We start from the raw sequence: 55,759 nt of genomic DNA, 5'->3' as shown, positions 1-55,759 counted from the left end.
TCGTCGGGAGCACTGGGATCGAAGGGTTTGACGGAGATGAACGCGGTCATCGGCAGCCCGACGGCTTCTGGGTCGACGAGGGCCGCGTACCCGCGGATGACGCCTCGCTGTTCCAGACGCCGTACGCGCTGGTGCACCGCCGAGGTCGACAGGCCGGTGGCCCTGCCGAGGTCGGTGTAGCTCATCCGCCCGTCCCTGACGAGCAATTCCACGATCCGTCGGTCCAGTTCCTCCACAGCAGCTCAACCTACTGTGCGGCGCGCGCTCCGGCACAGCGGGCACACCCTCCGGGGCACGACCGGTGCACAGGATGTGACCAACGCCACAACGGTGCACCCTCACGGGTGGAGTCCGTGTGATTACGCACAGGTCACGACGGGAAGTGCTTGTCGTGGCCGGGCTCAGTACCCCGGCAGGCTCACCCGAGGGGGATCGCATGCGTACAGACAAGTCGCTCCGGAACCACCGCGTGGAAGCGGCACCGGAGACCGACTTCGACGACGATCACAGCACGTACGAAGTGTTCCGCCTGGACTGCCCGGAGTGCGGACAGTCGATCGCTCTGCTGGCGGACGAGGAGGCCCTCCCCCAGCACGCGCTGTGCCCGACGCCGTGGAATCCGTTCGGTCTGACGGTCTGCGGCGGCTCCGGACTGCCGGCTTCGGAGGCGGCTCCGACCGCGGGGACGCGGGGAACGCAGGAGGAGGGCGCCGCGGCACTGCTCTCTCTTCCGGCAGGCCTGGACTGGCGGCGGCAGCCCTTCTCCCACGCGGGAGGACCCGGTTCACGCCCGGCGCGGACGGCGGTCGCCGCCGGTCGCGGGTAACGGCGGGGCGCGCCGTGCCCCGGCCGGCACGGGGCGCGCCACCACCGCACGCGTCCCCGGGACGCGTGCGGTGCGAACCACCCACCACGGGTACCCGGCGCCCGAAGCCGAGTATCGGTGGGTGATCGGGATGACGACCGGCAACGACAGGCTCGTGAGGGAGGTCCTCCGCAGTCACGGGCGCACCTATGCGGCCGAGGCGGGCATCTCTCTTCGGAACACGCCCGCGCCGCTCTTCCAACTGCTCGTGCTGTGCCTGCTGCTGAGCGCGCGTATCCGTGCCTCCGTCGCGGTGGCCTCGGCCCGTGCACTGTTCGACGCCGGGCTGCAGGACGCCGCGTCGATGGCCGGGGCGACCTGGCAGCAGCGTGTGGATGCCCTCGGTGAGGGCGGCTACCGCCGCTACGACGAGCGCACCTCGACACAGCTCGGCAGGGCGGCGGCCCTGGTCCTCGACCGCTACGGCGGGGACCTGCGGCGACTTCGCGGGGCGGGGGACGTGGGACGGCTGCTGCAGGAGGTGCCGGGCATCGGCCCCACCGGCAGCCGCATCTTCCTCCGGGAGGTGCAGGCGCTGTGGCCCGAGGAGGCACCCCGCTTCGACGGGAAGGCACGGGAGGGCGCGGCCCGGATCGGGCTGCCGACGTCCGCCGAGGAGCTGGAGCGGCTGGTGCCTCGGAAGGACCTTCCGCGCCTGGCGGCGGCACTGGTGCGCGTGGCGCTGGATCCGCACGCGGGCGAGGAGGTCGCGAACGCCGCGTGACCCGTGGGCGATGTCCCCCGGGCGCCGGATGCCCCCGGGACGGTTCGTTGCCCGGGGGACGGCGGTCAGCGGCTCTCGGGCCCGAGGAGATCGCGGGCGACGACCATGCGCTGGATCTGGTTGGTGCCCTCCACGATCTGCAGCACCTTGGCCTCCCGCATGTAGCGCTCCGCCGGAAAGTCGGAGGTGTAGCCGTAGCCTCCGAGCAACTGCACGGCATCGGTGGTGATCCGCATGGCGGCATCGCTGCAGAACAGCTTCGCCATGGCCGCCTGGCGGCCGAACGGCTGCCCCGTGTCGCGAAGCCGGGCCGCGGCGAGGTACAGCGAACGGCCTGCCTCGACCTGCGTCGCCATGTCGGCCAGCATGAAGCGGAGCCCCTGGAAGTCCGCGATGGGCCGTCCGAACTGCCGGCGCGACTGCAGGAAGGCGCGCGCCTCGTCCACGGCTGCCTGCGCCACGCCGACCGCGCAGGCCGCGATGCCGAGACGCCCCGAGTCGAGTGCGGCGAGGGCGATGCGGAATCCCTGTCCCTCCTCACCGATCCTGCGGGAGTCGGGCACCCGTACCCCGTCGAAGTGCAGCTGGGCGGTCGGCGAACCGGACAGGCCCATCTTGCGCTCCGGCTTGGCGGCGCTCAGACCTGGAGTGTCGGCGGGGACGAGGAAGGCTGTGATGCCCGCGGCGCCTTCCTCACCGGTGCGGGCGAGCACGGTGTAGAAGTCTGCGACCCCGCCGTGGGTGATCCAGGCCTTCGTGCCGTCGATCACCCAGTCGTCGCCGTCGCGTGCGGCGCGGGTCCGCATGGCGGCGGCATCGGAGCCGGAGGTCGGTTCGGAGAGACAGTATGCGCCGAGCCGGCCGCCTCCGAGCATTCCGGGCAGATGCGTCGCCCGCTGCTCCTTGGTCCCGAACCCCGCGAGGGCGTGGCAGGCCAGGGTGTGGACGCTGGTGCCGACTCCGACCGTGAGGCGGGCTGCGGCAAGCTCCTCGACGACCTGCAGGTACACCTCGTAGGGCTGGTCGCCGCCGCCGAACTCCTCCGGGTAGGGAAGGCCGAGGAGGCCCGACCGGGAGAGGAGCGCGAAGACCTCGCGGGGGAACCGGGCCGCCTGCTCGTCCTCGTTCACGGTGGGGGCGATTTCGCGCTGCACCACGTCGCGGACCAGTGACAGCAGATCGCGGGCTTCTTCGGTGGGCAGGTGGCGTTCCACCGGCTGGTGACCGGTCTCGGGCATCACGGGCGCTCTCCTTCTTTCGGGCGCTGCGGCGCTGTCGCCGGGGTGTGGCGGCGGCTCCGGGTCGGCACTGCCGGCCGCGGGTGCCCGGTGGGATTGCCACGGAGGGCTGACCAGCGGCTGTGGCGCTCAGGAGTATGCCCGATAGTGCGGACGCCGTCACGGCGCCGCGTGGCGTGCGGGCCGGTGGGGATCCACGGGCCCAGGGGTGTCCGTGGCACGTGGAAGACTCTCGAACCGTGACGGACGGTGTGCGAAGTGGGGGCCGGAGGGCCGCGGGTCGCTGGGCGTTGGCGGAGACCGGGGAGGGCCGTGCCCTGGTGTGCCCCGTGGACGCGGCCGGCCGCGCGGTGGGGCCGGTCGTCGAGGAGACGTCCGCCGCCGAGGCAGTGCGGGCCCGCCCGGAGGCGGGCCGATGGGTGTGGCGGGCCGGCGCGGGACTGTATCCGCGGCTGCTGGCACAGGGTGTACGGGTTCGGCGGGCGTACGACGTGGAGGCCGCGGAGGAACTGCTGCTCGGGCACGAGGGGTTGGGCGGAGCGCCCCGCTCGTTGCCCGCGGCATGGGCGCGGCTGCGGGGCGGGCCGGTGCCCGAGGACCCTCCCACGGTGACCCGGGATGCGGATCCGCAGCCGTCGCTGTTCGATGCCGCTCCCCCGCCGCTGCCGGACGGGGCCGACCCGATGGCCGTGCTGCTGGAGGTGTACGCGGCGCAGCTGTCGCGCACCGAACGCAGCGAGCATCCGGAGCGGATGCGGCTGCTGCTCGCCGCGGAGTCCGCGGCGGTACTGGTCGCGGCGGAGATGAGCCGCGCGGGCGTCCCGTGGCGTGAGGACGTCCACCGCGGCCTGCTGACGGAGATGCTCGGCGAACGCTACGGCGGAGGAGGTACGCCGCGTCGGCTGAACGAACTGGCGGAGGAGGTGTCCCGGGCGTTCGGCCCGGACGTGCACGTCCGGCCGGACACCGCAGCGGACGTGCTGCGGGCGTTCTCCCGGGCGGGGATATCCCTGTCCTCGACGCGTGCCCGCGAACTGCGGGAGGTCGACCACCCGGCGGTGGAGCCGCTGCTGCGGTACAAGAAGCTGTACCGGCTCTACACCGCCCACGGCTGGACGTGGCTGCGCTCGTGGGTGCACGACGGCCGGTTCCGGGCGGAGTACCGGCCCAGTGGCACCGTCTCCGGCCGGTGGACGACGAACGGCGGCGGGGCGCTGCAGATCCCGCGAGTGGTGCGCAGGGCGGTGGTCGCCGATCCGGGCTGGCGTCTGGTGGTGGCGGACGCCGACCAGATGGAGCCGCGGGTGCTGGCGGCGATCTCGCGGGACCCCGGGCTGATGGACGCCGCCGGGACCGGTCGTGACCTGTACGAGGTGCTGTCGGAGCGGGCGTTTGCCGGCGGCCGGCAGGAGGCGAAGCTGGCGCTGCTGGGCGCGGTGTACGGGCAGACGAGCGGCGACGGCCTGCGTCACCTGGCGGGGCTGCGGCGACGCTTCCCGCACGCGGTGGCCTGTGTGGACGCCGCGGCGCGGGCCGGGGAGGAGGGGCGCGCCGTACGGACGTGGCTCGGGCGGACGTCACCGGCGGCCGGTGACGATGCGGAGGCCCTCGCGGGAGAGCCGGAGACGGTTGGCGCAGGGCGCGCCGGGCAGGCTGCGCGGGCGCGGGGGAGGTTCACCCGGAACTTCGTGGTGCAGGGAAGTGCCGCGGACTGGGCGGTGGTGATGCTGGCGGCCCTCCGGCAGGAACTGGCCGCCATGTGTGCGGAGCTGGTGTTCTTCCAGCACGACGAGGTGATCGTGCACTGCCCGCAGGAGGAGGCCGATCGTGCCGCGGAGGCGGTACGGCGGGCGGGCGACCGCGCGGGAGAGGCGGTGTTCGGGCGCACTCCGGTCCGCTTCACGTTCACAGTGGCGGTCGTGGAGAGCTACGCCGACGCCAAGTGACGCCTGCCCCGGAGCGGGCTCCGGGGCAGGCCCTGCCGTCGCCCGGTGTACACACGACGGCCGTACACGCCCACGGAAGAGTCAATGACCCGCGTGCCGGGGCGGACCGTTGGACCGTGCGCTGCGTGGCATCGGGCCACCGAAGTACGGACGAGGCGGTGCGAGCGTTGGTCATGCACAGTACGGGAGCCGGGACGAGTACGGCTCCGAGGGAGAGGCAGCGCCACGGCCGTGCGGTCGTGGACTGGCTCACCACCACCGATCACAAGAAGATCGGCACGCTGTACATGGTCACCTCGTTCGGGTTCTTCCTCCTGGCCGGGGTCATGGCCTTGTTCATGCGCGCGGAACTCGCCCGACCCGGGACCCAGGTGATGTCCAACGAGCAGTACAACCAGGCCTTCACGATGCACGGCACGATCATGATGCTGTTCTTCGCGACGCCGCTGTTCGCAGGATTCACGAACTGGATCATGCCGTTGCAGATCGGTGCGCCGGACGTGGCGTTCCCGAGGCTGAACATGTTCGCCTACTGGCTGTACCTGTTCGGAGCACTGATGGCCGTGGGTGGCTTCCTCACGCCGCAGGGAGCAGCGGACTTCGGGTGGTTCGCGTACACGCCACTCTCCACGGGGATCTACACGCCGGGGGTCGGCGGGGACATGTGGATCATGGGTCTGGCGTTCTCGGGATTCGGGACGATCCTCGGGGCGGTCAATTTCATCACCACGGTGGTGTGCATGCGGATGCCGGGCATGACGATGTTCCGGATGCCGATCTTCACCTGGAACGTGCTGCTCACCAGCGTGCTCGTGCTCATGGCCTTCCCGGTACTGGCCGCGGCCCTGCTGGCGCTGCAGGCGGACCGGATCTTCGGCTCGCACGTCTACGACGCGGCCAACGGCGGCGCCCTGCTGTGGCAGCACCTGTTCTGGTTCTTCGGCCACCCCGAGGTGTACATCATCGCCCTGCCGTTCTTCGGCATCATCACCGAGGTCATCCCGGTCTTCAGCCGCAAGCCGGTGTTCGGCTATCTCGGTCTCATCGGGGCGACGATCTCCATCGCGGGCCTGTCGATGACGGTGTGGGCGCATCACATGTTCGTCACCGGCGCCGTGCTGCTGCCGTTCTTCTCGTTCATGTCGTTCCTCATCGCGGTCCCCACCGGGGTGAAGATCTTCAACTGGGTCGGCACCATGTGGAAAGGTTCACTCTCGTTCGAGACCCCCATGCTGTGGTCCATCGGATTCCTGGTCACTTTTGTCTTCGGTGGCCTCACCGGCGTGCTGCTGGCCTCGCCTCCCCTGGATTTCCACGTCAGCGACAGCTATTTCGTCGTCGCCCACTTCCACTACGTGGTCTTCGGCACGGTCGTGTTCGCCATGTTCGCCGGCTTCTACTTCTGGTGGCCGAAATTCACGGGAAAGATGCTCGACGAGCGGCTGGGGAAGATCCACTTCTGGACCCTCTTCGTCGGCTTCCACACCACGTTCCTCGTGCAGCACTGGCTCGGCGCGGAGGGCATGCCGCGCCGGTACGCCGACTACCTGGCCGCGGACGGGTTCACCACGCTGAACACGGTCTCCTCCATCGGTGCCTTCCTGCTGGGCGCATCGACCCTCCCGTTCCTGTACAACGTCTGGGAGACGGGCCGCCGCGGCAGGAAGGTCCGCACCGACGACCCGTGGGGCTACGGCCGCTCCCTGGAGTGGGCCACCTCGTGTCCCCCTCCTCGGCACAACTTCCACACGCTGCCGCGCATCAGGTCGGAGTCGCCCGCGTTCGACCTGCACCACCCTCGTACCGCCTCGCTCGACGAGGCACGGGAATACGATCGGGACGCGGTCGGCAGACCCGGCGTCCGGGAGTAGGGCCTCGGACGGGATACCGGGATGGACGCGCAGGCACGGTCGGCCGCCGAAGGCATCACACGCATCGAGGGCTACCTGCTGCTGCAGAGCGAGCGCCGGGCCGCCCGGCGCGCGGCCGAGGAGTTCGCCGACCGGCTGCCGTGGCTCGCCCCCGAGGAGCGCCTGGAGGTCGTCCGGGAGTACGTCGCGGACCGCACGGTTCTGACCCGGCAGATGCTCACGCATGTCGCCGGGCGGTGCGAGGAGCTGCGTGCCGAGTACACCGACAGGTACGAGGAGTTGCGGCGCCGACTGCTGCGCCGGTACGTGGCCTCGCTGCTCGCCGCGGTGGTGGTGTGTGCCGGTGCCCTCGCGGTGCTGGGGCGGTCCTGACGGATCCGGGGGTGACGTGGGACGACGGGGCGGTGCGGGAATGGCCGACGCGGCGCACCGTGTTGCACCGGGCATGACGTTCTCCGTACCGGTCACCGTGCGTGGCTACGAGCTCGACACCCAGAGGCACCTCAATCAGGCCGTGTACCTGCAGTACGCGGAACACGCGCGCTGGGAAATGTTGCGGGCGGCAGGTCTCCCGCAGGACAAACTCCTGGCCGACGGTGTCGGGCCGGTGGCACTGGAGACGACGCTCCGGTTCCGCAAGGAACTGCGGGGCGGTGACGAGGTGGAGGTCACCTGCCGTTTCGAGTTCACCGGCAGCCGCACGTTCCGGGTCGCGCAGCAGGTGCTCCTCCTCGACGGAACGGTGGCCGCCGACGTGACCGCGGTGGCGGGCCTGCTCGACCTCGCCTCGCGCAAGCTGGTGCAGGACCCCGCCGGCCGGTTGCGTGCGCTCGCGGACCGGGCGGATCTGTTGGGCTGAACGGATGCCGGCGACGCGCCGCGGACGTCCGGCCGTCACGGCGGGGTGTCGTCCTCGTCCCGGGTCAGCAGCACTTCCCGGTCCGGGAGTCTCTCGAGCTGCCGGACGGAGCGGGCGGTGCGGTGGTTGCGGGCGAACCTGTCACGGTGCCGGTGCAGGAAGCGCCAGTAGCCCGAGGTGTAGGGGCAGGCGTACTCGCCCGTGCGGTCCCCGGGCCGGTAGGGGCAGGGGCGGCACAGGTCACTCATCCGGTCGATGTAGGCCCCGCCGCTCGTGTACGGCTTGGTGGTCATGCGGCCGCCGTCCGCGTACTGGGACATGCCGACCACGTTGGTGAGCATGACCCAGTCGAAGCCGTCGACGAAACTGCGGTGGAACCAGTCGGTGAGTGCGGCGGGGCTCCAGCCGCGTTGCAGTGCGTAGCTGCCGAGGACCATCAGGCGGGGGATGTGGTGGGTCCAGCCGGTGTCGCGCACCTGGGCGAGAACCGTCGACAGGCAACGCGCGGTGACCGCTTCGGCGTCGAGGTCGAGGAACCAGTCGGGAAGCGGCGCGTGGTGGCGCAGCACGTTGCTGTTCCGGTAGTCCTCTCCGAAGTACCAGTACAGGTGCCACATGTACTCGCGCCAGCCGGCGATCTGCCGGACGAACCCCTCGACGCTGTTCAGCGGTGCACGTCCCTCCCGCCAGGCCTGCTCGGCACGTTCGACGCACTCGGCCGGGTGGAGCAGGCCGAGGTTCAGCGCCGGTGACAGCAGGCTGTGGCTCATCACCGGGTCGGCGGCGAGCATGGCGTCCTCGTGTGTGCCGAACGTGGGGAGCCGGTGGGTGACGAACCGTCGCAGGGCGGCGAGGGCCTCCCTGCGCGTCGCGGGGAAGCGGCGGGGGCCGTCCCGGCCCACGAAACGGATGCCGTCCTCGCGTTCCCATCGGTCGAGGTCGTCGCGGACCTGTGCGTCGATGTCGTCCTCGCGGGGCCGGTAGGGGCGCGGCACGTCGAGCGTGGTGGCGTGCCGCGGCGGGCCTTCTCGGTTTTCGCGGTCGAGGTTCCAGCGTCCGCCGGCCGGCTCGTCGCCGTCCATCAGGAGCGCGTGTCGGCGGCGGACATGGCGGTAGAAGTTCTCCAGCCGCAGCGTTCCGGAAGCGTGGCGGTCGGCCCACTCGGTGAACTCGTCGGCCGGTACGAGGAACCCCGGCTCGGGCAGGACGGTGACCCTGTCGAGTGAACGGACGAGCCCGAGAGCGGCCCGGGACCGCGGGTGGCAGAGCGTCACCTCCCGGTTTCCCACGGCCTTCCGAAGCCCTTCCTCGTAGGTGTCGGCCCGCACGTAGCGCGCCCGGTCCCCGAGCTCGGCCGCACGGTGGCGCATGGCGGAGAGCACCAGGTGGGCCTTGGCACGGTGGTAGGGGCGGCGACGCAGGACGGAAGCCGCCTCGATCAGAACCACCGGGGCATCCGGGTCGGGCCCGCCGGGACCGGGGGCGAGGTGGCGCGGGCCGAGTTGGTCGCCGAACAGCCAGTGCGGACGGGGCGTCACATCGGCACCGGGTCGTGGCGGAGGGCCGAGGGACGGCCAACGGCGTCCGGCTCGGTGGATCGCACGGGTGGAGCGGAGGGCGTGATGACGAGGTCCATCCCCCTCTCCTACCGCCCCGGCAGCGACGAAGCAGGGTCTGACACGCCGCAGCATGACCTCCGGAGCCAGGGGGCTGCCACTCGATCGGGGACCGAAACCGGAACAACCGTGAAGATCCCATGCAGATATCTGCGGATCACCGCCCGCAGGTCGCAGTCCCCATCCTCCTTCGGAGATCCTCAATGGGTTGTCAACTGCACACGCCTGCACGCATGTTCGGTTGCGGGCGGCGAAGGAAGCGAGGGGGATTGCGCATGGGCGGCTTCGATGCCGATCCGAGCACACTGCGATCGGCGGCAAAGAAGATCACGAACAGCGTGAAGGACGTCGAGAAGGTCAAGGTGGGAGAACTCGGCGGTCACTCCGACAGCTTCGGCCACTCCGGCGCGGCTGACGCCTTCTCGGAACTGATGGCGACCTGGGACGTCGCGCTGAAGACGCCGCTCAGGAAGGACGCCGATGCCTCCGCGGACAAACTCAAGGACACGGCGTCGAACTACGAGACCACGGATGAGGACCTGAGCTGGGCGTTCGCGCCTCCGACGGCCGGTCTGAACTGACGGGGGGACAATCATGGCGACAGGGCTGGGAGCCACCCGGGACCCCAAGGAACTGATTCCCGGCAACGCCGGAAAACTGCACGACGACGCCGACAAGCTGGACGGTTGGTCCACCAAGTTGGAAGGCATCGGGGACGACCTCGGAGCCGTGCGCGTCCCCGGCTGGACGGGCAAGGCGAGCGACGCGTTCTGGGACGACTTCTCCGGCCAGAAGAAGAGATGGATCCGGGGCTCGGACGCTCTCTCCGCAGCGGCGACGGCGCTGCGTTCCTACGCCGACATGCTGTCGTGGGCGCAGGGTCAGGCCTCCCAGGCCATCGACCTCTACGACGGCGGCGACGAGAGCGGCGCCGAGTCCATGCTGGAGTCGGCCCGGTCCCGCCTGGAGAGCGAAGGCGACTCCGCGGCCGAGAAGTTCAAGAAGCAGGGCGGGTCTTCGGAGGATGCCCCCGACTGGCTGTTCTTCGCCGCCCAGGAGGCCCAGAAGAAGACGTGGCCCTGGCAAGGCGCTTGGGAACTGGGCAGCGCGGAACCGGAACGACTGCGCAACCAGCGCAGTCGCCCCTGGGGGCCGTATCAGGCCGGGCCTCGACCCGACATCAAAGCGGGAGTTACGGCCTACTCCGCAGAAGGAGGCGTGAAGGCGTGGGGCGCTGATGCCGAAGGCCGGGAGCACGCGCTGGGAGGAGATTTCTCCGGCAAAGCCGGAATGAACCTGCTCGGCGCCGACGCCAAATTCACCGCCGGTACCCATGGGGGGAACGCGGTCGCGGAAGCATCCGGGAAAGCCTACCTTGCGCAGGGCTCGGCGGAAGGCAAGTACGAAGCCGGGGTGTTCGAGGCCTCTGGCAAAGCAGAGGGGATGGTCGGCGCCCAGGCCAGAGCGCAAGGAATAGCGGGCAAGAACGGCGTCCACGGAGAGTTCGAGGCCTTCGCCGGAGCCAAGGCGGCGATCGAAGGCCACGCATCGGTGGCCGGTGTAGGCGTAGGTGGCACAGCTGAGGCGTGGGCAGGCGTGGGAGTCGATGCCGACCTTGACCTGGGTTACGAGAACGGCAAGTTTGTGGTCGGTGGCGAATTGGGAGCCGCGCTCGGCGTCGGAGCGAAACTGGGCGGTTCGGTGGAGATCGATCCGGGCAAGGTCGCCGATGCCGCGGAAGACGCCGCGGATGCCGTCGGCGACTGGGCCAGCGACGGAGTCGATGCGGTCAGCGACTGGTTCGACTGATACCTGCGGCAGCACCGGACGTGTCTCGTCGGGTGCCTCGATACTGTGGCATATCCCTACCTCAAGGAGTTGATCCGCTATGGCCGGCACCTTGCCGGTTCCTCTCACCTGCGAACTGCCGCCGGGCTGGAAGGCCGCACCTCCCGATGAGGTCGGTGCACCGCACGCGGCACTCGTCGCGCTGCACCTGGCTTCCCGAGGGCAGGGCTTCATGCCGAACATCACTCTCACGGGACGCGTGCGGACCGACGGAGCGAGTCTCGGCCGAATCGGCGACGAATCGATCGAACGCCTCAGGGAAAGTGTCGGCCCCGTACGGGTAGTGAAACGCACGGAGGTGGGAACTTCGGAAGCCCCCGGTCTCGTCGACCGGCCCGGACTCGTGCAGAACGTGCGCATCGATGCCACGGTCAACGAGCAGCGCATGGAACTCGCGCAGAGCCAGTTCCTGCTCGTACTGGAAGACGAGCACCAGCCGGGCAAGCGAGCAGAGGTCGAGATCGCCCTGACGGCACGCTCCGAGCAACTCCACGATCTACTGGAGGACTTCCAGAGCTTCCTCCGCACCGTGCGGCGGGCGACACAGGACGAGTTGGGCCACGAAGAGGACGAGCGGAGCTAGCGAGAATATGCCGCCACGCTCAGAGGGGTGGGGCGCAGTCCCTGTGCCCCACCCCTCTGACGGTCCTGCGCTCAGTTCGCGACCGGAACAACGTCGTCGGCCAGAGTGTCTTCTCCTCCAACAGTTCCCTGCCCAAGGTGTCCGATCAGCTGAACCATGTAGTCCAACGTCGGCTCGACATGTTTCGGGGTCAACCGGCTCTTGTACGAGCAGACCAAACGGTCACCGAGGAACCAGAGCGGGTAATCCCTGCTCCGTGAGTCGTTGAGAAGGAAGTCCACCACAGGGCCCCTCAACGTCTGCTGCGCCGACGACGGGTCGTCGGCGCGAACGGTGAACTGCTCGTCGAACTCGGAGTGTCCCACCTCGACGTCGCTCTGACGGAACGCTGCCCGGACCTTCGAATGCTTGCACACGGAGAACCAGCCGAAGTATCCGGGAAGTTCCATGGTGAACACCGACCTCACCACATGGACCGGATCGGAATCCCCGTCACTGATGGCTCCCCGTTCGGCGTACTCCCACGTGGCGCAGTGGAAGCGGAAGCCCTGATGACTCCCTGACAGAAAGTCCTGCACGTCGTATTCCTCGCCCCGCAGCCTCCACTCAGCATGCGGAAACCTGCTGGACCTTGCTTTCGCCCGGAGAGCGAAGCTGCCCCCGTACCGTCGCGCCAATGCCTGATAGCGGGGAAGATTCCGCTTGCTCCGCCACCGCTTGTACGCCCAGGTCACCACGCCGAACGCTGCGGACAGCATGAGCCCCGGCACTAGTTGGTCGTTCTCTTGCCCATCGAAGTTGGACTCGACAAAATCAAACAAGAGATAGAGAAGAGCGAACAGAGCCAGGATGAAGGCCATGGACACAGGAAATACGATGACGGTGGGGTACTCCTTGTTGTTCACACCTGTCACCCAACGCCCCTCCGGATCGATCTTCCGGTGACGCCACATCTGATAGCTCCAGGAAACCATCATCAGCAGGCAGAACAAGGGGATGATTGCCTTGAACCCCACCTCGAACCCCATGAATTCGGAACTACCTGTCTGCGTCAGCGCAATGGATGACATCCAACCTCCCAGATCCGTCGAAGAATCGCACTCTCGTACTTCCGGCGGGACGCAGGCTCATCGACCCGGGAACACCCCTTCCCCCACCGGAGCCGAATGGCCCGAAGGGCCCTGCTCCTGGAGCGCCAGACGGGTGACAAGCTTGTCTTGTGCCTCCGTCCCCTGTGCACCGCACGGCGCTGCCGCACGGTCCCTCCTCCGCTCACGCCCGAACGCCCTCACGGTACCGATGTCCTGCGTCCGCTCTTCAGGGAGTCTCCGGCCGCGCGCGAACCACCCACAGATTCCCCGCAGTCCCTGCACACCCTGCAGAGCCAACGGATAGGAGAGGGGCCCTCCGAGCAGCGCCCGGGGGCCCCTTCCATGCCGGGTGTTCCCTTGCCGTGCGGCCTCAGTGGATGCCGATGGAGCGCAGTGCGCGGCGCTGAGCCGGAGTCACATCCACGGGGAAGAACACGTAGCAGACGCCACCCGTGCCGCTTCGGACCTTGCCGTCCTCGTTGTAGCGCTTCGTCCGCAGCCAGATGTTCTCGAACTGGCGGCGCTTGTAGACGTTGCGGACGGAGGGGTTGTCCTTCGAGGCCGGATCGTTGGCGATGACGTCGCCGTCCTGCGTGAAGCCGATCACCGTCATCAGGTGACCGGAGGTGCCGTATCCGGCGCCGTCCAGTTCGGACTCGAGGAAGGACTGGGACGTGATCAGCGGGATGCCCGCCGCGACCAGTCGTTCGGCGTCGTGCAGCGAGGCGCAGCGCGTGACGGCCCCCTGCATGCCGTGGTAGGTCGCCGCGTAGGCGGCGTTGAACGGCCAGTTGCCGCAGCCTTCGTAGGCGTAGTCGAAGGTGTGGCGGGCGGCCTGGCAGACCTGCGGGTCCTGGTAGGAGGGGTCCACCCAGGACAGGTCCTCCGCGCTGGGCCTGCGTCCCCAGTACTCGATGATCATCTGGGAGGAGGTGGGGCTGCACCACGCCTCTCCCCCGCCGTCGTACTCGGGGTACTGGCCTTCGTGGATGTTCTGCGAGTAGCGGGGGACGGGAAGTTCCACGCCGCGGGCGACGCCCGGTCCCGTTTGCGGGACCTCGAAGCGGGCCGGGATATCGGAGGCCATGGCGCCGACGCGCCACACCTCGGGGACGGCGTCGCTGCCCGGCGTCCGGTAGAGGGTCAGCCGTAGACGGTACGAGGTCAGGCGGAGGCCGCTGTCGAGGTCGGCAACGGCGAAGGTGTCGACCCAGATGTTGCTCCTGCCGTCGCTCTGCCCGCCGACCGAGGTCCGGCGCGGCACGTCCTCGCCGTCGCCCTCGGTCCAGATGCCGAGGGTGTACCACGGGGTCGCGGTGCCGTCGGAGTACGTACCCTGGAGTTCGGTGCGCACCCAGGTGCCCTTCGGTGTGCGTGCGTTCCAGGAGGCGATGACCTCTCCGGCCGGCACCCGGAGGCGGTGGACCGGAGAGGTCCACGTCGCGTACTCCCATTCGGCGGTCTTCCCGGTGTGCGGGTCGGTGTACTCCACGGTGCCGACGGCGGTGTCGAAGGCGAGTGCCGCTCGTGAACCGTGCATCGGGCGGGTACCGGAGGAGTCACCGCTGCGGAAGTCCCGGTAGGAGGTCCAGGCCCGGTATTCGATGAGATCGTCCTTTCTGGGGCCGCGCTGCGGAGCGGTGGCGCCGCCGAGACCGTCGGCGGCCGCCGACGGGCCGGTGGCGGCCGCGGCCGCGGCGACCGCGGCGGCGGTGAGTACGGTGCGTCGGGTGGTGGGTCTGTGGTTCATGCGGAAGGCTCCCGGTCGGTGCGGCGAGTGAGCATGCGCTGACCAACTATTGCGGGAAGGGTGCCGTTCGTGCCAGGTGTCCGGCGGCGTGGTGCGGCGGACACCCGGAACATTCTTTGGACGGACCTGTGGCGGTGCAGTACGGAGGGGAAGCTGTTCGGGGCCGCTGCGCCACGGGCTCTAGGCTGGCCGCATGGACCGTCCGGACGCCCTGGCCGCGCTGGCGCGGCACCTTCGCACGCTGCCCGCCTCGTGCGGTCCGGTGCGTCTGATCGGCATCGACGGGCACGCGGGGTCGGGCAAGTCGACGCTGGCTCGACGGCTGGCCGGCACACTGGGAGGGGCTCCCGTGGTGCACCTGGACGACGTGGCCTCGCACGACCGGCTCTTCGACTGGACGGACCGGCTCGCCGCCCAGGTCGTCGGGCCGTTGTCGCAGGGAGAGCGGGCACGGCTCGGGGTGTACGACTGGGAGCGGCGCGTCTTCGACGGGACGGTCGAGGTTCCTCCGGCCGAGGCGGTGCTCGTGGAGGGCGTGGGGGCGGGCCGGAGCGCGCTGCGCCCGTTTCTTGCGGCCCTGCTGTGGCTGGACGTGCCCGAGGAGGTGGCCTGGGCGCGCGGGAGATCACGGGACGGTGCGGCGCTGGCCGAGTTCTGGGACGGCTGGACCGGGGCGGAGCGCGCGCACTTCCGCCGCGACCCCTCGTACCCCCGTGCCGATTACCTGGTGCGCCCGGGAACGGTGGGCTACGAGGTGCGGCCGGGGCCCGCTGGGCCCGGGTCCGACCCACCAGGACATGACCCTCGGTGATCGCTCCGGGTGGCGGATCGGAAACCGGCACTCCACGGCCGCTTCCTACGGGCTTGACCGCGGCACTGCGCAGGAATTACGTTCTCACTGAGTGGTCGACAGTTCGTCGCCCTCCGAAGACACGAAGCCCCCGGTTGTTCCCCCGTGACCGGGGGCTTCGTCCTGTCCTGGGCACTCCTCACGCCGGTCACCCTGGGTGAGCGCGCCTGTCCGCTGCGCCTCTGCCGAGAAGGCTGTACGCGGAGGTTCTGCGGGTTACGGGAACGAATCCGGCATGGCGTCGATGCGCATTACCGGGGAAATCCGGGTAATCCTTCCGGGACGGCCGACGGCAACTCCCGCTTTCCGAACGGTCGTTCACATGTCTGCCGCTGGTACGGGACCGGCCGGCCGTGGCGGGAGCGGGTTGGCTTCGTGGGGGACGGGATGGATTTCGGCACGCAGGACGGCCGGGACCCGCAGCCGCCGGCCGACCTGGCCTGGCTGCGCGGGGTGGACGCCTACACCGTGGGAGCGTATGCGCAGGCCGAGGAGGAGTTCCTCGCAGCGGTCCGGCTCGATCCCGGCATGGCCGACGCCTGGCTGGGGCTGCACGCACTGCGCACGGACACCGCCACGGCGCTGCTGAGGATGTACCGGCATCGGGAGCGTTTCGGCGAGCAGCGGGCACGGCACCGGCTCCAGCTGAACTCCTGGTACTGGCTGGGCTGGTGGGTGCAACCGGTGCTCGAGACGCGGCGGGACCTGTTGCTCGCGCATGCTTCGCACTGGCTCGACGGCCGGCATGTGGCCGACCTGGACCGTGCACTGGCCGACTGCCCTCCCGTGGAGGCGGACGCCCAGTCGCGGTTCCTCCACGCCTGCCGGGCCTATCTGGCCAAGGACTGGAATCTCCTGGTGCGGCACGCGGAGCCGCTCGTGCAGGATGCCGTGCTGGGCATCGAGGCCGGCCTGTTCGCGGGCATGGCGCGGGTACGTCTGGAGATGTACGCCCAGGCCGAGCCCCTGCTGGCGGCAGCGCTGATGCGGTGCCGCAGCGAGCAGCCGCAACGCAAGGAGCTGCGCTACTGGCTGGCGCGGGCCAGAGAGGGCTCGGGCCGCAGCGTGGGGGCGCTGCCGCTTTACCGGGCGGTGCACCGGGTGGATCCGGCCTTCATGGACACCGCGGCCCGCCTGGCAGCCATCGCCGAGGGGGACGGTCTGGGGGATGCGGCGGGCCTGGCCCCGGTCGTGTCGGTGGGGTGCGGCAGGACCGCGGCCTCGACGGGATCGGAGGGCGGTGCGGAGGGAGACGACCCGTCGGGCGGGTCGGCGGAGGGGTCGATCTCCGCGGCTCCGTCGGCCGACGCGGTGACGGGGTTGCCCGTGGGCGGCAACCCGTCCCGGGGGCGGAGCGTTCCACCGAACGGTGCTGGGGCGTCAACCGGGCCGGCGGGTCCCGCGGAACCGGCGCTCCTGGAGGAGGCGATGCGGGAGCTGGACCGCATGGTCGGTCTGGAACCCGTCAAGCGCCAGGTGCGGGCGCTGTCGGCGCAGCTGAGAATGGCGCGGTTGCGGGCGCACGAGGGGATGCCGGTGCAGCCGCCGAAGCGTCATTTCGTCTTCTCGGGCCCGTCGGGGACGGGGAAGACCACGGTGGCGCGGATCCTCGGCCGCGCCTTCCACGCTCTCGGGCTGCTGGGTGGTGATCACTTGGTGGAGGCCCAGCGTGCGGACCTCGTCGGGGAGTTCCTGGGGCAGACGGCCGTCAAGGCGAACGAGCTGATCGATTCGGCGCTGGGCGGGGTGCTGTTCGTCGACGAGGCGTACGCGCTGTCGAACCACGGCTACGGCAAGGGGGACGCGTACGGCGACGAAGCACTCCAGGTGCTGCTGAAGCGGGCGGAGGACAACCGTGACCGGTTGGTGGTGATCCTGGCGGGCTACCCGGAGGGTATGGACCGGTTGCTGGCCGCGAACCCGGGTCTGGGTTCGCGCTTCACCACACGGGTGGACTTCCCCAGCTACCGGCCGGCGGAGCTGACGGCGATCGGCGGGGTGCTCGCGGAGGAGAACGGCGACGCCTGGGACGCCGAGGCGCTGGAGGAGCTGGGGAGCATCGGGAGCCACGTCGTCGACCAGGGATGGATCGACGAGTTGGGCAACGGGCGGTTCCTGCGGACGCTGTACGAGAAGAGCTGCGCGTACCGCGATCTGAGGTTGTCCGGATACGGCGGCACGCCGGGGAAGGAGGATCTGGCGACGTTGCGGCTGCCGGATCTCATGCAGGCCTACGGTGAGGTGCTCGCGGGGCGGGGAGGCGATGTTCCCCGCCCCGGTCCGCCGTTCAGCTGACAGCGCGGGCCTGTGTGCGGCCGGTCTCGCCGCGGGGGCCGGGCGGGCGCGTCCGGGTGGCCGCCCCGGCCCGGTGGTGTGCCGGGTCTCGGACCTCGCCCACCAGTTTCTCGAGTACGTCCTCCAACGTCACCAGGCCGCGGACCCGGCCCTCCTCGCCCACGACGGCGGCGAGGTGGGTGGCCGCGGCTCGCATCGCGCCGAGCGCGTCGTCCAGGGGAAGGTCGGCGGGGAGCACCGGCATCCGCCGCCACAACCGGCGCGGAACGGGCCGGTCGCGGTGCTCCACATCGAGGACGTCCTTGACGTGGAGGTATCCCGGGAAGACGTCCTCGCCCGACACGGGGAAGCGGGAGTAGCCGGTGCGGGCGGTGAGTTCCTCGACGTCCCGAGGTGTCGCGGAGGGCGGCACGGTCACCACTGCCGCGGGGTCCAGCAGGACCTCGGTGAGCGGACGGCTTCCGAGTTCGAGTGCGTCGGCGAGGCGTTCGTGCTCGGACTTGCCGAGCAGACCGGCCTGCCGCGAGTCCGCCACCAGATGGGTGAGCTGTTCGCTGGTGAAGACGGCCTCGACCTCGTCCTTGGGCTCCACTCCGAAGAGCCGGAGGACGAGGCGGGAGCAGCTGCCCAGTGCGGCGGTGGCGGGGCGGCACACCCGGGCGAACGCGACGAGCGCCGGGCCCAGCCGCAGCGCGGTGCTCTCCGGTGCGGCCATCGCGAGGTTCTTCGGCACCATCTCGCCGACGACGAGGTGGAGGAACACCACCGCGACGAGGGCGATAGCGTAGCTGAACGCGTGCGTCAGGGCCGTGGGGAGCTGTGCGGCGTGGAACAGCGGCTCCAGCAGGTGGGCGACGGTCGGTTCGGCCACCGCGCCGAGGGCGAGGGAGCAGACGGTGATCCCGAACTGGGCGGCGGCCATCATCTGCGGCAGGTTCTCCAGGCCCTCCAGGACGCGCCGGGCCCGGCCCGAGCCGCCGGCGGCGAGCGGTTCGATCTGGCTGCGGCGTACGGAGACCAGTGCGAACTCGGCGCCGACGAAGAAGCCGTTGCCGAGTACGAGCAGGGCGGTGAGGACAAGCAGCAGCGCGCTCACCGGCCCGCCGCCTTGCCCGTCGTGCCGGCCGGTCGGCCGTCCGATTCGGTGCCGTTCCCGGCGAGCGGCGAGCAACGGGCGACGCGCACCCGGTCGGCGCGGTGATGGTCGACATCGGTGACCCGGAGCTGCCAGTGCGTGCCCGGCACCGGGGCCGTGTCTCCCGGGACCGGGATACGGCCGAGCAGGTCGGCGACGAGGCCGGCGACGGTGTCGTAGGGACCTTCGGGCACCGGCAGGCCGATGCGGTCGAGTGTGTCGACGCGGCAGCCGCCGTCGGCCTCCCAGGCGGGTGACCCGTCCGGTTCCGGTGATGCCGCGGTCAGTTCGGGGCGTCCGTCCCGGTCGTGTTCGTCACGGACCTCCCCGACGAGCTCCTCGACGATGTCCTCCAGCGTGACGACTCCCGCGGTCCCGCCGTACTCGTCGACGACCACGGCGATGGGCTGCTCGTTGCGGAGCCGGTCCAGCAGCGGCTGCAGCGGCAGGGACTGGGGGACGAGCAGAGCGGGAGAGGCCACCTGTGCGACAGGTGTGCGCAGACGGTCCGCGGCGGCCAGCGCGAGGGCGTCCTTGAGGTGGGCGATGCCGATGATGTCATCGAGGCGTTCGGTGTACACGGGGAACCGGGAGAGCCCGGTCGCGCGCGTGAGGTTGAGGACGTCCTCCACGGTGGCTTCCGCCTGGAGCGCGCTGACACGCACTCGGGGCGTCATGACGTGCTGCGCCGTCAGTTCGCCGAGGGAGAGGGTCCGTACGAAGAGGTCGGCGGTGTCCTGTTCCAGGGCGCCGGCCCGGGCGGAGTGACGGGCCAGCGACACGAGTTCTCCGGGGGTGCGCGCGGAGGCGAGTTCGTCGGCGGGCTCCACTCCGAGGAGGCGGACCAGTCGGTTGGCGACAGCGTTGAGGCCGGCGATGACGGGCCGGAAGAGGTGCGCGAAGATCCGCTGCGGGCCGGCGACGCGCCGGGCGACGGACAGTGGGTGAGACACGGCCCAGTTCTTGGGGACGAGTTCGCCGAGGACCATCTGGACGGCCGAGGCGGTGAGCATGCCGATGGTGACGGCGGCACCCGGCACCACGCCCGCCGGTAGTCCGGTGGCGGTGAGGGGGCCGTCGAGCAGGGCGGCGAGGGCGGGTTCGGCGAGCATCCCGACGACGAGGGAGGTCAGGGTGATGCCCAGCTGGGTGCCGGAGAGCTGGAAGGAGAGTTCGCGCAGCGCCCGGACCACGGAACGCGCACGGCGGTCGCCCGCATCGGCGGCGCGCTCGGCCTCCGGCCGCTCCACCGTCACGAGGCCGAACTCGGCCGCGACGAAGAAGCCGTTGGCGAGGATGAGCAGGAATGCGGCTGCGAGCAGCAGGAGGGGGAGGGTCATGCCGTACCGCCCGGGGGCGGAACGGCGCCGGTACTACAGGGAGATCCGTCCATTGCTGGCGGGTGTCACTCCTCGGTTCGCTGGGTCCCGCGCGGGTGCGGGCGCGGCGGGTGCCGACTGGCCACAGGGTAGCGGCGCGGCACCCGGTGAGCGCCTCCCGGGCGGTCCCGTTTCAGGCGGAAGGGGCCGCGGTGCCGTACCGGTCGACGAGCGCGCGCAGGGCGCGGGCGTCGGTGAGGGCCTGTTCGCGGGCGATGCCGGGCTGGATGCCCATCGCGGGAAGGCTGGTCCCGTCGGTGAGGTCGAGGGTGACCCAGGGGTCCCCCGGACGGAGGTTGACGCGCACGACTTCCGCCCACTCCAGGCGTCGGGTGGTGGTGAGGTTGACCACCGTGACGCCGTCCCGGGCGGCGGTGACCCGGGGGCGGCTGAGGAGGGCGAGAACACCGAGGAGGAGCAGGGCGACGAGGACGAAGGAGGCCCGCTCGCCCGGGGCGAGGCTCTCCAGCAGGAGTGCGACCAGCGTGATGGCGGCCGCGGCGACGGCACCCGAGAGGAGCAGGACGGCACGCGTCCGGTGGGGCCGGAAGGTGACGGGGAGTGCGGGCATTTGGGTCATGCGGCCGTCCTCGGCGGTCAGATGCGGCAGGCGTGGATGCCGGTGGTGAGGATGGCGCGTGCCCCGAGCGTGTACAGATCGTCCATGATCCGCTGGGCCTCCTCGGTGCGCACCATGGAGCGGACGGCCACCCAGCCCTGGTCGTGGAGCGGCGAGACCGTCGGCGATTCCAGGCCGGGTGTGAGGGCCACGGCCTGCTCCAGGTGCTCGGCGCGGATGTCGTAGTCCATCATCACGTAGCGGCGGGCGACGAGGACGCCCTGCATGCGGCGGAGGAACTGGTCGACCTTGGGGTCCTCGCGGGTCGGGTCGTCCGCGGTCTCGCCCGCGCGCCGGATCACGACCGCCTCGCTGTGGAGGATCGGCTCGCTGATGATCTCCAGACCGGCGTTGCGCAGCGTGGTGCCCGTCTCCACGACGTCCGCGATCACTTCGGCCACGCCGAGTTGGATCGCTGTCTCCACGGCGCCGTCCAGGCGCACCACGGAGGCGTCCACCCCGTTGTCGGCGAGGTGCTGCGTGACGAGCCCCGTGAAGGAGGTGGCGACGGTCATGCCGCCGAACTCCGAGACGTTCTTCGCGGTACCGGGGCGGGTGGCGTAGCGGAAGGTGGAGCCGGCGAATCCGAGCGGGAGGATCTCCTCGGCCCGGGAGCCGGAGTCCAGCAGGAGGTCCCTGCCGGTGATGCCGATGTCGAGCTTGCCGGAGCCGACGTAGACGGCGATGTCACGGGGGCGCAGGAAGAAGAACTCGACGCCGTTGGCGTTGTCGACGAGGACGAGTTCGCGGCGGTCCTTGCGCTGCCGGTATCCCGCCTCGTGCAGCATCTCCGACGCAGGCTCGGCGAGTGAACCCTTGTTGGGGACGGCGATGCGCAGCATGACGGAGCTTCCTTCGGGTGCGGGGGTGGGGCGGGGGGGTGGTGCGGGTGGAGGCGTGCGGCTCACAGGTGGGCGTAGACGTCCTGCAGGGAGACGCCTCGGGCGATCATCATGACCTGCAGATGGTAGAGGAGCTGCGAGATCTCCTCCGCGGTGCGGTCCTCGCCCTCGTACTCGGCGGCCATCCAGACCTCGGCGGCCTCCTCGACGACCTTCTTGCCGATGGCGTGGACCCCCTGGCCCACGAGCTCGGCTGTGCGCGAGGTGATCGGGTCGCTCTCGGCGGCCTTGTGCTGGAGCTCGGCGAAGAGCTCCTCGAATGTCTTGTTCGCCATGGTCCTCCCAGCCTACGCGGTCGCCACCGGTGGTCAGCGCCAGGGTTCCGCGACGGTGCGCAGGGTCGTGGCGGTGGAGACGGCGGCGGTGACGGCCTCGTGGCCCTTGTCCTCCGTGGAGCCGTCGAGTCCGGCCCGGTCGCGTGCCTGCTCCTCGGTGTCGCAGGTCAGCAGGCCGAAGCCGACGGGGACTCCGGTGTCGACGGACACCTGGGTGAGGCCTTGCGTGACGCCCTGGCACACGTAGTCGAAGTGCGGGGTTCCACCTCTCACGACCACACCGAGTGCGACAACGGCGTCGTAGCCGCGGTCAGCCAGGACCTTCGCCACCACAGGGAGTTCGAAGCTGCCGGGGACGCGGAGCAGCGTCGGCTCGTCGATGCCGAGTTCGTGGAGGGCGCGCAGGGCACCGTCGACGAGACCGTCCATGATCTCCTCGTGCCACTGGGCGGCGATGACGGCGACACGGAGGTCTCCGCAGTTCTTGACGGTCAGTTCGGGTGCGCCCTTGCCGCTCACGTTCTCTCCCGGCCTTTCGGTGCGGTGCTGGTGGGTGGTGTCGTTCGGTGGTCCCGCGACGGGACGCGGCTCACTGGTTGCCGCAGGCCGAGACGGGCTCGGCGTCGAGCCACGGCAGTTCGTGGCCCATCCGGTCGCGTTTGGTGCGCAGGTAGCGGATGTTGTGCTCGCCGGCGTCGACGGGCATGGGTTCGCGGCCCGTGACGCGCAGCCCGTGCTCGACCAGGGCGGCGGTCTTCCGGGGATTGTTGGTCATCAGCCGCAGCGAGCGGACTCCGAGGTCGGCGAGGATGCGTGCGGCCGCCGCGTAGTCGCGTGCGTCCGCGGGGAGGCCCAGTTCCAGGTTGGCGTCGAGAGTGTCGCGGCCGCGTTCCTGCAGTTCGTAGGCGCGCAGTTTGGACATCAGGCCGATGCCGCGGCCCTCGTGGCCCCGGAGGTAGAGCACCACTCCGCGGCCCTCCGCCTGGACCCGGTCGAGGGACGCCTGCAGCTGGGGGCCGCAGTCGCAGCGCTGCGATCCGAAGACGTCGCCGGTGAGGCACTCGGAGTGGACGCGCACCAGTACGTCCTCGCCGTCGCGGGCGGAGACGTCCCCGGCGACCAGGGCGATGTGCTCGATGCCGTCGGCGGTGGAGCGGTATCCGAACGCCTGGAAGTCGCCGTAGCGCGTGGGGAGGCGGGTGGTCGCCTCGCGGCGGACGGTGGGCTCGGCCCGGCGGTGGGCGATGAGGTCCTCGATGGAGATGATGGACAGGCCGTGCTTGCGGGCGAACGGGACGAGTTCGGGGAGTCGCAGCATCACGCCGTCCTCACCGGCGATCTCCACGATGGCTGCGGCCGGGCGGAGGCCCGCGAGACGGGCGAGGTCGACCCCGGCCTCGGTGTGCCCGGGACGGGCGAGCACACCGCCGTCGCGGGCACGGAGCGGGAAGACGTGGCCCGGGCGCACGAAGTCGCCCGCCGACGCCCCGGGGTCGGCGAGCAGCCGGATCGTGGTGGCGCGGTCGGCCGCGGAGATCCCGGTGGTGACGCCGTGGGCGCCGGTGGCGTCGACGGAAACGGTGAAGGCGGTGCCCATCGACTCGGTGTTGCGCTCCACCATCTGCGGCATGGCGAGCCGGTCGAGTTCGGCCGCTTCCACCGGCGCGCAGATCAGTCCGCGGCACTCGCTCATCATGAAGGCGACGATCTCGGGGGTGACGGTTTCGGCCGCCACCACGAGGTCGCCCTCGTTCTCCCGGTCCTCGTCGTCGACCACGACGACGGGCCGCCCGGCGGCGATGTCGGCGATCGCCTGCTCGACCGGGTCGAGAGCGAGCCCCGGCGTGTCGCCGGTTTCCGGGTACCAGTTCGGCAGTGCGGTCATCGCAGTGCTCCTTCCGCCTGCGGGACGACTCCGGCACCCAGCAGTCGTTCCACGTACTTGGCGAGGACGTCGACCTCCAGGTTGACCGGGTCGCCGGGCTGCTTGACGCCCAGTGTGGTCGTCTCCAGCGTGGTCGGGATCAGGCTCACGGTGAGGAAGTCTTCGCCGGCCTCGACGACGGTGAGCGAGACCCCGTCGACGGTGATGGAGCCCTTCTCGACGACGTAGCGGGCCAGGCCGTCCGGGAGGGAGATGCGCACGCTCTCCCAGTGCTCGGCGGGGGTCCGTTCGGCGATCGAGCCGGTGCCGTCCACGTGGCCCTGCACGAGGTGGCCGCCGAGGCGGCCACCGAGGGCCATCGGACGTTCGAGGTTGACGCGGGAGCCGGCGGTGAGTGCTCCGAGGCAGGACCGGTGCAGCGTCTCGGCCATCACGTCGGCGGTGAACTCGCCGCCGGCGGTGTCGACGACGGTGAGACAGACGCCGTTGACGGCGATGGAGTCGCCGTGCCGGGCGCCGTCGGTGACCCGCGGTCCCCGCAACCGGAACCGGGCGGCGTCCTGCCGGTTCTCGATCTCGACGACCTCGCCGAGTTCTTCGACGATTCCGGTGAACATCTGGGCTCCTTCAGGGTCGGTGGGCGGCGGAGCGGGTGGGTGCGCCCGGAACGGCGGTGACGCGGAGGTCGGGGCCGAGGCGGACGGTCTCGGTGATCGTCAGGCGCTGCGCCTCGGAGAGGGTGGTGACGCCGGCACCGGCCAGGGCGGCCGGGCCGGAGCCGAGCAGCACGGGGGCGAGGTAGCCGACGACCCGGTCCACCAGGCCCGCGGCGAGGAAGGCGCCGGCCAGTGTCGGCCCGCCCTCCAGCAGCACGGACCGGACCTGGCGCTGCTGCAGATGCCTCAGGAGGTCCGGCAGGGGGAGGCCGCCGTCGCACCGGGGCAGGCGGAGGACCTCCACGGTCTCGGGCAGCTGGGTGGTGTCGGCGTCCTCGGCGACGGCGACGAGGGTGGGGGCGTCGTCGTCGAGGACGCGGGCGTCCGGCCGGACCCGCGCGTCGGTGTCGAGCACGACGCGCAGCGGCTGGGTGGCTCCCGGGATGCCGCGGACCGCGAGGTGGGGGTCGTCGGCGCGGAGGGTGCCGGAGCCGACCAGCACCGCGTCCGACCGGGCGCGGAGGCGGTGGACGTCGTGGCGTGATTCCTGCGAGGTGATCCAGCGGCTCGTCCCGTCGGAGGCGGCGCTGCGGCCGTCGAGGGATGCGGCGTACTTCCAGGTGACGTGGGGTGTTCCGCGACGGACTGCGGTGAGCCAGGCGGCGTTGACCTCCGCCGCCTCGTCGGCGAGGAGACCGGGGACGACCTCGACGCCGGCGGCGGTGAGGGTGGCGGCTCCGCCCGCGGCGGCCCCGTCGGGGTCGGGGACGGCGTAGACGACCCGTGCGATCCCGGCGTCGAGGAGGGCCTGTGTGCAGGGGCCGGTACGGCCGGTGTGGTCGCAGGGCTCGAGCGTGACGACCGCGGTGCCGCCGGCCGCGTCGTCACCGGCTTCGGCGAGGGCGTGGACTTCGGCGTGCGGACCGCCGGCGCGCTGGTGCCAGCCCTCTCCCACGGCCCGGCCGTGCGGGTCGAGGACGACGCATCCGACGACGGGGTTGGGGCTGGTGGAACCCAGTCCGCGCGCGGCGAGTTCCACGGCACGGTGCATGGCGGCGCGTTCGGCCGCGGCCTGGGGGCTCTCTGCCACCGGGTCCTCCTCGCCTTCTCTGGCGCGGACTCCGGGGCTGCGAGGAACATGGACGGAACGCCGACCGGGGGATGCGCGCGGCAGCGGGGAGGTGCTCCGGAACGGAGCACAGCCGCGCGCGGCGGGTACCGGTCGTCGTCCGCCGCGCACTGCCTCCCATCCGGACTTTCACCGTCGGTCCAGGAGTTTCACCTGGTCAACCGATCACTGGCTGCGATCGGGTCGCGGACTGTAACCGCCGGTTCGGACTTTCACCGACCCCGGAGTGCGCTGACGTCACTGGTACTCCCTCAGTCTGCCACGGCGGGCCGGAGCCCATGCAGGTGACCTCCTGTGTCCTCACTCACAACGCTGTGTTCCCGCCACGTCACGCAACTGCGGACGGGCCTGCAGGGGCCGCGGAGCGTACCGGTGGTCGCTCGTTGGGGGCACGGCACGGCGGCACGCGGACGCGGGGGCCGTCCGGGTGGCACCCTCCTCGGCATGACGGCAGTGGAGCAGCGGCAGGCGGTGCCGTACGGGCCGATGGCCGGCGTGGTCGCACGCATGCGGGCGGTGCACGCCGGTTTGCCCTCGCACGACGGTGTGGCGGTGTTCAACCGGATGTACCTGCGGGTGACGGTGGAACTGGCGCGTCGCCTGGAGGCGGGTGGTTTCACCGCACGGGAGGCCTCGGCGGATCTCGCGGTGCGCTTCGCGGACCGGTACCTGCGGGCGGTGGAAGGATTCTTCGACCATGGGTGCGGACCGGCGTGCTGGCGCCCGTTGTTCCGGTCGCGGGGCCATCCGGGCGTGCGGCCCGTCCAGTTCGCACTGGCGGGGATCAACGCGCACATCGGGCACGATCTGGCCCTGGCTCTGCTGGACACCTGCCGCGCGAGGGGCGCCCGGCCCGCTCTGCTGGAGCGGGACTTCGACCGGGTGGGCGAGGTGCTGGCGGAACTGGAGGAGGCGGTGCGCGAGGAGTTGATGCCCGGCCCCGACCTGCTGGAGGTGGCGGACCCGCTGACGCACCTGGTGGGGGCGTGGAGTCTGGACCGCGCACGGGACGGAGCGTGGGTGGCCTTCAGGTCCATGTGGGGCCTGCGCCGCTTTCCCGACCTGACGGAGGAGTTCGCGGAGCGGCTGGACGCGGCGGTGGGCCTGGCCGGTCGCTGCCTGGTCACTCCGCTGGACGTGCGCGTCCGGCGCGGGTGAGCGGGGCGGCGGCCCACCCCGGGGTGGGCCGCCGCGGACGCCTCAGTCTTCGGGGAGTTCCACGGGGGCGATCTCGTCGAAGACATCGCCCGGGCCGGGGTTCGAGGGATCCGTGGCACCACCGAGGTGGTGCATCACGCCCCACACGGCGTTCAGCGCCGTCTGGACCGCTCCCTCTGCCCAGCCCGCCGTCCAGGAGATGTCGTCGCCGGCGAGGAACAGGCCGCGACGCCCCTCCGGCAGCCGGTCCTGCATGAAGTGGGTGAACAGGCGCCGCTGGTACCGGTAGTGGCCGGGAAGGTTCGCCTTGAAGGCGCCCATGAAGTAGGGCTCGTTCTCCCAGGACACCGTCACCGGGTCTCCGATGATGTGGCGGCGGATGTCGACCTTCGGATAGATCTCCTTGAGCGACTTCAGCATGACGTCCATGCGCTCCCGGGTGCTCAGCGGGAGCCACTTGAGGCTGTCGTCGCACCAGGTGTAGGAGAGGCAGATGACCGCGGGCCGGTCCGGGCCGTCGTCCAGGAGGTACGTGCCGCGCGTCATCCGGTCGGTGAGCGTCATCGACATCGTGTCGCGTCCGGTCTCCGCGTCCTCGTCGAGCCAGAACGGCCGGTCGACGGGCACGAACAGCTTGGACGACTCCATGTAGTGGGTGCGCTCCACCGCCGTCCAGTGGTCGATGGGCAGCAGCGCGTCGTCACAGTCGATCTTGCTCAGCATCAGCCAGGACTGCGCGGTGAAGACCGCGGCGCGGTAGGTGCGGATGCGCCCGTCGGCGTCGGTCACCGTGATGCGGTCGCCGGCCGTGCGGTGCAGGCGTGTCACGGCGGGGCGGGGCCGGCCGCCGTCGTGCAGGGAGGCGAGGGAGGTGCCGTGCGGCCAGTGGACGATCTTGGCGGGCTCCCGCTCCCAGAGTCGCTCCGGCAGCTGCTGGCTGCCGCCGACGATGCCGCGGTGGTCGTCGTCGGCGCCGGTGTAGACGACGCGGAGGATCTCGAGGATGGAGTTGGGGAAGTCGGTGTCCCAGCCGCCGGTGCCGAATCCCACCTGGCCGAAGATCTCCCGGTGGCGGAAGGACGAGAACGACGGGGAGTCGCACAGGAAGCCGTAGAAGGTCTGGTTGTCGAGCTTCTCGACCAGCTGCGCCCAGATCTCCCGGATGCGCGGCACATCGCGCTCACGGATGGCCTGCTGCATGTCGGAGAAGTCGGCGCCCTCCTCGAGACAGGCGTTCCAGGCCTCCATGACCTGGTGGTACACCTCGGGCAGGTCGTCGAGCGTGCGGGCATAGTGCGACTCCCCCTTGAGGTCGACGACGGTCGAGGGAGTGTCGGGGGCCAGCGGGTTGGGGAAGGGCGTGGTCCGCAGGTCCGCCAGGTCCACGTAGTGCTGGAAGGCGGTGGAGGACGGCGGGAAACGCATCGCGCCCATCTCGGCGGTCAGGTCTCCGTCGCAGCCCTCGAAGCGGTCGGTGCGCAGCCGGCCGCCTATCCGGTCGGCCTCGTGGACGACCGGCTTGAGCCCCATCTTCATCAGTTCGTAGGCGGCGACGATGCCGGACAGGCCACCGCCGATGACCGCGACCTCGGTGCCGTGCTCGGTGGCGGGGACGGCTCCGATGCCTGCCGGGTGGGCCAGGAAGTCGTCGTAGGCGAACGGGAAGTCCGGGCCGAACATGGTGAGCGGCTGCTCGGCGTGTGCGGTGGCGTCCTGGTCGCGGTGGTCGTCGTCGTGGGCGGCCGTGGGCACGGTGGACGTCATCGGTGGGTCTCTCCTTGCGGGTGGTACAGCTCGGGACGGCGGTCCGCGAGATAGGTGTTCTCCGCCCGGGAGGCGGCGAGCAGCGCGGGGTCGGCCTCGGCGACGAGGAGTTCCTCGCCCGAACCGGCGCGGGCGCGGACGGCCCCGTCCGGGGCGGCGAGGCAGCTGAGCCCCGCGAAGGCGAAGTCCCCCTCCGTCCCGGAGCGGTTGGCGTAGGCGATGTACATCTGGTTCTCCCAGGCGCGGGCCGGGAGCAGGGTGTGCGCCACGAACTCGTAGGGGCGCATCAGTGCGGTGGGGACCACGAGCACGTCGGTGCCGGCGAGGGCGTGGGCGCGGACCGCTTCGGGGAACTCGACGTCGTAGCAGACGAGGAGGCCCAGGCGGAGGCCGTCGAGGTCCGCCTGCACCACGGGTTCGCCGCCGGGGGTGAAGTGGGTGCGTTCGTAGTCGCCGTACAGGTGGGTCTTGCGGTAGTGGGCGAGAGTCTCCCCCGTCGGGCCGACGAGGTGGACGGAGTTGTGGACGAGGTCCCCCGCTCGTTCCGGATAGCCGTACGCCACGGCGAGGCCGTGGTGTGCGCAGATGCGTGCGACGGCCTCCGCGCCGGGGCCGTCCACCGGCTCGGCGCACTCGGCGGTGCGGGCTCCCAGGGCATATCCGGTGAGGTACAGCTCCGGAGCGACGAGCAGCCGGGCGCCGCGAAGGGCGGCGCGGCGGGCGGCGGCGTCGAGGGCATCGAGGGAGACGTCGGTGGTGGCGGGTACACCGCCGGGGCCCTGGTACAGCGCGATGCGCAGCGGCGGCATGGAACCTCTGACCTGGTCGTACGGGGATGCGGGGAAGCAACCTCGACGGTACGGGGGCCGGATACGCCGGACAAGACGCGTCCGTTGCGTCTGCACCGGGCGTTCGTTGCGTGTTCTGCCACTCGAACGGCGATGTGTTGCAGGGCGCGTCGGGGATCGAGGTGGGGGGGGACGGGAGCTGTCAGCGGTCGGAGCGGCTGGGAGGGCCCGCGTCCGCTCGGTCGGTGGACCTTGCTCGCCGGAGCCTCACGTCAGGTGGGTGCTCCGGAGGAGTAGCGGCGCAGCAGCGGGGAGAGCACCAGTACGGACCGGGTGCGTTCGACGAACGGCTCGGACGCGATGCGTTCCAGCACCGTCTCGAAGTGCCGCATGTCGGCGGCGAAGACCTGCACGACGGCGTCGGCGTCGCCGGTGACGGTCGAGGCCGACACGACCTCGGGGTAGCGGGTCAGGGCGCGGCGGATGTCCTGCGGACCGGTGTTGGAGCGGCAGTACATCTCGATGAAGCCCTCGGTCTCCCAGCCGAGGGCGGCGGGGTCGACGCGCACCGTGAATCCGGTGATCGCTCCTTCTGCGCGCAGTCTGTCCACGCGGCGCTTGACCGCCGGGGCGGAGAGCCCGACCTCGGTCCCGATGTCTGCGTAGGAGCGCCGCGCGTCCTCGGCGAGGACACGGACGATGCGTTCGTCGAGTTCGTTCAGGTGTCGCACGGCAGGTGGTTCACTTCGCTTTTCGCGGCAGGGCGGGCAGGGTGGCGCGGCACCGTCGGCGACGACGTGTTCCGCCGGTGGGAGGGCGACCGGCGGCGTCCCCGCTGCGGCTCCCGGGGCCGGTCCTGTCAGCGTTCCCGCACGTCACGGTGCCGCCGTGGGCGGGGGGCGCTGCACACCGGAAGCGTACTGGAACGGGGCGCGGGTGCCGGGCGCGCTGCTGCCCGTGCGCGCGTCACTGCCCGGCGGGCACCGCGCGGGCCCAGGTCCGCCCGTCGTCGAGGTGGCGGTCCAGGGCGAGTCCGGCGCGTGCCAGAGCTTCCTCGAACGGGCCGTCCGGGAGGTCGTGGGAGAGGAAGGTGTGGCTCCAGGTGGCGTCCTCGAACGCGTACTCCATGCGCGTCCGTTTGACGCCCTCCGGTGTGTACTCGCGGAGCGTGACCCGCACGGTCATGCCGTCGCGGTGCCATGTGTCACCGGCCTCCTTGGAACGGTGCCACGCGCCCTCCCGCTGCACCAGTACGGCCCCGCCCGGGGCGACGTGGCGGGCGCAGGTCGCCAGGAGGGCGTCCCGCAGTGCGGGGTCGGCGGTGTTGACCAGGAACGAGGCCAGCAGCACCACGTCGAAGCGGGTGTCCAGCCGGAGGTCCTCGATGGTGGACCGCACGGTGGGGGTTCCGCCGATGTGGGCCAGCATCTCCGCGGACTCGTCGACGGCCGTGACGCGGAAGCCCTTCTCGAGCAGGGGCCGGGTCGTGCGGCCCGCTCCGGCGCCGAGTTCCAGCACGGTCGCGCCGGGTGGGGCGGTCCCGGCGACGACGTCCGCGGTCCCGTCCCCGGGGAGGCGGGTGTAGAGGCTGACGGAACAGCCGTCCGGGGTGAACGTGCCGGGGCCGGTTCCCTGGTGGAGACGGGACCGCAGGGTGGAGTCGATGTCCTCGGTCATGGGGGCCATTGGAGCAGGGTCCGGGGCGCGGGAGAAGGGTGCGCGTCCCCGCCCCTGCCCGGCCGGGCAGGGGCGGGGACGAGGTGTCACCAGCTGTGGTGCAGGGGCTTCCCCTCGGCGTAGCCGGCGGCGCTCTGCACGCCGACAACGGCACGCTCCGCGAACTCCTCGAGTGTTCCGGCGCCGGCGTACGTGCAGGCCGAGCGGACGCCGGCGATGACGGAGTCGACGACGTCCTCGACGCCCGGGCGGGCCGGGTCGACATACATGCGCGAGGTGGAGATGCCCTCCTCGAAGAGGCCCTTTCGGGCGCGGTCGTAGGCCGACTCCTCGCTGGTGCGGTTCCGCACCGCGCGCGCGGAGGCCATGCCGAAGGACTCCTTGTAGAGACGGCCGTCGGAGGCCTGCTGCAGGTCCCCGGGGGACTCGAAGGTGCCGGCGAACCATGACCCGATCATCACGTTGGACGCCCCGGCGGCCAGGGCCATGGCGACGTCGCGCGGGTGCCTGACGCCGCCGTCCGCCCACACGTGCTTGCCGTGCCGTCGTGCCTCGGCGGCACACTCGAGCACCGCGGAGAACTGCGGGCGTCCGACGCCGGTCATCATGCGGGTCGTGCACATCGCACCGGGTCCGACGCCGACCTTGACGATGTCCGCGCCGGCGTCGATCAGGTCCCGCACGCCGTCGGCGGCCACCACGTTGCCCGCGACGACGGGGACCTGCGGGTCGAGGGACCGCACCGAGCGCAGGGCCTCCAGCATGCGTTCCTGGTGGCCGTGCGCGGTGTCGACGACCAGGGTGTCGACCCCCGCGTCGAGGAGTTTGCGGGCACGTCCGGCGACGTCGCCGTTGATGCCGACGGCTGCGGCGACGCGCAGCCGCCCCTCCGCGTCGGTCGCCGGGGTGTAGAGCGTGGCGCGCAGCGCGCCCTTGCGGGTGAGGATGCCGACGAGGCGGCCCTCCGCGTCCACGGCGGGAGCAAGCCTGCGGTGTGCTGCGTCCAGCCGGTTGAAGGCGTCCCGCGGGTCGACGTCCGCGTCGAGGACGAGCAGGTCGCGGGACATGACCTCCGTGAGCTGGGTGAAGCGGTCGACTCCGCTGAGGTCCGACTCGGTCACGATGCCGACCGGGCGTCCGTCGCGCACCACCACACCCGCGCCGTGCGCCCGCTTGGGCAGCAGGGACAGGGCGTCGGCGACGGTCTGCTGCGGTGCCAGGGTGATGGGGGTGTCCAGTACGAGGTGCCGTTGCTTGACCCAGGAGGTGACGTCGGCGACCACGTCGAGCGGGATGTCCTGCGGGACGACGGCGAGGCCGCCGCGCCGGGCCATGGTTTCGGCCATGCGCCGACCGGCCACGGCCGTCATGTTGGCCACGACGAGCGGGATGGTGGTACCGGTGCCGTCCGAACTCGCCAGGTCCACTCCCTGGCGGGAACCGACGGCACTGCGGCAGGGGACCATGAAGACATCGTCGTAGGTGAGGTCGTACGACGGACGCTGATCATTCAGAAAACGCACGTACCTCATTGTCCCATGCGGGGGTGGCCGGAAGGGAACGGCCGATCGTCCAGTCCCGGCCCGCGCCGGTGGTGCGATCCCACAACCTCGCCGCTGGCGCCGGACCGGGCGGTGCGGGTGGTCAGGCGCCGTCGGGGTCGGCGCGTTCGAGGGCGGGGCGCAGCGGGGCCGCGGTCGTGTCCTGGAGGAGGTGGTCGGCGGCTGCGGTGTCGGTGACGAGGCTGGTGACCAGTCCGGAGCGGAGGACCGCGGCGATGGCGTCCGCCTTGCGCTGCCCGCCGGCGATGGCGACGACCTCGGGGATGCGCCGCAGCCGGTCCGCCTCGACCGTGATGCAGCGTTCGCCGAGGTCCCGGCCGATGCGCCGGCCCTGGGTGTCGAAGAGGTGGGCGGACATTTCGGCAGCGACACCGAGGGAGGAGTAGTAGGCCCGTTCGGAGTCGCTCAGCATGTCGTGCACGGTGGAGACGCCCGGCTCCCAGGAGCCGATGGAGACGGCGGCGACGGTGACCTTGTCGAAGTACTCGAAGGCCCGTGAGATGCCCGTCTGGCTGCGCAGTGCAGCGGCGGTGGCCGGGTCGGGGAGGAGCATGGGCGCGTAGAGGGGGTGCGCCTCTCCCCCGGCGACCTCCGCCGCGCGGCGCACGGCCTCCACGGAGCCGCGGTCGGCGGTGCCCGCGTCGTAGACGCCGGTCAGCTGGACGACGGTGCAGGGCGGGAGTTGGCGGAGCGCTGCGGCCATGTGGATGGTGGAGCGTCCCCAGGCCAGTCCGAGTACATCGCCGTCGGTGACGAGTTCACCGAGCAGGTCTGCGGCGACCTCACCGAGGTTCTCCGGGTCGGCTCCCGCTTCCTCCGCGGCGGTGTCGGTGCTCTCCGTCGGTGATTCGACGACGACGGCGTGCCGCAGGCCGTAGCGTGCGCGCAGCGCGTCCGACCGCTGGGCGTCCAGTTCCGCCGGTACGCGGATCTCGATGCGCACCAGGTCGCGGTCGAGGGCGGTCTCCAGGACGCGCGCCACCTTGAAACGGCTGACGCCGAACTCGTCGGCGATCTGGATCTTGGACTTGCCCTCCAGGTAGAAGCGGCGGGCAATGGCCGCCGCTTGCATCAGCTCGGCGGGTCCCATTCTTGTGGCCCGACCCGTCGACACCGCACTCACCTCACTGTTCTGCCGTCACTGCGCTTCCGCACCGCTCGTTCATCCTCGCAGATGCCGCGCGGCATGTGGCCCGTGCGTGCCCGGAGATCACGAGCCGGTGACGCCGGGCCGCCTCTCCCGTCGTCGCGGGGGTGGCACGGTGGGCGTCAGTGGCGGCAGGTGCCGCCTGCGGCCCGCTCGGCCCGGTGCCGCAGCGACCTGACGGCGGCCGCCGGGTCGTCGGCGCCGTACACGGCCGAGCCCGCGACGAAGACGTCGGCCCCGGCCTCGGCACAGCGTTCGATGGTGGCCCCCGAGACGCCTCCGTCCACCTGGAGCCACATCTCCAAACCGTGCTTGCCGATGAGTTCCCGGGTCCGGCGGATCTTGGGCAGCATGATGTCCAGGAAGGCCTGGCCTCCGAAGCCCGGCTCCACCGTCATGACCAGCAGCATGTCCAGCTCGGGCAGCAGGTCCTCGTACGGTTCGACGGGAGTGGCCGGCTTGAGGGCCATCGCCGCGCGGGCGCCTCCCGCGCGGATCTCGCGGGCGAGCCGTACGGGGGCGGCGGCGGCCTCGGCGTGGAAGGTGACCGACCCGGCCCCCGCCTCGACGTACTGCGGCGCCCAGCGGTCCGGGTCGTCGATCATCAGGTGGCAGTCGAGCGGGGTGTCGGTCGCCCGGTGCAGGGACTCGACCACGGGTACGCCGAGCGTGAGGTTGGGGACGAAGTGGTTGTCCATGACGTCCACGTGGAGCCAGTCGGCGCCCTCGACCGCTTTCGCCTCGTCGGCGAGGCGGGCGAAGTCGGCGGAGAGGATGCTGGGGTTGATCTGAGCCATGCCGCAAGTATCCCGTCCCGCAGGACCTCCCGGCCGCCGGGTCACGCCGTCCGCCGGAGCAGGGCGAGATACATGGCGTCGGTTCCGTGGACATGCGGCCACAGTTGGACGTCGGGCCCTTCGCCGAGGGCGGGTACGCCGGGCAGCGCGGGCCGCGCGTCGACCAGTTCGGCGCCCCCGGTGCGCTTGAGGACGTCGTCCACGACGGCCCGGGTCTCCGCGGGGTGCGGGGAGCAGGTCGCGTAGCAGACCACGCCTCCCGGGCGGGCCGCCGCGAGTGCCTGTTCCAGCAGGCCGCGCTGGAGCGGAGCGAACCCGTCGAGGTCCTCGGGACGCCGGCGCCACCGGGCTTCGGGCCGGCGCCGGAGTGCTCCCAGCCCCGTGCAGGGCACGTCGGCCAGCACCCGGTCGAAGGTGCCGGGCCGCCACGGCGGGCGGGTGCCGTCCGCCGTGACGACCTGCCAGGGACCGGGGTTGCCCTCCAGCGCCCGGGCGACGAGTCGGGAGCGGTGGTGCTGCCGTTCGGCGGCGGTCAGGGACGCGTCGTGCCCCGAGGCCAGTGCCGCGAGGAGGGCGGCCTTGCCTCCCGGGCCCGCGCAGACGTCGAGCCAGGCCGCGTCGGGGCCCTCGAGCGGGGTCCGTGCCAGGGCCAGTGCGACGAGTTGGCTGCCCTCGTCCTGCACACCGGCACGGCCCTCGCGGACGGCGTCCAGGGCGCCGGGCTCGCCGCCGTCGCTGAGGCGCACCGCGTACGGCGACCAGCGGCCGCGAACGGCGTGGGCGTCGAGCAGCTCCTCCGGACGTGCCCGTCCGGGCCGGGCCACGAGGGTGACCTCGGGGCGTTCGTTGTCCGCGGCGAGCAGTTCCTCCATGTCCTGCCGGCCCCCGCCGAGGGCGTCCCAGAGTGCGGAGACGACCCATCGGGGGTGGGAGTACCGGATGCCGAGATGTTCCTCGGGGTCCTCCTCGTACGGCGGTGCGACCCGCTGCAGCCAGCCGTCGAGGTCGGCGGCGGCGATGCGCCGCAGCACGGCGTTGACGAACTTGGCGCGGCCGTCGCCCAGGACGACGCGTGCGAGTTCCACGGTGGCGCTGACGGCGGCGTGGGAGGGGATGCGGGTGCCGAGGAGCTGGTGCGCTCCGAGGGACAGGACGTCGAGGACCGGCGGGTCCACGTCGCGCAGTGCACGGTCGACGCATTCGGCGAGGATCGCGTCGTAGGTGCCCTGGTGACGCAGGGTGCCGTACACGAGTTCGGTGGCGAGTGCGGCGTCCCTGGTGTCGAGTTCGCCGGAGTCCCGGGCTCTGCGCAGCAGCGGGGGCAGCACGAGATTGGCGTAGGCGTCGCGCTCGTCGACCGCACGCAGGGCCTCGAAGGCGAGTATGCGGACGGGGTCCTTGCGGGGGCGCCGGTAACGGCGGGGCTGCTGCGCGGGGCGGCGGGGCCGGTTGTTCACGGGGATGGGTGCTCCGGGACGGTGTGCGGGGGCAGGCCCAGCGTAGCCCGCCCACCGGCGGCGCCGCGGGGCCTCGAGCGGGCGTTCAGTCGCCGAGACGGTCCGCGGGGCCGATGCGGACGCCGCGGGCCCAGTCCGCGGCCTTCATGGGCTTCTTGCCCTGCGGCTGCACCCACAGCAGCCGCACGGCGTGCGAGCCCGTCCCGACGAGAACCTCCTTCTTCCCCGCGACGATCTCGCCGGGCGCCGCTCCGGTGTGTTCCGGGGCCGGTTCGGCGGCGCGCACCTTGAGCCGCTCGCCGCGGAAGGTCGTCCAGGCGCCGGGGGCGGGGGCGCATCCGCGCACCACGCGGTCCACGCGCAGTGCGGGAGCGGTCCAGTCGACACGGGCGTCGTCGACGGTGATCTTGGGGGCGAAGCTGACGCCCTCGGAGTCCTGGGGAACGGCCTCCAGCGTGCCGTCCTCGATGCCGTCCATGGTGGCCGCGAGCAGTCCGGCTCCGGCGAACGCGAGCCTGGTGAGGAGGTCGCCGCTGGTGTCGGCGGGGCGCACGCGTTCGGTGAGCACACCGTAGACCGGCCCGGAGTCGAGGCTCTCCTCGATGCGGAAGGTGGAGGCGCCGGTCATTTCGTCGCCGGCGAGCAGCGCGTGCTGGACGGGCGCTGCGCCGCGCCAGGCCGGCAGCAGCGAGAAGTGCAGGTTGACCCAGCCGTGGGCCGGAATGTCGAGGGCCTCGCGCGGGAGGAGCGCGCCGTAGGCGACGACGGGGCAGCAGTCCGGTGCGAGGGCGGCGAGCCGGGCGAGGAAGTCGGGGTCGCGGGGGCTCCGGGGCCGCAGAACCTCGATCTCCGCTTCCCTGGCGCGCTGCGCGACGGGGCTGGCCACGAGGTGACGGCCCCGTCCTGCGCGGGCGTCCGGTCGGGTGACGACCGCCGCGACCTCGTGCCGGTCGGACGCGAGCAGGGCGTCCAGGGCGGGTACGGCGACCTCGGGGGTTCCGGCGAAGACGAGCCTCATCGGTGGGGAATGACCTCTCGCTGGCGGCTGGGGGCGCGGACGAGTCTACGGGCCGTCACGGGACGTCCCGGTCAGGCCCACCAGGAGGCGGTGGGGGGTCCGCGGGAGCGCGGCGGGCATCGCACGACCCCCGGGAACTGTCGCGCGCCCGGGGCGTGACTGATCGGGCGGGTCGCGCGTTGGTCAAGGCAGATTGACCTTTCAGGGCCGCTCGCGCTGCGGCCCCGTCCCTGTCACGCCGGCTCGAGAGGCTTCTTCATGGCCGACCACGCAACCCACGACGCTCAGGCGCGGGCCAGCCTGCACCTGCTGGTGCGGGACATCGAGCGGGTCCGCCGGCAGGTGGACGCGCTGCGCACGCTCACCGCCCAGCTCGGGAACGTCTACCGGCCGCGCCGCGCCGGATCGTCGGCCGGCTTCGTGGTCTACGGCCGGGCGCCGGCGCCGACGGTGCGGCTGGCGCAGGAACTGCGCGACAGCGTGGAGACGCTGGTGACGGCCGCGGTCGACTTCGATCGGTCCCTGGGCTTCTCCTGGGACGCGGTCGGTTCGGCGCTCGGCGTCACCAAGCAGGCGGTGCACCGTCGCTACGGTGCGCGCCGCCATGCTGCCGCCGCGCAGCCCGGGACGAGCGCCGGCGAGGAGGGGCGTACCGAGGAGGCTCCGCACCCTCCGGCACGTCCGGTGGCGGCGCGCGGCGCCGGCCGCGTGGGCACCGCTCCGGCCGTGCCCGCGGCGCGTTCGGTTCCGGGACAGACCCCGCAGTCCGCGCGCAACGAACCACGGCCCGGGGCGTTCCCGGGCCCGCGTCACGGCTGACTCCTCCGCAGCCGTCCCCGTCGCCCGGCGACCCCGGCCTCCCCCTCCTCGGGTCGGTGTCGGGCGACGGCGTGGGGCGGTGGGGCGTCATCCGATGTCCGGGGGATCGATCCGGATCCGGATCGCGGGCCCCTCGCGGGCGGCGAGACGGCGCGCGCGGGCCTGCTTGAGTGCGGCGGCGAGAGCCGTGCCGTCACCGGGCGGGACCCGGACCAGTGCCCGCTCCCACTGCTCTCCGGGGGGCGGTTCCCCGGTGCGCCGGGGGCGGCCCGGGGGCGGGACGGGCAGCGGTACCGGACCGAGAACCTCCGCGCGGGCGGGCAGTGCGGCGTCCTCGAGGAAGGGCAGCACGGTGCCGACGGGTCCGGAGGCGGCCGCCATGCGGGAGACGGGCGGAAAACCGAGTTCCGCACGCTCACCGAGTTCGCGGACCGCGTGGCCGGTGGGGTCCCAGCGCAGCAGCGCCTGCACGGGCCGCAGCGTCGGCTCGGCGACGACGAGCACCGTGCCGCCGTCGCCGTGCGGGCGGACCAGGGCGGCTGCCCCGAGCCACCGTCGCAGGGCCTCCTCGTCGGCCCGGAGGTCGGGGCGCCCGAGCAGGATCCAGCCGTCGAGCAGCAGAGCGGCGGCGTAGCCGGGGCCGTCGGCGACGGGTTCCGCCCCCGGGGTGGAGACCACGAGCGCGGGATGTTCGGGGACGGACTCCAGGATGTGGTCCCGGCCGGAGGTGCGGACGGGCACCGAGGGAAAGGCCCGGCCCAGCTCCTCGGCGGTGCGTCGCGCTCCGAAGGCGGTCCCGCGCAGGCGGGCGGCGCCGCATTCGGGGCAGCTCCACGACGGTGCGGGTTCGGCGCACCAGGCACAGCGCAGGGCGTCCTCGGGCCCGGTGGCTTCCAACGGGCCGTGGCAGCGGCCGCAGCGGGCCGGGGTGCGGCAGCGGGCGCAGGACAACCGGGGGACGTAGCCACGGCGGGGGACCTGCACCAGCACCGGCCCGTTCCGCAGCGCGTCCCGCACGGTGTGCCAGGCGATGCTGGGCAGCCGGGCGGAGCGCGCGGCCGGGTCGCGGGCGTCGTCGCCGTCCCCCACGGTGCGGATGAGTGGCGCGGCTTCGCGCACGGTCTCCCGCTCGGCGGTGAGGGGGCGGGCCCAGCCGCTCTCCACCAGTTGCGCCGCCTCCACGGTGCAGGTGTGGCTGCCGAGGAGCAGGCCGGCGTTCTCGTGCGCGGCGCGCAGCATCAGGACCTCGCGTGCGTGCGGCTGGGGCGCGTGGTCGTCGCCGTGGGCCGGGTCGGCGTCGTCCCAGACGGCGGCCAGTCCCAGGTCGTGCACGGGAGCGAACATGGCCGCCCGGGTGCCGACGACGGCGCGGACGGATCCCCGGGACACCGCGAGCCACCGGCGGTAGCGGACCTCCGGCCCCACTCCGGCGCTGAGCAGGACGTGTCGTCCCGCTCCGAGGAGAGCGGTGAGTGCTTCGTCCACGCGGGCCGCGGTCCGGCCGTCGGGCAGTACGGCGAGCGCGCCGCGGCCGGCCGCCAGGGAGGCAGCCATGGCACGGGCGAGTTCGTCGGGCCATCCCGGACCGGGGAGTGCGGTCCACACCGCCCGGGGTGCGGCACCGGCGCCGAGTGCGCTGAGGAGCGCGGGACCCTGGGGATAGCGCGCCCAGCCTCCCGGTGACGGGGCGGGGGGCGGAGGTGCGGCGGGCGGAGACGTCTCCTTCTCGACGCGGGCCAGACGCGGCGGCACGGCGAGCTGGACGACGTCGGCGAGGGAACCGGCGTACCGGTCGGCGACGGTGCGGCAGAGTGCGAGGAGACCGGGTGAGAGGACGGGTTCGGGCGAGAGGACCTGGGCGAGCGGTGCCAGCACGCCGCGAAACGCGCTCTCCTGCACCCGTTCGACGACGAATCCGTTCGTGAGGCGGCCCCCCTCGCGCCTTCCCTGCTTCTCTCCCGCTCCGAAGCGGACGCGGACCCGCACGCCGGGACGGGCCTCGGCGTCCATGGCGGCCGGTACCGCGTAGTCGAAGTAGCGGTCGAGGTGGAGCGGACCCTTGTCGACGAGCACCCGTGCGACCGGCCGGTCCGCTGCCAGGGCGGCACCCCGCCAGGTGCGTGGTCGGGCCCGCGGGCGGCTTCTGCGGACGGTGTCGCGCAGCAGGGCGAGCTGCTCCGGCGGCTGCTCCGCGGCACTGCCTCCGGTGTCGTCTGCGCTGCTCACAGGTTCAGTCCTACCAGAGAGCGCGGACACCGACGGCTGCGTGCCGTGGCCCGGCACCGAGGGTTCGGGCCGGGCCACGACAGGCGGGATGCGTCAGAGGCCGACGGCCTTGCGCAGCGCGTCGACCCGGTCGGTGCGCTCCCAGGTGAAGTCCGGCAGCTCACGGCCGAAGTGGCCGTAGGCGGCGGTCTGGGAGTAGATGGGCCGCAGCAGGTCCAGGTCGCGGATGATCGCGGCCGGACGGAGGTCGAAGACCTGGGAGATGGCCTGTTCGATCTTCTCCACGTCCGCCTTGGCGGTGCCGAAGGTCTCGACGAACAGGCCCACCGGCTCGGCCTTGCCGATGGCGTAGGCGACCTGCACCTCGCAGCGGGTCGCCAGGCCGGCGGCCACCACGTTCTTCGCGACCCAGCGCATCGCGTACGCGGCCGAGCGGTCGACCTTGGACGGGTCCTTGCCGGAGAAGGCACCACCGCCGTGACGGGCCATGCCGCCGTAGGTGTCGATGATGATCTTCCGGCCGGTGAGGCCGGCGTCGCCCATGGGGCCACCGATCTCGAAGCGGCCCGTGGGGTTCACCAGCAGGCGGTAGCCCTCGGTGTCGATCTTGATGCCGTCCTCGACGAGCTGCTTGAGCTCCGGTTCGACGACGAACTCGCGGATGTCGGGTGCGAGGAGGGAGTCCAGGTCGATGTCCGCGGCGTGCTGCGAGGACACCACGACGGTGTCCAGTCGGGCGGCCTTGTCGCCGTCGTACTCGATGGTGACCTGCGTCTTGCCGTCGGGGCGCAGGTAGGGGATGGTGCCGTTCTTCCGGACGGTGGACAGCCGCTCCGAGAGCCGGTGCGCCAGCGTGATGGGCAGCGGCATGAGCTCGGGCGTCTCGTCGCAGGCGTAGCCGAACATCAGGCCCTGGTCGCCCGCGCCCTGCTTGTCCAGGTCGTCGGACGCGTCCGCGCCCTCACTGCCGACCCGCTTCTCGTAGGCGGTGTCCACGCCCTGGGCGATGTCCGGGGACTGGGCGCCGATCGACTCGGACACGCCGCAGGAAGCGCCGTCGAAGCCCTTCTTGGACGAGTCGTAGCCGATCTCGAGGATCTTGTTGCGCACAAGGGTGGAGATGGGCGCGTAGGCCTTCGTGGTGACCTCTCCGGCCACGTGGACCAGGCCGGTGGTGATCAGTGTCTCGACGGCGACGCGGGAAGCCGGGTCGTCCTTGAGCAAGGCGTCGAGAATGGTGTCGCTGATCTGGTCGGCGATCTTGTCGGGGTGACCCTCGGTCACCGACTCCGAGGTGAACAGGCGGCGGGACACATCGCTCCCTGGGGTTGCAGCGGCTGCTGGCTGAACATGGTCGGACCGTTCGGGAGCTGCGCCCGAGGACGGTCCGCGGCCAGTTTATCCACTCAGGAGCGTTCCCAATCATTCCGTCTCGAACTGCGGCACGATTCAGGTGTTCCCCTACGCCCCGGCAAGCCGGTCCCGTACCAGATCCCACACGGTGTCGGCCAGATCCTCCTTCGGCCCGTACGGCACAGGCGTCTCACTGCCGTCGGCACCGAGCACGACCGCCTCGTTCTCCTCGGAGCCGAAGGTACGCCGCTCCCCCACCTCGTTGACGACGAGCAGGTCGCAGCGCTTGCGCGCCAGCTTCTTCCGGCCGTTCTCCAGCGGGTCGTCGGTCTCCGCCGCGAAGCCGACCACGACCTGTCCGGGGCGCGGACGCTCCGCTCCCAGCCCGGCGAGCACGTCCGGATTGCGGACGAGGGACACCGGTTCGGGGTCCCGGCCGTCCTGCTTCTTGATCTTTCCCGTCGCGTAGGAGGCAGGGCGAAAATCAGCCACCGCGGCAGCCATCACGACGGCGTCCGCATCGGCCGCGGCCGCGCCGACCGCCCGATGCAGCTCGACCGCCGTGCCGACACGGACGACGTCGACGCCTGCCGGATCCGGCAGCTCGGCGTGGGCGGCGACCAACGTGACCCTCGCGCCGCGGGCAGCGGCGGTGCGCGCGAGGGCCCAGCCCTGCTTCCCGGAGGACCGGTTCCCCAGGAAACGCACGGGGTCCAGCGGTTCCCTGGTGCCGCCGGCACTCACGACCACGTGCCGGCCCTCCAGATCTGCAGGCAGCACTCCCCGTGCCAGCAGGCGGCGGCACGCGCGGAAGATCTCCTCGGGGTCGGGCAGCCGGCCCTTGCCGGTGTCGGCTCCGGTGAGCCGGCCGACGGCCGGTTCCAGCACCACGCAGCCGCGGCTGCGCAGCGTGGCGACGTTGTCCCTGGTGGCCGGGTGCTCCCACATCTCGGTGTGCATGGCGGGAGCGAAGAGGACCGGGCACCTGGCAGTCAGCAGGGTGTTGGTCAGCAGGTCGTCGGCGAGGCCGTGCGCGGCCCTGGCCAGCAGGTCGGCGGTGGCCGGTGCCACGACCACCAGGCCCGCGCGGCGGCCGATGGTCACGTGCGGAACCTCGTGGACGGACTCCCACACCTCGGTGGCGGCCGGGCGTCCCGACAGCGCGGACCAGGTGGGTTCCCCCACGAAACGGAGCGCGGACGCCGTGGGGACCACGGTGACGGTGTGCCCCGACTCGGTGAGGCGGCGCAGCAGCTCGCACGCCTTGTACGCGGCGATGCCGCCGCCCACGCCCAGCACGACCTCGGCGTCTGCCCGGTTCATCCTCACTCCCTGCTGCCAGTCCGCTGCCCTGTACTGCCCGTGCGCTGCGACGGGACCTCCCGCCGCACGGCTGTTACCCATGACACACCACGGGCCCGGCAGTGCGCTGCCGGGCCCGTGGCGGATGCTGTGCCGCCGCTACTGGCCGGTGACCGGCCCGTCGACGGACTCGGAGGTGAGCAGACCCGCGTTGATCTCGCGCAGCGAGATGGAGAGCGGCTTCTCGTGGACGTGGGTGTCCACCAGCGGGCCGACGTACTCCAGCAGACCCTCGCCGAGCTGGGAGTAGTACGCGTTGATCTGGCGCGCGCGCTTGGCGGCGTAGATCACCAGGCTGTACTTCGAGTCGGTGGCCTCGAGCAGCTCATCAATCGGCGGGTTGATGATGCCCTCGGGCGTGGTGATGGAAGAGGACACGCTCTGCCTTCCGGAGGTGGTCACGAGGGGTGGTGCACGAGTTGCCGGTGCCGCACCGCCCCGGAGGGGGTCACGGTCGGGTCACTCGTCGTTCATCAAGGCTAGCAGCTCGGCGGACACGTCCTGGACAGAGGTGTTGACCAGGGTGGTGTCGAACTCCTCCTCCGCCGCCAGCTCGGTGCGCGCCGCGGCAAGACGCCGCTCGATCACCTCGGGGGCCTCGGTGCCACGGCCGGTGAGGCGACGCACCAGTTCTTCCCAGCTCGGCGGAACGAGGAAGACCAGACGCGCCTCCGGCATGGAGGCACGCACCAGCCGTGCGCCCTGCAGGTCGATCTCCAGCAGGACGGACTCCCCCGCCTCCAGCCGCTCCTGCACCGCGCGGCGCGGGGTGCCGTACCGGTTGCCGGCGAACTCCGCCCACTCGAGCAGCTCGCCGTTGGCGACGAGCTTGTCGAACTCCTCGTCGTCGACGAAGAAGTACTGCACGCCGTGCTGCTCGCCGGGGCGGGGAGCACGCGTGGTGGCGGAGACCGAGAGCCAGACCTCGGGGTGTTCTTTGCGCAGATGGGCGACGACCGTGCTCTTGCCGACCCCGGAGGGGCCGGAGAGCACGGTCAGCCGCGGACGATGAGCCATGAAGCGATTATCCAGGTTTCCCGCTCCGCGCGAAAACCTCGGCCTCAGGCGCTGCCGAACTCCCGCTCCAGGGCGGCGATCTGGTTGGACCCGAGACCGCGCACCCGACGGCTCTCGGAGATGCCCAGGCGCTCCATGATCTGCTTGGCGCGGACCTTGCCCACGCCCGGCAGGCTCTCCAGGAGGGCGCTGACCTTCATCTTTCCGATGACGTCGTTCTCCTGGCCCTGCTTGATGACTTCGTGGAGGGAAGCGCCGGAGTGCTTGAGCCGGTTCTTGACCTCGGCGCGCTCCCGGCGAGCCGCGGCGGCCTTCTCGAGCGCGGCTGCGCGCTGTTCAGGGGTAAGGGGCGGAAGAGCCACGCCTACGTCACCTCGGATGTCGAACTGTCGATTATGGATCGGTGTGGAACCTAGTAGCCCCGCACCCGCGGAGCAACGAGCAACGCGCTGTGCGTGCTCCCGACGGGAGACTAGCGGCCGTAGGCGCTCCAGTCAGCGCTAACTGCGGAAAAGTCCCTGGTCAGCTTGATTTCCGTAGCGGCATTTAGGGACATATCACCACAGATTGCCTCAGCAGAGAAGGGCTGCGAGCTGCTCGGCCCGAGTCCCGGCCTCCCGCCGCAGGCCGTCGACGGACGGGCCGCACCGCAGCACGCTCCGGCTGACGCTGGGGACCACGTGGTGCACCGCACCGCCGAAAACGCGCGGGAGATCGGCCGCCGTCGCCCCCTGCGCCCCGATCCCCGGCGCCAGCAGTGGACCGCCCATGGCGAGCGGGGCTCCCAGCTGCTCCGGAGCCTCACCGAGAGTGGCCCCGACCACCGCACCGAAGGAACCCATCGGCGCCGCTCCGGCATTCTCGGCCGCCAGTGCCTCGAGCACGCCCGCCGCCACACTCCTGCCCTCGGCGCCGCGGGCATGCTGGACCTCCGCACCCTCGGGATTGGAGGTGAGCGCCAGCACGAAGACGCCGCAGCCGTTCTCCCGTGCGAGGTCGAGCGCCGGACGCAGCGCGCCGAACCCGAGGTACGGGCTGAGCGTGACCGCGTCCGAGAACAGCGGCGACCCCTTCTCCAGGTAGGCCGAGGCGTATGCGGCCATGGTGGAGCCGATGTCCCCCCGTTTGGCGTCGGTGACCACCAGCGCGCCAGCACCGCGGGCTTCGGCCACGGCCCGTTCCAGTACGGCGATCCCCCGGGAACCGAAACGCTCGAAGAACGCGGACTGCGGCTTGAGCACCGCGACACGTTCCGCCAGGGCTTCCACGACGGTACGCGTGAAGCGTTCCAGGCCGCCGAGGTCGTCGGTCAGTCCCCACGCGGCCAGCAGGGACGGGTGCGGGTCGATCCCGACGCAGAGGGGACCGCGGTCGTCCATCGCGCGGCGGAGCCTGGCCCCGAAGGGTTCCTGCACGGTCTGCTGCGTCACGCGGCCGCCTCCCTGCTGCCCCTGGTGTCGGCTCCCACGGCTTCGGCGAGGGTGGCGTAGGGACTGGCGTCGAGCCGCGCGGCGAGCCCCCGGTGGATACGACGGCTCCACGACGGCCCGTGGTAGACGAAAGCGCTGTAGCCCTGCACGAGCGTGGCGCCGGCCAGGATGCGCCGCCACACGTCCTCGGCGTCCTCCACTCCCCCGACACCGACCAGCACGAGCCTGTCCCCCACCCGGGTGTACAGGCGGCGGAGGACGTCGAGGGAACGCGCCTTCAGCGGTGCCCCGGACAACCCGCCCGTCTCCGCGGTGGCCGACGGGGAGGAGACGAGCCCGAGGCCGTCGCGGGCGACGGTGGTGTTGGTGGCGATGATGCCGTCCAGGCCGAGGTCGAGGGCGAGGTCGGCCACGGCGTCGACGTCCTCGTCGGCCAGGTCGGGAGCGATCTTGACCAGCAGCGGCACCCTCCGCCCGACGACGGCCTCGTCGGCCGCTGCCCGCACCGCGGCGAGGAGCGGACGCAGCTGCTCCGTCGCCTGCAGGTCCCGCAGACCGGGCGTGTTGGGCGAGGAGACGTTGACGACCAGGTAGTCGGCGTGCGGGGCGAGGCGCCGGGTCGAGGCGACGTAGTCGGACACGGCTTCCGCGTCGGGCGTCGCCTTCGTCCTGCCGATGTTGACCCCGACTGCGGTACGGAAGGCGGCGCCGCCCGCGGCACGGCGGGCCAGCCGGTCCGCGACCGCTGCCGAGCCGTCGTTGTTGAAACCCATCCGGTTGACGAGCGCCCGGTCCCGCTCCAGCCGGAACAGGCGCGGGCGGGGATTTCCGGGCTGCGGCTCCGCGGTGACCGTGCCGGTCTCCACGTGGTCGAACCCGAGCATGGCCAGGCCGTCGATCACCGTGGCGTTCTTGTCGAAGCCGGCCGCCATCCCGAACGGGCCGTGCATGCGCAGCCCGAGCGCCTCCGTGCGCAGGCCGCGGTACCGCGGGGCGAGGAACGCGGCGAGGAGGGTCCGCAGCACCGGCACGCGTGCCGCGCGCCGCAGCCACGCGACCGCGGCGGTGTGGGCCCGTTCGGGATCGGCACGCCGGAGGACGGTGCGGAAGAGGAGCTGGTACATGCGCGGCCTCACGCCTTCCGGGTGGCGGTCAGGTGACGGGCGTGCTCCTGGAGGGAGCGGACCCCGACCTCACCGCGGCTGAGCGCCTCGATGCCCTGCACCGCTGCCGCGAGCGCCTGCACCGTGGTCAGGCAGGGCACCGAGCGGGCGACGGCGGCGGTACGGATGTCGTAGCCGTCCAGCCGTCCACCGGTCCCGTAGGGTGTGTTGACGATCAGGTCGACCTGGCCGTCGTGGATGAGCTGGACGATGGTCCGCTCGCCGTCCGGCCCCTCCCCCTCGCTGTGCTTGCGCACCACGGTCGCGTTGATGCCGTTGCGCTTGAGGACCTCGGCGGTGCCGGAGGTGGCCAGCAGTTCGAAGCCGTGGGCGACCAGTTCCCGGGCCGGGAAGATCATCGAGCGCTTGTCGCGGTTGGCGACGGAGACGAAGGCCCGGCCCTTGGTGGGCAGCGCGCCGTAGGCCGCGGCCTGGGACTTCCCGTAGGCGGTGCCGAAGACGGAGTCGATGCCCATCACCTCGCCCGTGGAGCGCATCTCCGGGCCGAGCACGGTGTCCACGCCGCGCCCGTGGACGTCGCGGAACCGCGACCAGGGCATGACCGCCTCCTTGACGGAGATCGGCGCGTCCAGGGGCAGGGTTCCGCCGTCGCCCTCGGGAGGCAGCAGGCCCTCCGTGCGCAGCTCTGCCACGGTCGCTCCCAGGGAGATGCGGGCGGCCGCCTTGGCCAGCGGGACGGCGGTGGCCTTGGAGGTGAACGGGACCGTCCGGGAGGCGCGCGGGTTGGCCTCGAGGACGTAGAGGATGTCTCCGGACATGGCGAACTGGATGTTGATCAGACCGCGGACGCCGACACCGGCGGCGATGGCCTCCGTGGAGGCCCGCAGTCGCTTGACGTCGTGGCCTCCCAGTGTGATGGGCGGCAGCGCGCAGGCGGAGTCGCCGGAGTGGATACCGGCCTCCTCGATGTGCTCCATGACGCCGCCCAGGTACAGCTCGCTGCCGTCGTACAGGGCGTCGACGTCGATCTCGATGGCGTCGTCGAGGAAACGGTCCACCAGAACGGGGTGCTCGGAGATGAGGCCCGCGTGGCGGCTCAGGTACTCGGCGAGGGACGGCTCGTCGTACACGATCTCCATGCCGCGCCCGCCCAGCACGTAGGACGGCCGGACCATGACGGGGTAGCCGATCTCGGCCGCGATCTCCTTGGCCTGTTCGAAGGAGTAGGCGGTGCCGTACTTGGGCGCCGGCAGCCCGGCCTCCGTGAGGACCCGCCCGAAGGCGCCGCGCTCCTCGGCGAGGTTGATCGCCTCGGGAGAGGTGCCCACGATGGGGACGCCGTTGTCCTTGAGCGCCTGTGCCAGGCCCAGCGGCGTCTGGCCGCCGAGCTGGACGACGACGCCCGCCACCGGGCCGGCCTGCTGCTCGGCGTGGACGATCTCCAGGACGTCCTCGAGGGTGAGCGGCTCGAAGTAGAGCCGGTCGGAGGTGTCGTAGTCCGTGGAGACGGTCTCGGGGTTGCAGTTGACCATCACGGTCTCGTAGCCGGCGTCGTGCAGGGCGAAGCAGGCGTGCACGCAGGAGTAGTCGAACTCGATGCCCTGGCCGATGCGGTTGGGCCCGGAACCGAGAATGATCACCGCGGGTGTACGGCGGGGCTCGACCTCGGTCTCCTCGTCGTACGAAGAGTAGAAGTACGGGGTGCGGGCGGCGAACTCGGCCGCGCAGGTGTCCACCGTCTTGTAGACCGGCCGCACACCGAGCGCGTGGCGTACCTCGCGCACCACGTCCTCCCGCAGACCGCGGACGGAGGCGATCTGCGCGTCGGACAGGCCGTGGCGCTTGGCCGTCCGCAGGAGTCCGGCGTCGAGGCGTTCGGAGTCCGCGACCTCCTGCGCCGTCTCGTGGATGAGGAAGAGCTGGTCGACGAACCACGGATCGATCTGCGTCGCGTCGAAGACCTCCTGCGGCGTGGCGCCCGCCCGGATGGCGCCCATGACGGTGTTGATGCGGCCGTCGGTGGGGCGGGCGGCCTGCGCGAGCAGGGTGTCCTTGTCGCCCGGTGGAGCGGCGAAGTCGAACTGCGAATCCTTCTTCTCCAAGGACCGCAGCGCCTTGTTGAGCGCCTCGGGGAAGTTCCGGCCGACGGCCATGGCCTCCCCCACCGACTTCATGGTGGTGGTCAGCGTGTTGTCGGCGGCGGGGAACTTCTCGAAGGCGAACCGCGGAGCCTTGACCACGACGTAGTCGAGCGTCGGCTCGAAGGAGGCCGGCGTCTTCTCGGTGATGTCGTTGGGGATCTCGTCGAGCGTGTAGCCGATGGCGAGCCGCGCGGCGATCTTGGCGATGGGGAAGCCGGTGGCCTTGGAGGCCAGGGCGCTGGAGCGCGAAACGCGCGGGTTCATCTCGATGACGACGACGCGGCCGTCCTCGGGGTTGACGGCGAACTGGATGTTGCAGCCGCCGGTGTCGACGCCGACCTCGCGGATCACCGCGATCCCGATGTCGCGCAGCACCTGGTACTCACGGTCCGTGAGCGTCATGGCGGGTGCGACCGTGATCGAGTCTCCGGTGTGGACTCCCATGGGGTCGAAGTTCTCGATGGAACACACGACGACCACGTTGTCGTTCCTGTCGCGCATCAGCTCCAGCTCGTACTCCTTCCAGCCGAGGATGGACTCCTCCAGGAGCACCTCGGTGGTGGGTGAGAGTTCGAGCCCCTGCCCGGCGATGCGCCGCAACTCGGCCTCGTCGTGGGCGAAGCCGGAACCCGCCCCGCCCATGGTGAAGGACGGGCGGACGACGACCGGGTACCCGCCGAGGCCGTCGACCCCGGCCAGCACCTCCTCCATGGAGTGGCAGATCACCGAGCGGGCCGACTCGCCGTGGCCGGTCTGCGCGCGGACGACCTCCACGACCTCCTTGAAGCGGTCCCGGTCCTCGCCCTTGTGGATGGCGTCGACCTCGGCTCCGATGAGTTCGACGCCGTGTTCGGCGAGCGCCCCGGAGTCGTGCAGGGCGATGGCGGTGTTCAGCGCTGTCTGCCCGCCGAGGGTGGGCAGCAGGGCGTCCGGGCGTTCCTGGACGATGATCCGCTCGACGAACTCCGCGGTGATCGGCTCCACGTAGGTCGCGTCGGCGATCTCGGGGTCCGTCATGATCGTGGCGGGGTTGGAGTTCACCAGGATCACCCGGAACCCCTCGGACTTCAGGACGCGGCACGCCTGGGTCCCGGAGTAGTCGAACTCGGCGGCCTGGCCGATGACGATCGGGCCGGAGCCGATGACCAGGACGGACTGGATATCGGTGCGCTTAGGCACGCTGGCCCTCCATGAGCTGGACGAAGCGGTCGAAGAGGTAGGCGGCGTCGTGCGGCCCGGCGGCCGCTTCGGGGTGGTACTGCACGCTGAAGGCGGGCCGGTCGAGGAGCCGCAGCCCCTCGACGACGTCGTCGTTGAGGCAGCGGTGCGAGACCTCGGCCCGCCCGTAGGGGGTGTCGGTCGGCCCGTCGAGGGGCGCGTCGACGGCGAAGCCGTGGTTGTGGGCGGTCACCTCGACCTTGCCCCCGGACCACGAACCCTGCGCGGTGCGCTCCTGCACGGGCTGGTTGATGCCGCGGTGGCCGTACTTGAGCTTGAAGGTCCCGAAGCCCAGGGCGCGGCCGAGGATCTGGTTGCCGAAGCAGATCCCGAAGAGCGGGGTACGACGGTCCAGGACCTCCCGCATGAGGGAGACGGCGCGGTCGGCGGTCGCCGGGTCGCCGGGGCCGTTGGAGAAGAACACTCCGTCGGGTGCGACGGCCTCGACGTCCTCGATGCCGGCGTGCGCCGGCAGCACGTGGACCTCGATGCCGCGCTCGGCCATCAGCCGGGGCGTCGTCCCCTTGATGCCGAGGTCGACGGCGGCGACGGTGAACCGTTTGGCCCCTCGGGCCGGAACCACACGGGCGACGTCGGTGGCGACCTCTCCGCTGAGGTCGGCTCCCTTCATCTGCGGCGCGGACCTGACGCGGTCCACGAGGACGGACTCCTCCGCGAGCGCGTCGCCGGAGAAGATGCCGACGCGCATGGCGCCGCGCTCCCGCAGGTGACGTGTCAGGGCCCGGGTGTCGACCCCGCTGATGCCGACGACGCCCTGGGAGGCCAGTTCGTCGTCGAGGGTCCGCACCGCGCGCCAGTTGGACGGGATGCGGGCGGGGTCGCGCACGACGTAGCCCGCGACCCAGATGCGGCCCGACTCGGAGTCCTCGTCGTTGACCCCGGTGTTGCCGACGTGCGGGGCGGTCATCACGACCACCTGGCGGTGGTAGGACGGGTCGGTGAGGGTCTCCTGGTATCCGGTCATGCCGGTGTTGAAGACGGCTTCGCCGAGGGTCTCCCCCACCGCGCCGTAGGCGCTGCCGCGGAAGACACGGCCGTCCTCCAGGACGAGGGCGGCGCGGGGCTGCCGGTTCCGCTGGACGGGGGTGGTCATCGTGCACCTTCCTGTGCGTTCGTCAGGGCGTTCACCGCGTCCACCCACGCGGGGTGGTCGGCGGCGCGGTCGGAGCGGAAGCCCGAGTCGAGACGGCGGTCGCCGTGCTCCCAGGTGATCACCAGCAGGCCGCCCTCGGTCAGGACCTTGCCGGCGATCCCCTTGTCGAGACGGGCTCCGCGCAGCCGGGCGGCCGGAATGAAGAAGTCCTCGGCGCCGGGACGGCGGACGTCGACCCCGGCGTCGGTGAGGTGGACCTCCGCTCTGCTGCGCACGCCCAGGCCGCGGGCGACGATCCGGTCCAGCCACTGACCGGCGGTGGTCGAACCGTGGTAGCGGCCGGTGAGGCGGAGGCGTTCCGCGCCGGGCGACTTCGGGGCTTCGGGAAGCGGCGGCAGATCGGCCTGGAGGGTTCCGCGCCACTTCCACCCCTGCCGCATCAGCCAGTACAGCAGAGCGACGAAGAGCAGCAGGCCGACGGTCCAGGCGATGCGCTCCGGCCAGTGGGTGACCTCCTGGGACGCGGGAGCCGCGGCCACGAGCGCGGCCAGGGGATCGGGGTGGAGGGAGAGGTTCGGGGATACCAAGGAACTCACTGCAGCTTTCCGTCGACGACCGTCGCCGTGCCCCGCAGGAAGGTGTGCGTGACGCGGCCGGGCAGCTCGCGCCCCTGGTACGGGGTGTTGCGGCTGCGGGAGGCGAAGCCCGCGGGGTCAACCGGACCACGGTATTCCGGATCGAGCAGGGTGAGGTTCGCCGGCTCACCGGGTGAGACGGGACGGCCCTGCCCGGCGAGGCGTCCGATCGCAGCGGGCCGGAACGACATGCGGTCGGCCACGGCCGGCCAGTCGAGCAGTCCCGTGCCGACCATGGTGTGCATCACCACGGACAGGGCGGTCTCCAGTCCGACCATCCCCATGGCGGCGGCACCCCATTCGCAGTCCTTGTCCTCGTGGGGGTGCGGAGCGTGGTCCGTGGCCACGCAGTCGATCGTGCCGTCGGCCAGCGCCTCGCGCAGTGCCTGCACGTCGGCAGCCGTACGCAGCGGAGGGTTCACCTTGTAGACCGGGTCGTAGGAACGTACGAGGTCGTCGGTGAGCAACAGGTGGTGCGGGGTGACCTCGGCGGTGACATCCCAGCCCTTGGACTTGGCCCACCGCACGATCTCCACGGAGCCCGCGGTGGAGACGTGGCAGATGTGGACCCGGGATCCGACGTGGGCGGCGAGCAGCACGTCCCGGGCGATGATCGACTCCTCGGCCACCGCGGGCCAGCCGCCGAGGCCGAGTTCGGCGGAGACCGCGCCCTCGTTCATCTGGGCGTTCTCGGTGAGGCGGGGTTCCTGCGCGTGCTGGGCCACGACGCCGTCGAAGGCCTTCACGTACTCCAGCGCACGGCGCATGATCACCGCGTCGTCCACACACCTGCCGTCGTCGGAGAAGACCCGGACCCCGGCTGCGGACTCGTGCATGGCGCCGAGTTCGGCCAGTTGCTTGCCCTCGAGCCCGACGGTGACGGCGCCGACCGGCTGGACGTCGCAGTGTCCGGCCTCACGGCCCAGCCGCCACACCTGTTCGACGACGCCCGCGGTGTCGGCGACGGGGAAGGTGTTGGCCATCGCGTGCACCGCGGTGAACCCTCCGCGGGCGGCGGCGCGGGTGCCGGTCAGGACGGTCTCGGAGTCCTCACGGCCCGGCTCGCGCAGATGGGTGTGCAGGTCGACGAGACCGGGCAGCAGGATCCGGCCCTCCGCCTCGACGGTGCGGACCCCGGCGGCGGGCAGGTCGGCTCCCACGCGGGCGATCGTGCCGTCCTCGATCAGCACGTCGGCGGGCTCGCCGCCGAGGACGCGTGCGCCGCGGATCAGGGTGGTGCTCATCGGTCGGTCTCCTCGGCGCTGGGTGCGGTGTGGGTGGTGGTGAGGGCGGGTTCGCTGCCGCCGAGCAGCAGGTAGAGCACGGCCATCCGGGTGCTGACGCCGCTCGCGACCTGCTCGACGGCCGTGCAGCGCGGGGAATCGGCGACGTCAGCGGTGATCTCCATGCCCCGGTTCATCGGGCCGGGGTGCATGACGAGTGCGTGTCCCGGCATGCGGGCCATGCGCCGGCCGTCGAGGCCGTACCGGCGGGCGTACTCGCGTTCGGTCGGGAAGTAGGCGGCGTTCATCCGCTCGCGCTGCACCCGCAGCATCATCACGGCGTCGGACTTGTCGAGAACGGCGTCCAGGTCGTAGCTGACCTCGCAGGGCCAGCCCTCGATGCCGACCGGCACCAGCGTGGGAGGTGCCACCAGGGTGACGCGTGCGCCCAGCGTGCTCAGCAGGTGCACGTTGGAGCGGGCGACGCGGCTGTGCAGGATGTCCCCCACGATGGTGACGCGGCGCCCGGAGAGGTCGGAGCCGGTGGCGTCGCCCTCGCACAGGCGTCGGCGCAGGGTGAAGGCGTCGAGCAGGGCCTGGGTGGGGTGTTCGTGCGTGCCGTCGCCCGCGTTGACGACGCTGCCGCCGATCCAGCCGGAGGTCGCCAGCCGGTGGGGGGCACCGGAGTCGTGGTGACGGATGATCACGGCATCCGCGCCCATGGCCTCCAGGGTGAGCGCGGTGTCCTTGAGGGATTCCCCCTTGGACACGGAGGAGCCCTTGGCAGCGAAGTTGATCACGTCTGCGGAGAGGCGTTTCGCTGCCGCCTCGAACGAGATGCGGGTCCGTGTGGAGTCCTCGAAGAAGAGGTTCACCACCGTGCGCCCCCGCAGCGTGGGGAGCTTCTTGACCGGCCGGTCCGCGATACGGGCCATCTCCTCGGCGGTGTCGAGGACGAGGACGGCATCGTCGTGGGTGAGGTCGGCGGCCGAGATGAGGTGACGCTTCATCTGTTGCCTTGTCTGGGTGTGGGAGAGGGCGGCGCGCCGTGGTTCCGCGTCCGGGCAGCGCGCGGCGGGGTGTCCCGCCCGCCCGGTCCGCCGCGGGGGTGGCTGCGCCGACGTGGTCGTCGTGCTGCTAGGAGCCCCGGACGGGAGCGGACTCGCGGGCGCCGAGGAGCACGCCGTCGCGGCCGTCCTCCTCGGCGAGTCGCACCTTGACCGTCTCGCGCAGGGAGGTGGGGAGGTTCTTGCCGACGTAGTCGGCGCGGATCGGCAGCTCGCGGTGGCCGCGGTCGACGAGTACGGCGAGCTGGACAGCGCGGGGCCTTCCGATGTCGCCGAGGGCGTCGAGCGCGGCACGGATGGTGCGGCCCGAGAAGAGCACGTCGTCGACGAGGACGACGAGGCGGCCGTCCACGCCGTCGGACGGGATGTCGGTCCGGGCGAGGGCCCGGGCGGGACGCATCCGCAGGTCGTCGCGGTACATGGTGATGTCGAGGGAGCCGACGGGCACGGCGCGGCCGGTGATCTCCTCGAGCTTGGCGGCCAACCGGCCTGCCAGGAACACGCCGCGTGTGGGGATCCCGAGAAGCACGACGTCCTCCGCGCCCTTGGCGCGTTCGACGATCTCGTGCGCGATGCGGGTGACGACCCGCGCGATGTCGGGGGCCTCCAGTACGGGCCGGGCGTTGTCGGGGTGGGCGTCTTCCCCGGGGGGTGGGCCGGTGGTGGTTTCCACGGCTGAGGACCTCCTTCTCCGCCTCACGGGACGGTCTTTAAAGGACGCCTGATTGTGCGCCGCCCAGGGTAGCAGGAGAGCTGCCACCCGCATCCCGGGGAGGCCTCTTCGACCTGATCGGACGCAGCGGACCCCGTTCAGCTTGACGGCGCACATTACGCTGCGTAATCTCACAGTGAGTTACCAAGACGTCCCCCGGGGAGCTCTATGTCCAGCGAATACGCCAAGCAGCTCGGAGCCAAGCTCCGGGCCATCCGCACGCAGCAAGGTCTCTCGCTCCATGGTGTCGAGGAGAAGTCCCAGGGGCGCTGGAAAGCCGTCGTGGTCGGCTCGTACGAGCGGGGCGACCGCGCGGTGACCGTACAGCGCCTCGCCGAGCTGGCGGACTTCTACGGCGTGCCGGTGCAGGAGCTGCTGCCGGGCACCACCCCCGGCGGCGCCGCCGAGCCGCCGCCGAAGCTGGTACTCGACCTGGAGCGGCTCGCGCACGTGCCCGCGGATCAGGCGGGCCCGCTGCAGCGCTACACCGCAACGATCCAGAGCCAGCGAGGCGACTACAACGGCAAGGTCCTGTCGATCCGGCAGGACGACCTGCGCACGCTCGCGGTGATCTACGACCAGTCGCCCTCGGTGCTGACCGAGCAGCTCATCAGCTGGGGTGTACTGGACGCGGACGCCCGTCGTGCCGTTTCGCACGAGGAGGCCTGACCGGCAGGCGAAGGGCCCGGGACGCCGGCATCGGCGTCCCGGGCCCTTCGCAGTGGTGCAGCGCCTTCAGCGGCGCAGGCCGGGGCCGAGGTCCTTCAACCTGCCCAGCAGACCGTTGATGAACGTCGGGGAATCGTCCGTCGAGAACTCCCTGGCCAGCTGGACGGCCTCGTCGAGGACGACTGCGTCGGGTGTGTCCTCACCCCACAGCAGCTCGTACGCGCCGAGCCGGAGGATGCTGCGGTCGACGACCGGCATCCTGTCCAGCGTCCACCCGACGGAGTAGGTCGAGATCAGCTCGTCGATACGCTGCGCGTGCTTCGCATACCCCTCGACCAGCTCCATGGTGTACTCCGTGACGGGAGGCTGGCGCGGATCCGTCCGCGCATGCCGTATCCAGTCCGCGAGAACGTCCTGGACGGAGCTGCCGCGCTGGTCCGCCTCGAAGAGGATCTGGAAGGCGCGCTTCCGCGCCTTGTTGCGGGCAGCCACGGTTAGCTGTTCACCCGGCCGAGGTACTCGCCGGAGCGCGTGTCCACCTTGATCTTCTCACCGGTGGTGATGAAGAGCGGCACCCCGACCTCGTAGCCGGTCTCCAGGCGGGCGGGCTTGGAACCTCCCGTCGACCGGTCGCCCTGGACGCCCGGCTCGGTGTGCTCGATGGTCAACTCCACCGCGGCGGGCAGCTCCACGAAGAGGGGGTTGCCCTGATACATCGCGACGGTCGCTTCGAAGCCCTCGACGAGGTAGTTGGCGGCGGTGTCG

53 protein-coding genes and 1 riboswitch (2 of these 54 cut by a window edge) are annotated in these 55,759 nt (G+C 71.5%); of the genes, 14 read left to right on the top strand and 39 right to left on the bottom strand.

Annotated elements, in window-relative coordinates; genetic code table 11:
* Window positions 1-236, bottom strand: partial view of an Lrp/AsnC family transcriptional regulator gene (locus tag ACL06G_RS06950; RefSeq protein ID WP_412784366.1) — the 5' portion only. It extends 205 nt beyond the left edge of the window; the window shows 236 of its 441 coding nt (coding positions 1-236); its start codon is at window positions 234-236; its stop codon lies beyond the left edge, outside the window.
* A gap of 200 nt (window positions 237-436) precedes the next feature.
* On the opposite strand from ACL06G_RS06950, the gene ACL06G_RS06945 reads away from it, so the two are divergent.
* The gene (locus ACL06G_RS06945; protein ID WP_412784365.1) at window positions 437-826 is read left to right on the top strand and encodes a hypothetical protein; all 390 of its coding nucleotides are present in this window, start codon (window positions 437-439) and stop codon (window positions 824-826) included.
* 130 nt (window positions 827-956) lie between these two features.
* Window positions 957-1,589 (top strand): endonuclease, encoded by a 633-nt coding sequence (locus ACL06G_RS06940; protein ID WP_412835583.1) that lies wholly within the window; start codon window positions 957-959, stop codon window positions 1,587-1,589.
* 65 nt (window positions 1,590-1,654) lie between these two features.
* On the opposite strand, the gene ACL06G_RS06935 is transcribed toward ACL06G_RS06940, so the two are convergent.
* Complete coding sequence (locus ACL06G_RS06935; protein ID WP_412835578.1) at window positions 1,655-2,827, bottom strand: acyl-CoA dehydrogenase family protein; 1,173 nt, start codon at window positions 2,825-2,827, stop codon at window positions 1,655-1,657.
* 239 nt (window positions 2,828-3,066) lie between these two features.
* Here ACL06G_RS06935 and ACL06G_RS06930 point away from each other — a divergent pair, with 239 nt between their 5' ends.
* From ACL06G_RS06930 to ACL06G_RS06915, 4 genes are all read left to right on the top strand, one after another.
* Window positions 3,067-4,773 carry a bifunctional 3'-5' exonuclease/DNA polymerase gene (locus ACL06G_RS06930; protein ID WP_412784362.1) on the top strand — a complete coding sequence of 569 codons (1,707 nt, stop codon included), beginning with the start codon at window positions 3,067-3,069 and terminating at the stop codon, window positions 4,771-4,773.
* Between the two features lie 173 nt (window positions 4,774-4,946).
* Window positions 4,947-6,644, top strand: a complete 1,698-nt coding sequence (gene ctaD, locus ACL06G_RS06925; RefSeq protein WP_412835577.1) for an aa3-type cytochrome oxidase subunit I — start codon at window positions 4,947-4,949, stop codon at window positions 6,642-6,644.
* Window positions 6,645-6,665: 21 nt separating this feature from the next.
* Window positions 6,666-7,016, top strand: coding sequence for a hypothetical protein (locus ACL06G_RS06920; protein WP_412784360.1), 351 nt, complete (start codon window positions 6,666-6,668; stop codon window positions 7,014-7,016).
* Between the two features lie 73 nt (window positions 7,017-7,089).
* Window positions 7,090-7,503, top strand: a complete 414-nt coding sequence (locus tag ACL06G_RS06915) for an acyl-CoA thioesterase (RefSeq protein WP_412835576.1) — start codon at window positions 7,090-7,092, stop codon at window positions 7,501-7,503.
* A gap of 35 nt (window positions 7,504-7,538) precedes the next feature.
* Here the strand turns inward: ACL06G_RS06915 and ACL06G_RS06910 are convergent, their stop codons facing one another.
* On the bottom strand, window positions 7,539-9,041 hold the full coding sequence (locus tag ACL06G_RS06910) for a cryptochrome/photolyase family protein (RefSeq protein WP_412784358.1): 1,503 nt from the start codon (window positions 9,039-9,041) through the stop codon (window positions 7,539-7,541).
* A 353-nt stretch (window positions 9,042-9,394) separates the two neighbouring features.
* On the opposite strand from ACL06G_RS06910, the gene ACL06G_RS06905 reads away from it, so the two are divergent.
* The 3 genes from ACL06G_RS06905 (at window position 9,395) to ACL06G_RS06895 (ending at window position 11,550) form a co-directional block, all read left to right on the top strand.
* Window positions 9,395-9,700 (top strand): WXG100 family type VII secretion target, encoded by a 306-nt coding sequence (locus tag ACL06G_RS06905; RefSeq protein ID WP_412784357.1) that lies wholly within the window; start codon window positions 9,395-9,397, stop codon window positions 9,698-9,700.
* Window positions 9,701-9,713: 13 nt separating this feature from the next.
* Window positions 9,714-10,928 carry a putative T7SS-secreted protein gene (locus tag ACL06G_RS06900; RefSeq protein ID WP_412835575.1) on the top strand — a complete coding sequence of 405 codons (1,215 nt, stop codon included), beginning with the start codon at window positions 9,714-9,716 and terminating at the stop codon, window positions 10,926-10,928.
* Window positions 10,929-11,007: 79 nt separating this feature from the next.
* Complete coding sequence (locus tag ACL06G_RS06895; protein ID WP_412835574.1) at window positions 11,008-11,550, top strand: hypothetical protein; 543 nt, start codon at window positions 11,008-11,010, stop codon at window positions 11,548-11,550.
* 71 nt (window positions 11,551-11,621) lie between these two features.
* Here ACL06G_RS06895 and ACL06G_RS06890 read toward each other — a convergent pair whose 3' ends face one another.
* The gene (locus ACL06G_RS06890) at window positions 11,622-12,620 is read right to left on the bottom strand and encodes a hypothetical protein (protein ID WP_412835573.1); all 999 of its coding nucleotides are present in this window, start codon (window positions 12,618-12,620) and stop codon (window positions 11,622-11,624) included.
* A gap of 391 nt (window positions 12,621-13,011) precedes the next feature.
* Window positions 13,012-14,391 carry a C39 family peptidase gene (locus ACL06G_RS06885; RefSeq protein ID WP_412784349.1) on the bottom strand — a complete coding sequence of 460 codons (1,380 nt, stop codon included), beginning with the start codon at window positions 14,389-14,391 and terminating at the stop codon, window positions 13,012-13,014.
* Between the two features lie 193 nt (window positions 14,392-14,584).
* Between ACL06G_RS06885 and ACL06G_RS06880 the strand changes: the two genes are divergently transcribed.
* Both ACL06G_RS06880 and ACL06G_RS06875 read left to right on the top strand, forming a co-directional pair.
* Window positions 14,585-15,202 (top strand): uridine kinase family protein, encoded by a 618-nt coding sequence (locus ACL06G_RS06880; RefSeq protein WP_412784348.1) that lies wholly within the window; start codon window positions 14,585-14,587, stop codon window positions 15,200-15,202.
* Window positions 15,203-15,628: 426 nt separating this feature from the next.
* Window positions 15,629-17,536, top strand: coding sequence for an AAA family ATPase (locus tag ACL06G_RS06875; RefSeq protein ID WP_412835572.1), 1,908 nt, complete (start codon window positions 15,629-15,631; stop codon window positions 17,534-17,536).
* On the opposite strand, the gene ACL06G_RS06870 is transcribed toward ACL06G_RS06875, so the two are convergent.
* The 9 genes from ACL06G_RS06870 to ribD form a co-directional block, all read right to left on the bottom strand.
* The gene (locus ACL06G_RS06870; RefSeq protein WP_412784346.1) at window positions 17,529-18,632 is read right to left on the bottom strand and encodes a hemolysin family protein; all 1,104 of its coding nucleotides are present in this window, start codon (window positions 18,630-18,632) and stop codon (window positions 17,529-17,531) included. The genes ACL06G_RS06875 and ACL06G_RS06870 overlap by 8 nt on opposite strands.
* Window positions 18,629-20,011 carry a hemolysin family protein gene (locus ACL06G_RS06865; protein ID WP_412835571.1) on the bottom strand — a complete coding sequence of 461 codons (1,383 nt, stop codon included), beginning with the start codon at window positions 20,009-20,011 and terminating at the stop codon, window positions 18,629-18,631. Before ACL06G_RS06865 ends, ACL06G_RS06870 begins: the two co-directional genes overlap by 4 nt.
* A 172-nt stretch (window positions 20,012-20,183) precedes the next feature.
* Window positions 20,184-20,630, bottom strand: a complete 447-nt coding sequence (locus tag ACL06G_RS06860) for a PH domain-containing protein (protein ID WP_412784344.1) — start codon at window positions 20,628-20,630, stop codon at window positions 20,184-20,186.
* Window positions 20,631-20,647: 17 nt separating this feature from the next.
* Window positions 20,648-21,511 (bottom strand): ATP phosphoribosyltransferase, encoded by an 864-nt coding sequence (hisG, locus tag ACL06G_RS06855; protein ID WP_412784343.1) that lies wholly within the window; start codon window positions 21,509-21,511, stop codon window positions 20,648-20,650.
* A 62-nt stretch (window positions 21,512-21,573) separates the two neighbouring features.
* Window positions 21,574-21,846 carry a phosphoribosyl-ATP diphosphatase gene (locus ACL06G_RS06850; protein ID WP_412784342.1) on the bottom strand — a complete coding sequence of 91 codons (273 nt, stop codon included), beginning with the start codon at window positions 21,844-21,846 and terminating at the stop codon, window positions 21,574-21,576.
* Between the two features lie 33 nt (window positions 21,847-21,879).
* The gene (gene ribH / locus ACL06G_RS06845) at window positions 21,880-22,365 is read right to left on the bottom strand and encodes a 6,7-dimethyl-8-ribityllumazine synthase (protein ID WP_412784341.1); all 486 of its coding nucleotides are present in this window, start codon (window positions 22,363-22,365) and stop codon (window positions 21,880-21,882) included.
* Between the two features lie 70 nt (window positions 22,366-22,435).
* Window positions 22,436-23,731 carry a bifunctional 3,4-dihydroxy-2-butanone-4-phosphate synthase/GTP cyclohydrolase II gene (locus ACL06G_RS06840; RefSeq protein WP_412784340.1) on the bottom strand — a complete coding sequence of 432 codons (1,296 nt, stop codon included), beginning with the start codon at window positions 23,729-23,731 and terminating at the stop codon, window positions 22,436-22,438.
* Window positions 23,728-24,348 (bottom strand): riboflavin synthase, encoded by a 621-nt coding sequence (locus ACL06G_RS06835; protein ID WP_412784339.1) that lies wholly within the window; start codon window positions 24,346-24,348, stop codon window positions 23,728-23,730. Before ACL06G_RS06835 ends, ACL06G_RS06840 begins: the two co-directional genes overlap by 4 nt.
* Before the next feature lie 10 nt (window positions 24,349-24,358).
* Window positions 24,359-25,438, bottom strand: coding sequence for a bifunctional diaminohydroxyphosphoribosylaminopyrimidine deaminase/5-amino-6-(5-phosphoribosylamino)uracil reductase RibD (ribD, locus tag ACL06G_RS06830; protein ID WP_412835582.1), 1,080 nt, complete (start codon window positions 25,436-25,438; stop codon window positions 24,359-24,361).
* A 181-nt stretch (window positions 25,439-25,619) separates the two neighbouring features.
* Window positions 25,620-25,750, bottom strand: a riboswitch (FMN riboswitch).
* A gap of 210 nt (window positions 25,751-25,960) precedes the next feature.
* Between ribD and ACL06G_RS06825 the strand changes: the two genes are divergently transcribed.
* Window positions 25,961-26,674, top strand: a complete 714-nt coding sequence (locus tag ACL06G_RS06825; RefSeq protein ID WP_412784338.1) for a DUF5995 family protein — start codon at window positions 25,961-25,963, stop codon at window positions 26,672-26,674.
* A 42-nt stretch (window positions 26,675-26,716) separates the two neighbouring features.
* Here ACL06G_RS06825 and ACL06G_RS06820 read toward each other — a convergent pair whose 3' ends face one another.
* The 9 genes from ACL06G_RS06820 to fmt form a co-directional block, all read right to left on the bottom strand.
* Window positions 26,717-28,438: a flavin monoamine oxidase family protein gene (locus ACL06G_RS06820; RefSeq protein ID WP_412835570.1), complete on the bottom strand. Its 1,722-nt coding sequence runs from the start codon at window positions 28,436-28,438 to the stop codon at window positions 26,717-26,719.
* Window positions 28,435-29,247: a carbon-nitrogen hydrolase family protein gene (locus ACL06G_RS06815; RefSeq protein ID WP_412835569.1), complete on the bottom strand. Its 813-nt coding sequence runs from the start codon at window positions 29,245-29,247 to the stop codon at window positions 28,435-28,437. The genes ACL06G_RS06820 and ACL06G_RS06815 overlap by 4 nt, the downstream gene beginning before the upstream one ends.
* Window positions 29,248-29,498: 251 nt before the next feature.
* Window positions 29,499-29,948, bottom strand: coding sequence for an Lrp/AsnC family transcriptional regulator (locus tag ACL06G_RS06810; RefSeq protein ID WP_412784406.1), 450 nt, complete (start codon window positions 29,946-29,948; stop codon window positions 29,499-29,501).
* Between the two features lie 244 nt (window positions 29,949-30,192).
* Window positions 30,193-30,903: a class I SAM-dependent methyltransferase gene (locus ACL06G_RS06805; RefSeq protein WP_412784334.1), complete on the bottom strand. Its 711-nt coding sequence runs from the start codon at window positions 30,901-30,903 to the stop codon at window positions 30,193-30,195.
* An 86-nt stretch (window positions 30,904-30,989) separates the two neighbouring features.
* Window positions 30,990-32,435 carry a GuaB1 family IMP dehydrogenase-related protein gene (locus ACL06G_RS06800; RefSeq protein WP_412784333.1) on the bottom strand — a complete coding sequence of 482 codons (1,446 nt, stop codon included), beginning with the start codon at window positions 32,433-32,435 and terminating at the stop codon, window positions 30,990-30,992.
* A 112-nt stretch (window positions 32,436-32,547) separates the two neighbouring features.
* Window positions 32,548-33,555, bottom strand: a complete 1,008-nt coding sequence (locus ACL06G_RS06795; RefSeq protein WP_412784332.1) for a sugar-binding transcriptional regulator — start codon at window positions 33,553-33,555, stop codon at window positions 32,548-32,550.
* Window positions 33,556-33,734: 179 nt separating this feature from the next.
* Window positions 33,735-34,409 (bottom strand): ribulose-phosphate 3-epimerase, encoded by a 675-nt coding sequence (gene rpe, locus ACL06G_RS06790; RefSeq protein WP_412784331.1) that lies wholly within the window; start codon window positions 34,407-34,409, stop codon window positions 33,735-33,737.
* A gap of 41 nt (window positions 34,410-34,450) precedes the next feature.
* Window positions 34,451-35,866 (bottom strand): RsmB/NOP family class I SAM-dependent RNA methyltransferase, encoded by a 1,416-nt coding sequence (locus tag ACL06G_RS06785; RefSeq protein ID WP_412784330.1) that lies wholly within the window; start codon window positions 35,864-35,866, stop codon window positions 34,451-34,453.
* Window positions 35,867-35,951: 85 nt separating this feature from the next.
* The gene (gene fmt / locus ACL06G_RS06780; RefSeq protein ID WP_412835568.1) at window positions 35,952-36,884 is read right to left on the bottom strand and encodes a methionyl-tRNA formyltransferase; all 933 of its coding nucleotides are present in this window, start codon (window positions 36,882-36,884) and stop codon (window positions 35,952-35,954) included.
* A gap of 258 nt (window positions 36,885-37,142) precedes the next feature.
* On the opposite strand from fmt, the gene ACL06G_RS06775 reads away from it, so the two are divergent.
* Window positions 37,143-37,703, top strand: coding sequence for a hypothetical protein (locus ACL06G_RS06775; protein ID WP_412784328.1), 561 nt, complete (start codon window positions 37,143-37,145; stop codon window positions 37,701-37,703).
* Between the two features lie 87 nt (window positions 37,704-37,790).
* On the opposite strand, the gene ACL06G_RS06770 is transcribed toward ACL06G_RS06775, so the two are convergent.
* From ACL06G_RS06770 to pyrR, 14 genes are all read right to left on the bottom strand, one after another.
* Window positions 37,791-39,929, bottom strand: a complete 2,139-nt coding sequence (locus ACL06G_RS06770; protein ID WP_412784327.1) for a primosomal protein N' — start codon at window positions 39,927-39,929, stop codon at window positions 37,791-37,793.
* Between the two features lie 93 nt (window positions 39,930-40,022).
* Window positions 40,023-41,243 (bottom strand): methionine adenosyltransferase, encoded by a 1,221-nt coding sequence (metK, locus tag ACL06G_RS06765; RefSeq protein WP_412784326.1) that lies wholly within the window; start codon window positions 41,241-41,243, stop codon window positions 40,023-40,025.
* A 147-nt stretch (window positions 41,244-41,390) separates the two neighbouring features.
* The gene (coaBC, locus tag ACL06G_RS06760) at window positions 41,391-42,605 is read right to left on the bottom strand and encodes a bifunctional phosphopantothenoylcysteine decarboxylase/phosphopantothenate--cysteine ligase CoaBC (RefSeq protein WP_412835567.1); all 1,215 of its coding nucleotides are present in this window, start codon (window positions 42,603-42,605) and stop codon (window positions 41,391-41,393) included.
* A gap of 138 nt (window positions 42,606-42,743) precedes the next feature.
* Entirely contained in the window at window positions 42,744-43,022 is a 279-nt protein-coding gene (gene rpoZ / locus ACL06G_RS06755) for a DNA-directed RNA polymerase subunit omega (protein ID WP_412784324.1), read from the bottom strand.
* 81 nt (window positions 43,023-43,103) lie between these two features.
* A complete protein-coding gene (gmk, locus tag ACL06G_RS06750; protein WP_412835566.1) occupies window positions 43,104-43,661 on the bottom strand; it encodes a guanylate kinase in 558 nt (185 codons plus the stop codon).
* 44 nt (window positions 43,662-43,705) lie between these two features.
* Entirely contained in the window at window positions 43,706-44,023 is a 318-nt protein-coding gene (locus tag ACL06G_RS06745; RefSeq protein ID WP_027762615.1) for an integration host factor, read from the bottom strand.
* A 210-nt stretch (window positions 44,024-44,233) separates the two neighbouring features.
* Window positions 44,234-45,091: an orotidine-5'-phosphate decarboxylase gene (gene pyrF / locus ACL06G_RS06740; RefSeq protein WP_412784322.1), complete on the bottom strand. Its 858-nt coding sequence runs from the start codon at window positions 45,089-45,091 to the stop codon at window positions 44,234-44,236.
* The gene (locus ACL06G_RS06735; protein WP_412784321.1) at window positions 45,088-46,215 is read right to left on the bottom strand and encodes a quinone-dependent dihydroorotate dehydrogenase; all 1,128 of its coding nucleotides are present in this window, start codon (window positions 46,213-46,215) and stop codon (window positions 45,088-45,090) included. The genes pyrF and ACL06G_RS06735 overlap by 4 nt, the downstream gene beginning before the upstream one ends.
* An 8-nt stretch (window positions 46,216-46,223) precedes the next feature.
* Entirely contained in the window at window positions 46,224-49,535 is a 3,312-nt protein-coding gene (gene carB / locus ACL06G_RS06730; RefSeq protein ID WP_412835565.1) for a carbamoyl-phosphate synthase large subunit, read from the bottom strand.
* Window positions 49,528-50,688, bottom strand: a complete 1,161-nt coding sequence (carA, locus tag ACL06G_RS06725; RefSeq protein WP_412784319.1) for a glutamine-hydrolyzing carbamoyl-phosphate synthase small subunit — start codon at window positions 50,686-50,688, stop codon at window positions 49,528-49,530. The genes carB and carA overlap by 8 nt, the downstream gene beginning before the upstream one ends.
* The gene (locus tag ACL06G_RS06720) at window positions 50,685-51,284 is read right to left on the bottom strand and encodes a PH-like domain-containing protein (RefSeq protein WP_412784318.1); all 600 of its coding nucleotides are present in this window, start codon (window positions 51,282-51,284) and stop codon (window positions 50,685-50,687) included. The genes carA and ACL06G_RS06720 overlap by 4 nt, the downstream gene beginning before the upstream one ends.
* Complete coding sequence (locus ACL06G_RS06715) at window positions 51,281-52,567, bottom strand: dihydroorotase (RefSeq protein ID WP_412784317.1); 1,287 nt, start codon at window positions 52,565-52,567, stop codon at window positions 51,281-51,283. The genes ACL06G_RS06720 and ACL06G_RS06715 overlap by 4 nt, the downstream gene beginning before the upstream one ends.
* A complete protein-coding gene (locus ACL06G_RS06710; RefSeq protein ID WP_412784316.1) occupies window positions 52,564-53,556 on the bottom strand; it encodes an aspartate carbamoyltransferase catalytic subunit in 993 nt (330 codons plus the stop codon). Before ACL06G_RS06710 ends, ACL06G_RS06715 begins: the two co-directional genes overlap by 4 nt.
* Window positions 53,557-53,683: 127 nt before the next feature.
* Window positions 53,684-54,286, bottom strand: a complete 603-nt coding sequence (pyrR, locus tag ACL06G_RS06705; protein ID WP_412784315.1) for a bifunctional pyr operon transcriptional regulator/uracil phosphoribosyltransferase PyrR — start codon at window positions 54,284-54,286, stop codon at window positions 53,684-53,686.
* Window positions 54,287-54,493: 207 nt separating this feature from the next.
* Between pyrR and bldD the strand changes: the two genes are divergently transcribed.
* Entirely contained in the window at window positions 54,494-54,994 is a 501-nt protein-coding gene (bldD, locus tag ACL06G_RS06700; RefSeq protein ID WP_412784314.1) for a transcriptional regulator BldD, read from the top strand.
* Window positions 54,995-55,060: 66 nt separating this feature from the next.
* Here the strand turns inward: bldD and nusB are convergent, their stop codons facing one another.
* Window positions 55,061-55,486: a transcription antitermination factor NusB gene (nusB, locus tag ACL06G_RS06695; protein ID WP_412784313.1), complete on the bottom strand. Its 426-nt coding sequence runs from the start codon at window positions 55,484-55,486 to the stop codon at window positions 55,061-55,063.
* A 2-nt stretch (window positions 55,487-55,488) separates the two neighbouring features.
* On the bottom strand, window positions 55,489-55,759 hold the 3' portion of the coding sequence (gene efp / locus ACL06G_RS06690; protein WP_412784312.1) for an elongation factor P. 296 nt of this gene lie beyond the right edge of the window; only the last 271 of its 567 coding nucleotides appear in the window; the start codon falls outside the window, past its right edge; its stop codon occupies window positions 55,489-55,491.

The organism is Streptomyces callyspongiae (genome assembly GCF_047200695.1).
Classification (GTDB): domain Bacteria; phylum Actinomycetota; class Actinomycetes; order Streptomycetales; family Streptomycetaceae; genus Streptomyces.
The sequence above is the reverse complement of the archived record's forward strand: the minus strand, read 5'-3'. Positions and strand labels throughout refer to the sequence as shown.

What these genes read in the sequence shown, in the direction of transcription:
- bldD (WP_412784314.1), top strand. Translation starts at nt 54,494, where the DNA reads ATGTCCAGCGAATACGCCAAGCAGCTCGGAGCCAAGCTCCGGGCCATC.
- ACL06G_RS06935 (WP_412835578.1), bottom strand. Translation starts at nt 2,827, where the DNA reads ATGCCCGAGACCGGTCACCAGCCGGTGGAACGCCACCTGCCCACCGAA.
- ACL06G_RS06735 (WP_412784321.1), bottom strand. Translation starts at nt 46,215, where the DNA reads ATGTACCAGCTCCTCTTCCGCACCGTCCTCCGGCGTGCCGATCCCGAA.
- ACL06G_RS06835 (WP_412784339.1), bottom strand. Translation starts at nt 24,348, where the DNA reads ATGTTCACCGGAATCGTCGAAGAACTCGGCGAGGTCGTCGAGATCGAG.
- ribD (WP_412835582.1), bottom strand. Translation starts at nt 25,438, where the DNA reads ATGCACCGTGCCGTGGAACTCGCCGCGCGCGGACTGGGTTCCACCAGC.
- hisG (WP_412784343.1), bottom strand. Translation starts at nt 21,511, where the DNA reads ATGCTGCGCATCGCCGTCCCCAACAAGGGTTCACTCGCCGAGCCTGCG.
- gmk (WP_412835566.1), bottom strand. Translation starts at nt 43,661, where the DNA reads ATGGCTCATCGTCCGCGGCTGACCGTGCTCTCCGGCCCCTCCGGGGTC.
- ctaD (WP_412835577.1), top strand. Translation starts at nt 4,947, where the DNA reads ATGCACAGTACGGGAGCCGGGACGAGTACGGCTCCGAGGGAGAGGCAG.
- ACL06G_RS06850 (WP_412784342.1), bottom strand. Translation starts at nt 21,846, where the DNA reads ATGGCGAACAAGACATTCGAGGAGCTCTTCGCCGAGCTCCAGCACAAG.
- ACL06G_RS06865 (WP_412835571.1), bottom strand. Translation starts at nt 20,011, where the DNA reads ATGACCCTCCCCCTCCTGCTGCTCGCAGCCGCATTCCTGCTCATCCTC.
- ACL06G_RS06775 (WP_412784328.1), top strand. Translation starts at nt 37,143, where the DNA reads ATGGCCGACCACGCAACCCACGACGCTCAGGCGCGGGCCAGCCTGCAC.
- ACL06G_RS06880 (WP_412784348.1), top strand. Translation starts at nt 14,585, where the DNA reads ATGGACCGTCCGGACGCCCTGGCCGCGCTGGCGCGGCACCTTCGCACG.
- ACL06G_RS06940 (WP_412835583.1), top strand. Translation starts at nt 957, where the DNA reads ATGACGACCGGCAACGACAGGCTCGTGAGGGAGGTCCTCCGCAGTCAC.
- ACL06G_RS06900 (WP_412835575.1), top strand. Translation starts at nt 9,714, where the DNA reads ATGGCGACAGGGCTGGGAGCCACCCGGGACCCCAAGGAACTGATTCCC.
- ACL06G_RS06860 (WP_412784344.1), bottom strand. Translation starts at nt 20,630, where the DNA reads ATGACCCAAATGCCCGCACTCCCCGTCACCTTCCGGCCCCACCGGACG.
- coaBC (WP_412835567.1), bottom strand. Translation starts at nt 42,605, where the DNA reads ATGAACCGGGCAGACGCCGAGGTCGTGCTGGGCGTGGGCGGCGGCATC.
- ACL06G_RS06840 (WP_412784340.1), bottom strand. Translation starts at nt 23,731, where the DNA reads ATGACCGCACTGCCGAACTGGTACCCGGAAACCGGCGACACGCCGGGG.
- ACL06G_RS06800 (WP_412784333.1), bottom strand. Translation starts at nt 32,435, where the DNA reads ATGAGGTACGTGCGTTTTCTGAATGATCAGCGTCCGTCGTACGACCTC.
- ACL06G_RS06905 (WP_412784357.1), top strand. Translation starts at nt 9,395, where the DNA reads ATGGGCGGCTTCGATGCCGATCCGAGCACACTGCGATCGGCGGCAAAG.
- ACL06G_RS06710 (WP_412784316.1), bottom strand. Translation starts at nt 53,556, where the DNA reads ATGAAGCGTCACCTCATCTCGGCCGCCGACCTCACCCACGACGATGCC.
- ACL06G_RS06805 (WP_412784334.1), bottom strand. Translation starts at nt 30,903, where the DNA reads ATGACCGAGGACATCGACTCCACCCTGCGGTCCCGTCTCCACCAGGGA.
- ACL06G_RS06920 (WP_412784360.1), top strand. Translation starts at nt 6,666, where the DNA reads ATGGACGCGCAGGCACGGTCGGCCGCCGAAGGCATCACACGCATCGAG.
- ACL06G_RS06795 (WP_412784332.1), bottom strand. Translation starts at nt 33,555, where the DNA reads ATGGGACCCGCCGAGCTGATGCAAGCGGCGGCCATTGCCCGCCGCTTC.
- ACL06G_RS06825 (WP_412784338.1), top strand. Translation starts at nt 25,961, where the DNA reads ATGACGGCAGTGGAGCAGCGGCAGGCGGTGCCGTACGGGCCGATGGCC.
- ACL06G_RS06820 (WP_412835570.1), bottom strand. Translation starts at nt 28,438, where the DNA reads ATGACGTCCACCGTGCCCACGGCCGCCCACGACGACGACCACCGCGAC.
- ACL06G_RS06890 (WP_412835573.1), bottom strand. Translation starts at nt 12,620, where the DNA reads ATGTCATCCATTGCGCTGACGCAGACAGGTAGTTCCGAATTCATGGGG.
- ACL06G_RS06915 (WP_412835576.1), top strand. Translation starts at nt 7,090, where the DNA reads ATGACGTTCTCCGTACCGGTCACCGTGCGTGGCTACGAGCTCGACACC.
- ACL06G_RS06885 (WP_412784349.1), bottom strand. Translation starts at nt 14,391, where the DNA reads ATGAACCACAGACCCACCACCCGACGCACCGTACTCACCGCCGCCGCG.
- ACL06G_RS06945 (WP_412784365.1), top strand. Translation starts at nt 437, where the DNA reads ATGCGTACAGACAAGTCGCTCCGGAACCACCGCGTGGAAGCGGCACCG.
- ACL06G_RS06875 (WP_412835572.1), top strand. Translation starts at nt 15,629, where the DNA reads ATGGATTTCGGCACGCAGGACGGCCGGGACCCGCAGCCGCCGGCCGAC.
- ACL06G_RS06895 (WP_412835574.1), top strand. Translation starts at nt 11,008, where the DNA reads ATGGCCGGCACCTTGCCGGTTCCTCTCACCTGCGAACTGCCGCCGGGC.
- ACL06G_RS06815 (WP_412835569.1), bottom strand. Translation starts at nt 29,247, where the DNA reads ATGCCGCCGCTGCGCATCGCGCTGTACCAGGGCCCCGGCGGTGTACCC.
- carA (WP_412784319.1), bottom strand. Translation starts at nt 50,688, where the DNA reads ATGACCACCCCCGTCCAGCGGAACCGGCAGCCCCGCGCCGCCCTCGTC.
- rpe (WP_412784331.1), bottom strand. Translation starts at nt 34,409, where the DNA reads ATGGCTCAGATCAACCCCAGCATCCTCTCCGCCGACTTCGCCCGCCTC.
- fmt (WP_412835568.1), bottom strand. Translation starts at nt 36,884, where the DNA reads ATGAGGCTCGTCTTCGCCGGAACCCCCGAGGTCGCCGTACCCGCCCTG.
- ACL06G_RS06715 (WP_412784317.1), bottom strand. Translation starts at nt 52,567, where the DNA reads ATGAGCACCACCCTGATCCGCGGCGCACGCGTCCTCGGCGGCGAGCCC.